Genomic DNA, 56,387 nt, shown 5'->3' with positions numbered 1-56,387 from the left:
CAGGCTACAGGTATCCATATCGCTGGCGGCAGTGATAAATATTACCGAGCAGTTTGCGTGTACCAGCAGGGGATTGCTGATCAACGTGATGCCTTTACCATCGGGCAAATAGTTATCCAGCAGAACGAGCTGCGGGTGCAGGCTCGCGAGCTTCGCCTGCGCCTCTGCCAGCGACGAAGCGATGCCGACCAGCCTCAGACGTGGATGTTTGCTAATCAGCTCTGCGTGAAGCTGTGCCAGTTCGTTCTCATCTTCAACAATTAAGACGTCGATATGTTCATGTTGCATAGTCAGTATCTTCCAGTTCCTGAGCGGGGCGCCGGGCGGTTCCCGTGGCGGGAATAAAGAGCGAGAAAATAGCGCCCCGAGGCGTGTTATCGGCAACTTCTATCGAGCCGCCAGCCTGGGTTACGTAACTTTCGATCAGGTACAGGCCAATCCCGTGATCGCCGCGTGTTTTGGTGGTGATGCCGCGTTCAAATATCCGCTCGCGGATCGCAGGTGTAATCCCCACGCCCCGGTCGGCGACTTCAATAATCAGTTCACGCTCGTTCAGCTTAATCAGAACCTCGACAGGATCGTGCGGGAGCGGCGCGCGCTGCGTGGCTTCGATGGCGTTATCCAGCAGGTTGCCAATAATCGAAATCAGCTCTGCTTCGAGAAGCGGGGCAAACGGTTTATCCATTGCGCAGGCGGGGTCGAAATTCAGCTCGACGCCTTTTTCACGCGCTCGAGCGGATTTCCCAAGTAGCAGGCCACACAGCGTTGGCGAGCTAAAGCGTGAGGAGATAAAGTCCAGCAGTTCCTGCGCGTGTTCCGACTGCGCCTGTATAAAGCGAATCGCCTCTTCGTAACGCCCCATATGCAGCAGGCCGGAGAGGGTCGTCATGCGGTTCAGCTGTTCGTGGCGCATAATGCGCAGATTATCGACGTAGCGTTTAACCTGACTCAACTGGGCGCTGAGCGAGTCAATCTCATTACGATCGCGAAAGGTGATCACCCATCCCTGGAGCGAATCTTCCAGCATGATCCGCACGCGGCTGGCGATCACCGTCAGATCGTTGAAGCGACAAATCTCATCGTGCGTATCTTTGAGCAGCATGGTTTGTGGGATGAAGAACGGCACGGGCGCGATGACGTCGCTAATAAGCTGCCCGCGTAGCTCACGGGCGGGCTGCGATAAACCCAGCAGCTTCCTCGCCGCCTGGTTGATCACCTCGATCCGCAGATCGCGATCGACGGCGATCACCCCTTCGTAGATCGACTCCATCATCGCTTTCTGCTGACGCACCAGCAGGCCTATCTCGCGCGGCTCCAGCGAGAAGATCTGCTTTTTGATGCTGCGAGTGAAGAACCACGAAAAAATAAACAGGGCGATAAGGAGCAGCACGGCGGCAATCAGGATGTTCACCACCTTATTAACGGTGATGGTGTCGAGATAGCTGGTGAGATACCCGACGGAAACAATACCCACCACCTGTCCGGCATCGTTAAGGATCGGCGCTTTGCTGCGCAGTGAAATGCCTAAACCGCCTTTGCGGATCGTCGTGGTACTTTTACCACGCAGGACCTCGACGTTATCCCCACCGACAAGCGTAGTACCAACCCGATCGGCAAACACCGAGTGAAAAAGATGTCGACCTTGATTATCCCCAATGACAATAAAACTGGCGTCGCTGTGTGCGGCTATTTGCTGCATAAAGTGATGGATAGCATTGATATCTTTTGCTTCGACTTCTTTGCGTAAATTAGGAATAAGTGCAATTTCTTCTGCCTGTATTTTGGCTCGGGTACTCATCTCCTGATATAGTTGCCTGCCAACATCCACATAATAATAACTTCCCAGTAAGGCAAACAGCACTGAGAAAAAGGCCACCAGCGAAATAAACAGCTTTATCTGAAACGAGAATCTCATGGCTATCACGCGAAGCATCAAGGGTTGTGGGCAATATATCACGCTTTTTTAAGCGTGATATCGGGTTTGCCCAAAACTTGTGATCCTTTGCACAGCGCGATTTACAAGACAATTATTAGTATTAAGTTTTGTCTTAATACTAAATGCGAAATGTTATTTGAATGTTCATTCAGGAAAAGAAACCATTAAAACCACGGCGATAAATAAGGTGTTAATCACATTAAATAAAAGAAACCTTTAAAACCATAGAGGCCATTAAAACTTCGGTTTTAATATGCCTTTCCTCACATAACGTAAGCCTTAGTGACTTTAAGCTGAACGCACAAATAACCAAGAGGCTTAATTATGAGCACTACTGACGATTCATTCTCTGTTTCTCACGACCCGATTGATATTCAGCGGCCATCGCTCAAAGAGCGCTGGTGGCACATTATGGATACCTGGAAAGTGGGGATCATCCCGCTGCCGCTGTTTGTTTTAGCGGGTGTATTAATCGCCATCGACTGCCTGGGCGGCAAGCTGCCAAGCGACATCGTGGTGATGGTCGCCACGCTGGCGTTCTTCGGCTTCGCCTGCGGTGAGTTTGGCAAACGCCTGCCGATTGTGGGCAAGCTCGGCGCGGCGGCGATTTGCGCCACCTTCATTCCGTCGGCGATGGTCTATTACGGCCTGTTGCCGGACGTGGTGGTGGAGTCGACCACCAAGTTCTACAAATCCACCAACATCCTTTATCTCTATATCTGCTGCATCATTGTCGGCAGCATCATGAGCATGAACCGCACAGTGTTGATTCAGGGCTTCCTGCGTATTTTCTTCCCGATGCTGTGCGGCGAAATCGTCGGCATGATCGTCGGGATGGGCGTGGGTATGGCGCTGGGTCTTGAGCCGTTCCAGATCTTCTTCTTTATCATTCTGCCGATTATGGCGGGTGGGGTAGGCGAGGGTGCCATACCGCTTTCCATCGGCTATGCCGCACTGCTGCATATGGACCAGGGCGTGGCGCTCGGTCGCGTGCTGCCGATGGTTATGCTCGGGGGCTTGACCGCCATCATCATCTCCGGCTGTCTGAACCAGCTCGGCAAGCGTTACCCGCATCTGACCGGCGAAGGCCAACTGATGCCAAACCGCGCCAATGCGGACACCACCGTTTCCCAGCCTGCGTTCTCCGGCAAAGCGGACGTGACGACGATTGCTTCCGGCGCGTTGCTGGCGGTGCTGCTCTACATGCTGGGCATGCTCGGTCACAAGCTGATTGGCCTGCCTGCACCGGTTGGCATGCTGTTTATGGCGGTGCTGGTCAAGCTGTGTAACGGTGCTTCTCCCCGTCTGCTTGAAGGTTCGCAGGTGGTTTACAAATTCTTCCAGACTTCCGTGACTTACCCGATTCTGTTCGCCGTGGGCGTGGCCATTACCCCGTGGCAAGAGCTGGTTAACGCCTTCACCGTGAGCAACCTGCTGGTGATTGTCAGCACCGTCTCCGCGCTGGTGGCAACCGGGTTCTTCGTGGGCAAAAAGATTGGTATGCACCCGATTGATGTCGCCATCGTCTCCTGCTGTCAGAGCGGGCAGGGCGGTACGGGTGACGTGGCGATCCTGACCGCAGGCAACCGCATGAGCCTGATGCCATTCGCCCAGATTGCTACCCGTATCGGCGGAGCGATTAACGTCTCCATCTCACTGCTGATTCTGGGCAACTTCCTCGTTTAAGTCTTCAGGAAAGAACAATGAAACTCGCAAGCTTTATTTATAAAGGTCAACGCAGTTACGGCATCGTCAAAGGTGATGGCGTAGTAAATTTAGGCCGCCGTTTGGGCGACCGTTACGGCGACCTTAAGGCGCTGTTGCAGGGCAACGGCATGGCGGAAGCCACGCGCTATCTTAACGACCCCGTCGACGTGGCGATGGACGCCATCACCTTTTTACCGGTGATTGAGCAGCCGGAGAAAATCCTCTGTGTGGGCATGAACTACGCCGCCAAGCGTCAGGAGTTCGACCAGCATAACCCGGCACCAACGCTGTTTGTTCGCTTCCCGGACTCCCAGACCGGCCACAACGCGCCGGTGCTGAAACCGCGTCACTCCAGCGAGTTCGACTATGAGGGCGAACTGGCGGTCATCATTGGCAAAGGCGGCGAGAACATTCGCCGCGAGGACGCGCTGCGCCACGTGGCGGGCTACAGCTGCTACATGGACGGTTCTGCCCGCGACTGGCAGCACACCTGGTTTACGGCGGGCAAAAACTGGCGTCAAACCGGGGCGTTTGGCCCGTGGATGGCCACTGCCGATGAAATCCCGGATCCGCATCAGTTAGCGATTCGCACCTGGCTGAACGGGCGCATGGTGCAGGAAGACAACACCAGCAGCATGATCCACAAGGTCGCGGAGCTGATCGAGTACATCAGCACCTTCACCCGCTTAAGCCCGGGCGATGTGATCATCACCGGATCGCCGGGCGGCGTGGGTAAAAAGCGTAATCCACCGCTGTTTATGAAAGAGGGCGATCGCATTGAAGTGGAGATCGAGAACATCGGTCATCTGAGCAACACGATCATAGAAGCGCCAGCACACACGCTGACGGCAGCGCACTAGGGAAGGCAGTATGCACACGCAACCCACCATTGATTTCCGACTGACGGAAGTGGCCCGACACCCGGAAAGGCTCAGCCAGATTCGCTACCTGTTGGCCGATAGCGGCCTGGGGCTGGACAACGACATTACGCTGTTTGTCGAGGCCTGGTCCGGTACGCAGCTGGTGGGATGCGCGGGCCTTGCCGCTAACGTCATTAAGTGTGTGGCGGTTGATGAGCAACTACGTGGGGCAAACCTGAGCGCGCGCCTGCTGGCTGAGGTGGAAAATGCCGCCCTCGCGCGCGGTCATTTTCACCTCTTTCTCTGTACCCGGCCATGCAATAAAGAGCGCTTTGCCCGCAGCGGTTTCTGGCCGATTGCCCAGAGCGGCAACAATGCGGTGCTGATGGAAAACACGCCGCAGGGTGTGGAGCGTTACTGCCGTTCGCTTGCCGCTCAGCGCAAGTGTGGCGAGAGGATCGGCGCGATCGTTATGAATGCGAATCCGTTCACCCTTGGGCACCGTCATCTGGTGGAGCAGGCGGCAACACGCTGCGACTGGCTGCATCTGTTTGTGGTGCGCGAAGACGCGTCGTTCTTCCCGTTTCGGGATCGTCTGGACATGGTGCGCGCGGGCGTGGCGAATCTGTCGAACGTATCGGTTCATGAAGGTTCGCAATACATCATCTCGCGCGCCACCTTCCCGGCCTATTTCCTGAAGGAGAGCGGAAAAGTGCAGCAGGCGTGGAGCGAAATCGACGTGCTGATTTTCCGCGATTTTATCGCCCCAACGCTCGGGATAACCCATCGGTTTATCGGCTCGGAGCCGTTTTGCGATATCACCCGCCAGTACAACCAGACGCTGCATCAGCTGCTTGCCCCGGACATCGAGGTAATTGAGATGCCGCGCATCAAGGCCACCGGAAATGCCATTTCGGCATCGGAAGTGCGCCGATTACTCAAGACACAACAGTTTTCCCGCATTCGGGAAATTGTCCCGGAGTCCACTTTCGCGCACCTCGAAGCGCACTACAGTGCGCGCGCGGAAGTCGCATAACTATCAGGAAATTATCATGAAAATTGTAAGGGAGTCGCTGGCCGGAACGCAGGAGTCCAGCGACCTAATGGTGAAAATCGCCCCTGCCGACGGCGGTCTGGAGATTATCATCCACAGTGAAGTGATTAAGCAGTTTGGCGAGCAGATTCGCCAGGTGGTCGACGAGACGCTGCACGCGCTGGACGTGCGTCAGGGGCTGATTATCGTCGAAGACAAAGGCGCGCTGGACTGTGTGATCCGCGCCCGCCTGCAAAGCGCGGTGATGCGTGCTGTAGAAGAACAGACTATCGACTGGAGAAAAATGTCATGAGTACACTCCGTCGCAGCATGCTGTTCCTGCCCGGCGCGAACGCCGCCATGCTCTCCACCGCGTTTATCTATCGTCCTGATTCCATCATGTTCGACCTCGAAGACGCCGTCGCGCTGCGTGAGAAAGATACCGCGCGCCTGCTGGTGTTCCACGCTCTGCAACACCCGATGTATCAGGATATCGAAACCGTGGTGCGCATTAACCCGCTCAGCACGCCGTTTGGCTTATTAGATCTCGAAGCCGCCGTTCACGGCGGCGTGGACGTGATACGTCTGCCAAAAACCGACACGCCGGAGGATATCCACGAGCTCGAAGGGCATCTGGAGCGCATCGAACGCGAATGCGGGCGCGAGGTAGGATCGACCCGCGTCATGGCAGCGATTGAATCCGCGATTGGGGTGATCAACGCCGTGGCGATCGCCCGTAGCTCGCCGCGCCTGATCGGCATCGCGCTGGCGGCCTTTGATTACGTGATGGACATGCAGACCGAACGCGGCGACGGCACCGAGCTGTTCTACGCTCGCTGCGCCGTATTGCACGCCGCCCGCGCGGCGGGGATCGATGCCTTTGACGTGGTGTGGTCGGACGTTAACGACGAGGCCGGATTCCTGCGCGAGGTTGAGCTTATCCGCAAAATGGGCTTTAACGGCAAATCGCTGGTGAATCCGCGCCAGATCGACCTGCTGCATAACGCCTACGCGCCAACCCAGCACGAAGTGGAACACGCCATGCGGGTGATTGAAGCGGCAGAAGAGGGCGCGCGTATCGGCCTGGGCGTGGTATCGCTCAACGGCAAAATGGTAGATGCCCCTATTATTGATCACGCGCAGAGGGTGCTGGAGCGCGCGGCTGCCTCCGGCGTGCGTCGCTAAGGATGACACAATGAATCAGACAGAACTTCTCCACGTGAATTTTCCCCATCTCAGGGGCTTAAAACCGTTCGATACTGCCCACAGCGCCACGCCCTGGCTGGCTGACGTTGAGGCAAAACATCATCGTAAGCTGTGCGATTCCGTTGAAGAGGCGGTGAAACGCAGTGGGTTACAGGACGGAATGACCATTTCGTTCCACCACGCGTTTCGCGAAGGCGACCGGGTGATCAACACCATCGTCGCGCTGCTGGCAAAAATGGGTTTCAAGGGGTTGACCCTGGCTTCCAGCTCGCTGATGACCTGCAACGATGCGTTGATTGAACATATCGAAAGCGGCGTGATTACCCGTATTTATACCTCCGGGATGCGCGGCAAACTGGCGGACGCGATTTCTCACGGCCTGATGAACGAGCCGGTGCAGATTCACTCCCACGGAGGTCGCGTCAAGCTGCTCCAGGATGGTGAGTTGAATATCGACGTCGCGTTCCTTGGCGTGCCGTGTAGCGACGAATTTGGTAATGCCAACGGGACGCACGGCAAATCCTGCTGCGGATCGCTGGGCTACGCGATGGTCGATGCCCAGTTTGCCCGCAAAGTGGTGCTGCTTACCGAAGCGCTGGTGCCGTTCCCGAATATGCCCGCCAGCATCGAGCAGGATCGGGTGGATTACATCGTGCAGGTCGAGAGCGTGGGCGATCCGGCGAAAATCAGCGTCGGCGCGGCGCGCGTGACCAGCAATCCGCGCGAGCTGATGATTGCTCGTGATGCGGCAGACGTGATTGAGCACTCTGGCTATTTCAAACCCGGCTTTTCAATGCAGACCGGCTCCGGCGCGGCGGCTACCGCCTGTACCCGCTTTATGGGCGAGAAAATGGCTCGCAGCGGTGTGAAGGCAAGCTTTGCGCTCGGCGGGATCACCGGCAGCCTGGTGGATTTGCATGAAAAGGGGTTAATCGAAAAACTACTCGATACCCAGTGCTTTGACGGCCAGGCGGCGGCCTCGCTGGCGGCAAACCCGAATCACGTTGAGATTTCGACCAACGTCTACGCCAATCCTGGCAGCAAAGCGGCAAGCTGCGACCAGCTCGACGTGGTGATTTTAAGTGCGCTGGAGATAGACGTGGAGTTTAACGTCAACGTCATAACCGGCTCCGACGGCGTGATGCGCGGAGCATCCGGCGGACACTGTGACGTGGCGGCTGCGGCGAATCTGACGATTGTAGTCGCGCCGCTGCTGCGCAGCCGCATTCCTACCGTGGTGAAGCGGGTCACGACGCGCCTCACGCCGGGTGAAAGTATCGACGTTCTGGTGACTGACCACGGCATTGCGGTGAATCCGGCTCGCCCGGAAATCCGCGGAAGACTGGAGGCCGCAGGGTTAAAAATCGTGGATATCGAGGCGTTATACGCGCGGGCGATTTCCCTGACCGGCGTGCCAAAACCCATCGAATTTACCGACAAAATCGTCGGCGTGATCCGCTACCGTGACGGCAGCGTGATTGACACCGTCCGACAGGTGAAGGAGTAACGATAATGACGATAGCGACACCCGTGTGTGCGGGTGTCAGCCTTGATGCGCTGCTGGTGGCGAAAGAGCACCGCGCGGCGCGTCAGGCTGACTGGCTCACGCACTATCAACAACCGGTGATTTCCCTCACTCTGGTGACGCCGGGGGAAATTAAAGACAGCCTGCGCTATCGCAATAGCATGGGCGTGGCGCTACAGATGTGTGACCAGATGCTGTGGGCGCATCGCTGGCAGGTGCTCGACCGTCAGGTATTGTGGCTGCCTACGGGGCCTGAGGCCATGTGGTGTGTCGCGCATCAGGCACCGGAAATCAAAGCCCATTGTGCCGAGCTGGAGCAAAGCCATCCGCTCGGCAGACTCTGGGATCTTGACGTTATTTGCCCGACCAATGGGCACGTTGGACGGCGCTCTTTGGGCGCGAATATGCGCCGCTGTCTAATCTGCGATGAACCGGCGCACGCCTGTTCCCGCTCGCGTCAGCATCCGGTGGAACAGGTGGTGGCCCGGGTGGAGAAGCTAATCGATGACTGGTTTGCTCGCGACTAAACCTCGCTGGCTCAGCGTGCCGGAGCTCGCCGAAGAGGCACTCTGGCTGGAGCTGGAACTCACGCCTAAGCCTGGGCTGGTGGACAGGCTCAACAGCGGCTCACATCGCGATATGGATCATGCGATGTTTGCCCGCAGCATTGCCGCGATTGCGCCGTGGTTTTCGCGTTTTGCCGAACTGGGAAGTGAACATGCTGATAAGCCTGCGGCGGAACAGCTGCGCTTAATTCGCCCGATGGGCATGGCCTGTGAGCAAGCCATGTATGCCGCGACCGGTGGCGTAAACACCCACAAGGGGGGGATTTTCGCGCTCGGGTTGCTGTGCTTTGCTGCCGGACGTGTGAAAACCGCGACGGTAGAAAGCCTGTGCGGTGAGGTGAGTCACATCTGCGCCGGGCTGGTGGCACGTGAACTGGCGGGCCGCATTGGGATGGCTACGGCAGGCGAGCGACAGTATCAGCAATATGGTTTGACCGGTGCGCGCGGCGAAGCGGAGAGCGGTTTTGCGACGGTGCGTGCCGCGTTAGCCCATTGGAACGGCAATCTTCACGAGCTATTACTGCGCCTGATGGTGGTTAATCAGGACAGCAATTTGGTGTCGCGTGGGGGGATGGACGGATTGCGATATGTGCAGGGATATGCGAAAGCGTTGCTGGCTAACGGCTGGGATCGTAAGGCGCTGATTGAGATGGACGCCGCGCTAATTGCGCGAAACCTGAGCCCGGGAGGCAGTGCAGATTTATTGTCGGTCGGGTGGGTATTGGCAAAATTACCCCTCTCCTGAAGCAGGAGAGGGGACAATACTTAATGCGCGATAGGCTGTGCGCCTGTCGGAACGCGAACGTGCTTGTATTTGAACAGGGCGATAAAGGCGAAGAACAGTACCAACGAGTAACCCGCGAAGATCAGCCACACTGGCTGCCAGTCGGTGATGCCGTTGGTGGTGTACATCTCAACCACTTTACCGCTCACGATACCGCCGAGAATACAGCCGAAACCGTTAGTCATCATCAGGAACATACCCTGAGCACTGGCGCGGATTTCAGGTTTCACTTCTTTTTCGACAAACACCGAACCGGAGATGTTGAAGAAGTCGAAGGCGCAACCGTAAACAATCATCGACAGAACCAGCAGCACGGTGCCGAAGGCGCTTGGGTCGCCATAAGCGAACAGACCGAAGCGCAACATCCACGCAAAGATACTGATCAGCATGACATTCTTAATACCGTAGCGGCTCAGGAAGAACGGGATGGTCAGGATGAACAGGGTTTCTGAAATCTGCGAAATCGACATCATTACCGACGCATGTTCAACGATAAAACTGCCGGAGAACAGCGGGTTATTATCGAAACTGTGCAGGAAGGTATTGCCGAACATATTGGTGATTTGCAGTTCAGCGCCCAGCAGCATGGAGAAGATAAAGAAGATAGCCATGCGTCTGTTTTTGAACAGCGCGAACGCGTCCAGGCCCAGCATCGAGCTCCAGGTCAGATTCTTTTGCTGATTTGATACCGGAATATGCGGCAGGGTCAGCGTGAACAGCGCCAGCACCACGGACAGCGCAGAACCGATGTAAAGCTGCATATGGCTCAGTTCAAAGCCCGCGAAGCTAACGGCCCACATCGCCATGATAAAACCGATAGTGCCCCAGATACGGATTGGCGGGAAATCAGTCACGATATCCATGCCCGCAGACTTGATGCGGTGGTAGGAGATAGTGTTGATCAAACCAAGCGTTGGCATATATGCCAGCGAGTTGAGCAGGATAACGATAAACATCGCCCCCGGCGTCGTCACTCCGGCGGCCATAAAGAGCGTTCCCGCACCCACAAGGTGACACAGCGCGTAAAGCCATTTTGCGCTTATCCATTTATCCGCCACGATCCCGAGCAGCGTCGGCATGAACACCGCTGCAATACCCAGCGAGCTATATACCGCACCAATTGACGCGCCGTCGAACTTGAGCGTCACAAACATGTAGGAGCCGAGCGTGGTTAGCCAGCTACCCCACAGACAGAACTGCAGAAACGACAATATTTTAAGCTGCAGCTTAAGGTTCATGTTACTTTCCTCACAATTGAGCGGGAGATATGTTGTTATGGGAACATTCATGGTTGCTATTTGATGCGATTCTATCAGCAGGCAACGTTATGTTTTGTTACCTCCCGCAAAAAAATGCAATCCATATTAATTTGCAGATCAGATTGTGATGCAAATAACGTTTTCGTATGGATGGGGTGATGAGGCGGGTGCGATTGCACTGAACCCTAACCCTCTCCCCTGTGGGGAGAGGGTTAGGGTGAGGGGATATTACTTCCGACGATAGTTTTTCTGCGCCGTATTCACTTTATACAGATAACGGCGCGATTCCGCAGAAGGGTGGCGGCTAGTCAGAGTAGAGTAGACATCGCCTGGTGCCATGGTGTTGATGATATTCGCAGCCTGCACTTTATCGCTGGAGAACACGCGCAACACGCTGCCCGCACCACCGTTGTAGGCGGTGATCACCGCATAACGACGCGACGTCGGATTATCAATGCCACCCAGATAAACGTTGTTTAGCATCGCCAGATAGGCGGTACCGGTATCAATGTTGCTCTGGGGATCAAACAGGTAGTTACGGCTCGGCATGCCGGATTTCCCCTGCGAGCGGAACACGTCTTTACCCGCGCTATGCTGAACCACCTGCATTAAACCCAGTGCGTCGGAACGACTGACCGCATACGGGTTAAAGGACGATTCGGTCTGCATAATCGCCAGAATCAGGGATTCCTCGACACCGTACTTGCGCGATGCCTGACGCACCATGCCAACGTATTTATGCGCACGTTTATCAAGGTGGTTCGGTACCAGATTTATCGTAACGCTATAGATAATTTTCAGGCCGTTGGTACGGCTTTTTAGACGCGTTTGCAGCAGGTAGTCAGCAAAGGTATTCGCTCGACCCTGCCAGCGAATCGGCTGACCAGTCTGATCAACGACCTGCCCGTAAAGGTAAGGCTCTTTGGAGATAGTGACATCGTCGGCGTCGGAATAGAGGTCAATAGAACCCGGATCGTCACCCATCAACAGGGTTTTGACAATCGCCTGACGTAAATGCGCCGCAGGTTCGGTACCCGCGATGGTCTCGATGGTGATCGTACCGTCATCAAAGTTGATGTGGCTACGCGTCTGGTAGGCGTCGGTATATTTTACGTAGTCCTTAGGTCCCGCAATAAGAACTTCGTTAAATCCCCAAATGTTCTCGATGTTATGGGCAAACTGCCCCATCAGAATGTCAAAACCGTTGGTGTCCTTGACCCAGGCTTCGTTGTAGCTATCGCCTTTTTTACTGGAACAAGAAACAAGCAACGGCGCAACGAGGGCTAGCGCTAATAATTTTTTCATCATTCCGGGAGTGCGTGTTGTGTTTGCTTTAACGGCGGAGTTGCCTCCGCGCGCTGTTATTTTTCCGGCGGCGTGTAGCCTTCAATGTGCACATCTTTGCCTTCAAACAGGAAGTTCACCATCTCCTGTTCCAGCAGTTTGCGGTGTTCAGGATTCATCATGGTGAGTTTTTTCTCGTTAATGAGCATGGTCTGCTTATGCTGCCACTGCGTCCACGCTTCCTTTGAGATCTCGTTATAGATGCGCTTACCCAGATCGCCTGGATAGAGCTGGAAGTCTTGCCCTTCGGCGTCACGCTGCAGGAAGGTACAAAAAATTGTTCTGGCCATTCTAATTCCTCATTGTCTTGCCGACGCTAAACCACTGCGTCGACACGTAATTGCTGTAACAGGCGCTCCACCGGAGCCGCAAGCCCGACTGATGGCGGTTGCGCTAAGTTATACCAGAGACCGGTTCCTTCATCCATGCATGAGGCGAAGGAGGACACGGGAAGCCACATTGGCACAATATCTAAATGGAAATGGCTGAACGTGTGACGAAACGCGGTTAATTGCTTCAGGTTATCGGCCGCGATCCCGCGCTGCTTGAGCCATTCGCGCAGCGCCTCTTCAGTTTCAAACTGCGGGAAGCAGAACAGTCCGCCCCATAATCCACTCGGTGGACGCTGGGCAAGCCAGGCTTCATCCCCCTGCTGCATGAGCAACATAAAGCCTGTGCGCTCAGGAATAGTTTGCTTCGGTTTTTTACCCGGATATTGCGCCCAGGTGTGGTTGGCATAGGCCACGCAAAGATTATTCACCGGGCAAAGCTCGCATTTCGGTTTGGATCGCGTGCAGACGATCGCGCCTAAATCCATCATGGCCTGGTTAAATTGCTCAACGCCCTTAGCGGGGGTCACGGCTTCGCTGATTTGCCAAAGGCGCTTCTCCACGTCTTTCTTACCCGGCCAGCCGCTTACAGCATAGCAGCGCGCCAGCACGCGCTTCACGTTGCCGTCGAGAATCGGAAAATGCTTGCCTAAAGAAAGAGAAAGTACCGCTCCGGCAGTGGATCGCCCAACGCCCGGCAGTGCGGCCACTTCATCAAAGGTTTCGGGGAATTTCCCGTGGTGAACCGTTGCGACCTGCTGCGCGGCTTTATGCAGATTGCGCGCACGGGCGTAATAGCCAAGCCCCGTCCAGAGATGCAGGACTTCATCTAAGGGGGCACTGGCGAGATCGGTCACGGTCGGGAATCGCGCCATAAAGCGCTCAAAGTAGGGGATAACCGTTGTGACCTGCGTTTGTTGCAACATCACCTCAGAGAGCCATACTTTGTAAGGCGTTTTTTCAATTTGCCAGGGCAGGGTTTTACGCCCGTATTTATCGTACCAGTCCAGCACCTGGGCTGAAAATTGAGAGGCTTGCATGGTCATCGATTCACATTATCAGGGACGCAGATTGCAGCACAGCGACCTTCGGCTGTAAACCGGATCTTTCCCATGCTTGCATAGATGGCTTAACTTTGGATAATGCCCGTTTCCCGAACACTCTCACAAGCAGACTACTCTTTTATGAAAAACGACGTCATTTCAGCGGAATTTGATGAAAATGGTCGCCCGTTGCGCCGTATTCGCAGCTTTGTCCGCCGTCAGGGCCGCCTGACCAAAGGGCAGCAACACGCGCTGGACAACTACTGGCCGGTGATGGGCGTTGAATTTAGCGAACAGCCGGTAGATTTTGCACAGCTTTTTGGTCGCGAAGCGCCGATTACGCTGGAGATTGGTTTTGGTATGGGGACCTCGCTGGTTGCCATGGCGAAAGCACGCCCGGAGCAGAACTTCCTCGGCATTGAAGTCCACACGCCAGGCGTAGGGGCGTGTCTGTCTACCGCGCAGGAAGAGAGCGTAGAGAACCTGTGCGTGATGTGTCACGATGCGGTCGAAGTGCTGCACAAAATGATTCCTGACAATTCTTTAAACATGGTTCAGCTCTTTTTCCCTGACCCGTGGCATAAAGCACGTCATAATAAGCGCCGTATTGTTCAGGCTCCGTTCGCTGAGCTTGTGAAAAGTAAGCTAAAACTGGGCGGCGTCTTCCACATGGCGACCGACTGGGAGCCATACGCGGAACATATGTTAGAAGTCATGTCGTCTCTCGATGGTTATAAAAACCTGTCTGAGAATAACGATTATGTACCGCGCCCGGATTCGCGTCCGGTGACTAAATTTGAACAGCGTGGCCATCGTCTTGGTCACGGTGTATGGGACTTAATGTTCGAGAGGGTGAAATAATGGCAAACCGTAGCCGTCGTCTGCGTAAAAAGATGCATATCGAAGAATTCCAGGAAATGGGCTTTTCTGTTGCCTGGCGTTTCCCGGAAGGCACCGCTGTAGAAACTATTGATAGCGAAGTGGATGCTTTCATTGATGAAGTCATCGAACCCAATAAACTGGCGTTTGACGGCAGTGGTTATTTGGCGTGGGAAGGTCTGATCTGTAAGCAAGAAATCGGTAAATGCACCGAAGAGCAGCAGGCTGCCGTACGCAAATGGCTGGAAGACCGCAAATTCGAAGAGGTACGCGTCAGCGAACTTTTCGATATTTGGTGGGACTAACTAGCAAAGGGCCGGCACATGCCGGCCCGTTTTGTCTTGAGGGATTGATATGATGCGCAAAACGCTGCTGGCTGTAGCATTGATGACGACCGCGTTGACTGCTCATGCGGAATACAAATGTGGGGTCACCCCTCGCGACGATGTGATCCTGAATCCGCAAACCGTTCAGGTGAAAGGTGAGAACGGCAACCTGGTCATCACGCCTGATGGCAATGTGATGTTCAACGGCAAACAATATACCCTGAGCGCTGCGCAACGCGAGCAGGCAAAAGATTATCAAGCCGATCTGCGTGCTGCACTGCCGTGGATCGACGAAGGCGCGCTGACCCGCGTTGAAAAAGGCCGCGTGGCACTCGATAAGATCATTGCCAAAGAAGTAGGGGAGAGCAGCAACATGCGTTCTCGCCTGACCAAGCTGGACGCGCAGCTCAAAGAGCAGATGAATCGCATTCTTGAGCATCGTACCGATGGCCTGACGTTCCACTACAAGGCGATTGACCAGGTCCGTGCTGATGGTCAGAACCTGGTGAACCAGGCGATGGGCGGCATCTTGCAGGACAGTATCAATGAGATGGGCGCAAAAGCCGTGCTGAAGGGCGGCGGTAACCCACTACAGGGTGTTTTAGGCAGCCTGGGTGGATTGCAGACCTCGATTCAGAATGAATGGAAGAATCAGGAAGCTGATTTCCAGGCGTTCGGCAAGGACGTGTGTAAACGCGTCGTGTCTCTGGAAGAGAGCCGCAAGGCGCTGGTCGGGACGCTGAAGTAAGATTTCTGCGCGCTAGGCCCCTCACCCTAACCCTCTCCCTTTCAGGGAGAGGGTAGCAGCGTTTGCAGCATCTCCAGAATCTTCTCTAACACAGTCTCTTCGTTACTCCTGAGTTCGTTGTTCCAGAAGCGAATCACATGCCACCCTTTCTGATTCAACCAGACTGTCCTTTGCCGATCGTATTCCTGGTTTTCATCATGTTGTCCGCCATCCAGTTCAATCACCAGTCGAGCCTCACCGCAGGCGAAGTCCAAAATATAGTGACCGACGGGATGTTGACGACGAAATTTATAGTGGGAGAATCTACGGCTGCGCAAAAGATACCAAAGCCGTTGTTCTTCTGGCGTTTGCGTGTGAGCGTATAATGTCCATTCCCCGCACTCTGCCAGCCTTTTCCTCAGTTGGCAGAGTGGGACGCTAAATCCTGAATCTGTCTTCAGGAATCTTCGGCCAGGAACAGTTCGAGAAGGGAGTTTAAGAACAGTTTTCCATGTTCGGTAATCTGCCAGAATTCATCGCACTCAGTGAGATAACCCTGCGCCAGCGCTTTGCTAATCTGCGGGCGAATCACCGATTCTGACAACCCGGTATACAGCGTAAACTCCGCACGTGGTGCGGGCTCTAGCAGGCGAAAGCGGTTCATGAAGAACTCGAATGGCTTATCGTCGATTTCAACATCATGCTGGCGTTCCAGATAACGCCCTTCCATATACCCACGCGGATGACGCGTTTTCGCGGTTCGCAGAATACGTCCGTCCGGGAAGGTGACTTTGCCGTGTGCGCCGCAGCCAATCCCCAGATAGTCGCCAAATCGCCAGTAGTTGAGGTTGTGCTGACACTGATAGCCCGGTTTGGCGTAGGCAGACGTTTCGTACTGCTGATAGCCTGCGGCAGTCAGGTTCTGATGACCCTGTTCGAAGATATCCCACAGCGCATCGTCGTCGGGCAGTACCGGTGGGCGCGAGCCAAATAGCGTATTGGGTTCGATGGTCAACTGGTACCAGGACAGATGCGGCGGGTTGAGCGCAATGGCCTGGCGTAAATCGTCCAGCGCTTCTTCCAGTGACTGATCCGGCAGGCCATGCATCAAGTCGAGATTAAAGCTTCTAAGTCCTAAACCGGTCGCCAGATGTGCCGCGCGCTCGGCTTCTTCCGGGCCGTGAATTCGCCCCAGTCGCTTCAGTTTGGATTCGCTGAAGCTCTGCACGCCGATAGAAATACGGTTCACCCCAGCGCGTTGATAATCGACGAAACGGTCGGCTTCAACGGTACCTGGATTGGCTTCCATGGTGATTTCAGCATCTGCCGCCAAATTCAGGCGCGACCGCACGCCGTCGAGCAATGTCTGCATCGCCGGGCCAGAGAGCAGGCTCGGCGTACCACCACCAATGAAAATGGTCTTAACTTCACGTCCCTGTGCGTAAGCGACATCTGCATCCAGGTCGGTTAACAGATGCTGGACGTAGTCGTCATGCGGCACTTCACCTTTCAGCGCGTGCGAATTGAAATCGCAGTACGGACATTTCTGTACGCACCACGGGATGTGAATATAAAGACTCAGAGGTGGCAAATTAGCCATTACGTAATGCTTCCAGTAACAGTTTTAACGCGCGCCCACGGTGGGAAATCGCACTTTTTTCTTCGCGGGTCAGTTGCGCCGCCGTTTTGCCCTCAGACGGGACAAAGAAAATCGGGTCATAACCAAAGCCGCCGTTGCCTGCGGATTCACGCGCAATCACGCCCGGCCAACTGCCGTGACACACGATCGGAGTTGGATCCTCTGCATGGCGCAGATAGACCAGCACGCAGTGAAACTGCGCTTTACGCTGTGCTTCCGGGGCATCTTTCAGCGCGACCAGCAGCTTTTCCAGATTCTGTTGGTCGGTCGCATCTTCGCCGGAGTAACGCGCAGAATAAATTCCAGGCGCGCCGCCCAGAAAATCGACTGCCAGACCTGAATCATCTGCAATGGCAGGTAAGCCCGTGACCTGCGCTGCATGACGCGCCTTCAGAATGGCATTTTCGATAAAAGTCAGGCCGGTTTCTTCAGCAGAGTCCACGCCAAGCTCGGTCTGCGCAACCACATCCAGACCAAAATCATTTAATAGTGAGGCCAGCTCGCGCACTTTACCGGCGTTACCGGTAGCGAGAACAACTTTCTGCATCAGTTTTTCCTATTCTGTCAGCGCCGCGACTTCCGTCGGGATATTTTGCGGATGAAGGATTCTTACCTGTTTATGACGCCCAAGCTCACCCTTTTCAATGATGACCTGGCTTTTCGCCACGCGAAACTGTTTTGCCAGATATTTGGTCAAATGCGCATTTGCCTGACCATCAACAGGTGGTGCGGTGATGGCGACTTTTAACTCGTCGCCATGCAGACCAACAATGGTGTCCCGGCTGGCTTTAGGCTGAATATACAGCCGTAAAACCAGCCCGTCGGCGCACGTGCTCACGGCACTCATAGCGCCATCCACAGCCCCGGCAGCAGCATGTTGCCCGTTGACTGTAAGAGTTCAGCGATGCCCATATTGAGGACATACAGCAGCAGCACCAGAATCATGGGTGAGAAATCGATACCGCCCATGGATGGCAGCAAATTACGGATAGGGCGCAGTAACGGTTCGGTCAGCTGAATCATCGCGAACTCAACCGGACTACGACCACGACTCACCCAGCTCATAATTGCCATGACCAGCAGCACCCAGAAAATCAGCAGCCCAATGGTTTTGACCAGAATTAATACGGCGGCGATCCAGATAATCGGCTGGAAAGTGATCACCATAAACAGCACGATCGCTTTGATAATGCTCAGAATAAATGCGACCAACAGCGATGAACTGTCGAGCGGTCCCATGGCGGGGATCACACGACGAAGCGGCCCGACAATAGGCTGCGTAATCTTCACGACAAACTGCGAGAAGGGATTGTAAAAATCACAACGAGCCCACTGCATCCAGACGCGCAGTAACAGCGCCATTGTATAGAGCTCAATGACGGTCGAGAGCAGGAAAGTCAACGTCTTCATGGCGTTCCTCAGTGTTCCTTATTATTGGAGTAATCGCGCGCACCGAATATTGCTGTGCCGATGCGTACCATAGTGCTGCCTGCCGCAATGGCGGCTTCCATATCGTCGGACATGCCTAGTGAAAGCGTGTCTACCGTTGGGTAGCGTGATTTTAGCGCCTCAAATGCTACAGCCATTTGCTGTGCTACGGCAAACTGCCTTTCGTAACTTGACTCTGGAGCCGGGATTGCCATTAAACCGCGCAGGGTTAAACGGGGTAATTCTGCGACCTGGCTTGCCAGTGCCTCAAGCTCCGTCAGCGCAATGCCTGATTTACTATTTTCGTCACTAATATTGATTTGAATCAGCACGTTAATAGGGTGCATATCCAACGGGCGCTGCTCATTAAGACGTGTGGCGATACGCAGGCGATCGACGGTATGACACCAGTCGAAGTGCTCAGCGACCAGACGACTTTTGTTCGACTGCAACGGGCCGATAAAGTGCCACTGCAGAGAGCTATTTCCTGTTTCCTGGAAGTAGCGAATTTTATCCACGCCTTCCTGCACGTAATTTTCGCCAAAGGCGCGATGACCTGCGGCGATCGCTTCTGCGATGGCGCTCGCAGGCTTGGTTTTACTGACTGCAAGCAACGTAACTTCTTCTGAAGCACGGCCGCAACGCGTTGCAGCGGCTGAGATTTTGTCCCTGACCTGTGCCAGGTTATGCGCAATGTCATTCATTTTCGAAGGAGTGTCGTATGGATATGGAAGAAATTGTGGCTCTTAGTGTAAAGCATAATGTCTCCGATCTACACCTGTGCAGCGATTCACCACCGCGCTGGCGTAGGTTGGGTAAGCTTGAGCCTGCCCCGTTTCCCGCGCCTGATGTCGTTCAGCTGTTAAAAGAGTGGCTAAGCGACGAACAGCAAGGGGTCTGGTGGGCGGATGGCCATGTAGATTTTGCCGTTTCGCTAACGGGAGGGCAGCGCTTACGTGCCAGCGCATTCGTGCATATCAACGGGATATCACTCACGCTCAGGCTGCTGCCCGTCTCCTGCCCAACGTTATCTGATCTTGACGCTCCCCGAGCGATACCCGAACTGTTGTCCAATGATAACGGCTTAGTTCTGGTGACGGGAGCCACCGGCAGCGGAAAATCCACCACGCTTGCGGCCATGGTGGATCATCTCAACTGTCATTCAGACGGCCATATTTTAACGCTGGAAGATCCGGTGGAGTTTATTTATCAAAGCAATCGATGCCTGATCCAGCAGCGGGAAATTGGCCTGAACTGTACGTCATTTTCTCAGGCGCTTCGTGCGGCGCTACGAGAAGATCCCGATGTGATCTTACTGGGCGAGTTACGCGACAGCGAGACGATCCGTCTGGCTCTCACGGCGGCAGAAACGGGGCATCTGGTGCTGGCAACGCTGCATACGCGCGGGGCAGCCCAGGCGATTGAGCGTCTGGTCGACACTTTTCCGGCGCAGGAAAAAGATCCGGTGCGTAACCAGCTGGCCGGGAGCCTGCGTGCTGTGCTGGCACAAAAGCTCATTCGCGATACGCGCGGTGGGCGTGTCGCGCTTTATGAAATGTTGGTGAATACACCAGCAGCGGCCAACCTGATTCGCGAAGGAAAAACCTGGCAGCTACCCGGCATCATTCAAACCGGGCAGCAGGCAGGGATGCAAAACTTTGATCAGAGCCTTGTTGAACGGCGTTCGCAAGGGCGGCTTTAGCGTATGTTCAGCGCGTAAACTGTGGGGCGAGCCCCCGCTGTTGCCAGGATTTCCAGCGTAACTGCACTGGCGGAAACAGGCTCAGCAAATAGATGCCTGCACACGGAATGGTGATTGTCTTTTACATCGGCAATCAGCCGGTCATCAGCCCACAATCGGTAGTGGGTAATGCAGTGCGGGGTGATGGCGCGATGGTGTCCCATCTGCACCGTCTCCATAGCATTATCGAAGTCGTTGTCCTGAATCAGCGTCAGGCTATGAAGCGTTTGCGGGGCTTCCCAGCGCCATACTATCTGCGGAGTCGTGTCCGTATCAGCCGGTATCCATGCGTTGGTCTGCTGTTCAGGGCGTAAGCGGCCGTTGAGAAGATGATGTGTTGCATAGCAATGAAGCGGAGAGCTCAATCGCAGGGCCGGGAAGATTTGATGTGGATGGCGGCGCGGTAGCCAAAAGTCAAACTCATCGGCGCCGTAATCACCGTCCACGACCTGCCGAGTATGCCTGGCGACTCGCGCATTCAGGCTGTTAAACACGGTCATTATGCCTGGCAGGCGAACGTCCGTAAGCGCGATATCAATGTCTTTACAGGCGTCGAAGGCGATAAACAGATACTGGTCGCGATCGCTTTTCCAGCCAAACGAACAGACGTAATCCGCTTCAGCGTTAACGGCTATGACGCATTCGTCGTACTGATGTTCAGGCGTGAAATTGCCTGGCTTACCGCTACCGAGCAGGCAAATTTTCAGCGTCTTAGGGTGGTGCGAACGTAGACGGAAGGTGATGTCCGGTAACGATTCGCCGCGCTTCACTGGCAGCAAGATAGCCATGCGAGCATCAAGCGCCAGCCATTCACCATTGGGTTCAAGCGATGTCAGGGCATACTCGCTGCTGGTGGACACCGATGCGCCGTTCGCCGGGTCATCAAGCCACTGGCGAGGAATGTAGCATCCGGTTTCCTGCAAATGCTGTTGAAGCGACGTAACCCGGTTGGGAAGTGCCAGCGTCGACGGCGTAAGTTTTTGGCTATGGCACAGCGCAGCGGCGCGTCCTACGACTTCGCCAAGCAGCCCGCAGGTACACATCACGCGGGCGCTACCAAAGGCGACGTGCGAGGCGGAGATTAACCTGCCGGTCAGGAACAAATTATCCAGCGAACGGCTGTAGAGCGAGCGGAATGGAATCGTGTAGGTGCCTTTACTGTGAAACTGACGACAACCGTCGTGGGTGCTGTAAACGCCGTCTGCCGGATGCAGGTCAATCGACCAGCCGCCGTAGGCAACCGCGTCGTAATGATCGCGCTGTTCAATGATGTCCTGTTGGCAAAGAAGATGGTCGCCCATAAAGCGTCGGCTTTCACGCTTGCCAGGAATTGAGCCTACCCACTCAATGGTCAGGTTGTCGGCATCGGGAAAGTTGCCGGAATTTTTAATGTAATTCCACACTCCCCAGACGATTTTCCACAGTTCCCATTTGATCGCTTCGCTCTGGTGAACGGTATCAAGGCGGCCTCCCCACTCCAGCCACCACAGGTCGCAGCCATTCAGCGTTGAGGTCAGGCGCTTATAACGTGGGATCTCGGTGATATCCTGAAGGGCAAATGACGGCGCAACAAAGTTGACCGGCTCCTCGGTATGCTTAGTGTAGAAGTAGATCGAGTGCCCTAATTTGTGACCGAAACTATCGCCGGGTGCCATTTTCTCGCCCAGTTCGTCGTGCGCCTCCGCACCCTCGCGGAATTCGGCACCGGCCAGAAAACCAAGCACGCCATCCCCGGTGGCGTCGCAGAACTGCATCGCCCGTACGGTGTAAAAGGTTTCGTTAATGGCATTAAAGGCGCTGACGGCGGTAATGCGTGAGCCTGTTTTCTCGACATCGTACACGGCGGTGTTCAGCAACAGCGTTAGTCCGGGCTGGCTGATGACAAGATCGAGCAGGACGAGGTCAAACATGACCGGATTGCCCTCTTTGTTACGCCATAGGTTCTCTTCCATGATTTCACCCATGATGCCGCCCTCACGCGCCCAGCGGTTGTTGTTGCCCATGTGCGAGGTGGCACCATTGGCCCAGAGCCGCACTTCGCTGGAGGCATTACCGCCCAGTACAGGTCTGTCTTGTATCAGTACTACGTTCAGGCCATCACGCGCTGCGGCCAGTGCGGTGCACACGCCGGCGAGACCGCCGCCTGCAACCAGCAGATCGGTTTCGAACTGGGTGACAGGGAAGGTTCTGGCATCGTTTTGGGGATAGATTTTCATAACCTTGTATCCTTCTGAACTGGCGGTAGAATCGAGTTATTCACTTCTCAAACGAACGAACGCTGATATGTCATCACAACCGAACCAAAGCTTGATCGACGGTATTCGCTGTTTGCAGTATCTGGTGTCCAGTGACCGGGCTATCGGGTGCCGCGAACTGGCACGCCTGATGGGCATCAATACCACCCGCGTTAACCGTTTGCTGATGACCATGGCCTCCATTGGCCTGACGATGCAGGACGAACAGCGTCGTTATTTACCAGGGCCAGGTATTCATGCTCTGGCGGCGCAGTCTATTCGTGGCTCAGAGCTCTTCTCTCGCGCCTTGCCCATGCTTGAACGCCATGCGCCCCGCGATATCGTCGTGGCGCTGGGTGTACTTTGGGAAGACCAGGTGATTTATATCTGGCACTCCGTTCCCGGCAGTCCGACCAGCCAAGCTTTGGCTGGTTTTCGCATGCTACCGGCCTGGCAGTCAGTTATCGGTATGTCACTTCTGGCCGCCGAGAGCGATGAGCAACTAATGACGCGCTTTACGCCTGAGCAGTGGCTCCACCTTGCGCCGCATATTGCCCAGCAGCGCGATCTCGGTCATGTCATCTGGCGGCATGAAGACGGGGAGATCTCTATGGCGCAGCCTGTCGGCGCGCACTCTGCTGCACTGGCATTCGCCGGAATGTGGCAGGTTGGTGATGAGATTGTCCAGGCTCGTCTTAAAGAGCTTCACGCCCTTAACACCAGGCTGCTGGAAAAAGCATAATCACCTATGTTTCTTTTATAGAAACATTGGCGAAAATGCAAAAAAGATCACGGTGAAGTGTGAAGACGATCGAGAGATTGGGGAATTTGCCCGCCATCGCGGGCAAAGGGGAACGGGTGGTCAGAAACCCTGTTCGAAGAAACTTTCGAGGATGATCACGGCGGAGGCAGAATCTACGCTGCCTTTATTAAGGGCGCGAAAACCGCCATGTTCAAACAAACCGGCACGCGCTTCGACCGTGCTAAGACGTTCGTCATGTAATTTTACCGCGACGCCAAAGCGGCCATGGATCTTATTGGCAAATTTACGCGCGCGTGCGGTTAGCGGCTGTTCGGTTCCGTCCATATTGAGCGGAAGTCCAACGATCACTTCATCCGGCTGCCACTCTTTGAGTAAACGTTCGATGATTGTCCAGTCTGGTGTGCCATCCTGAGCCTTTATCGCCGTCAGTGGACGGGCCGTTCCGGTAATACGTTGGCCAATCGCAACGCCAATACTTTTGGTACCAAAATCAAAGGAAAGAAGGGTTCCGCTCATCATGCATGCCCCGCAACACCGGGCATGGTCTGAATATCAATACCAATCAGTTTTGCCGCTTCGCGCCAGCGATCGGCGATTGGCGTTTTAAACAGGATATTCAGATCTGCGGGAGCTGTAAGCCACGCATTGTCGAGGATTTCCTCTTCCAGTTGGCCTTTCTCCCAGGAGGAATAACCCAGCGCGACCAGCACTTCAGAAGGCTGCTGAAGGGTTCCCAGCGTTTCAAGAACGTCACGTGAAGTGGTGATCACCGTATTGTCGGAGACGCGAATACTGGAAGAAAACCCCGGAGGCGTGTGCAGAATAAAGCCACGATCTTCTGCCAGCGGGCCACCAAGCATCACCGGCTTATCAAGACGGATCTCAGGCGCGCGTTCTTCTGGCACAATCTTGAGTTTGTCCAGAATGCCTTCGATTTGCAGATTTTCCAGCGGTTTATTGATGATAATGCCCATCGCGCCGTCTTCATTGTATTCGCAGATATACACTACGGAACGACGAAAAATGGGGTCCTGGAGAGCAGGCATGGCAATAAGAAAGTGATGCTGTAAATTCATTGTCAGAGGTTCTGTTTCCTGGTTGAAAAAGCAACAGCGCCCAGTATGCGTACAAACTAGCGCGCTGTCACGAAGTGTCGTGGAGGGAGGCGGATTACTGCTTCAGACGTTTTTCAATCGCGTCCATCAGCATACCGGTGATGGATACCGGGAATTCGGCTTCGATTTCACGGATACAGGTTGGACTGGTGACGTTCACTTCCGTCAGGCGATCGCCGATGATGTCCAGGCCGACAAAGATAAGGCCTTTGGCCTTCAGCATCGGTCCCACGCGACGGGCAATTTCCCAGTCGCTTTCGGTAAGCGGGCGCGGTTCGCCACGGCCACCGGCTGCCAGGTTACCGCGGGTTTCACCACCCTGTGGAATACGTGCCAGGCAGTACGGAACTGGTTCGCCATCGACGACCAGCACGCGCTTATCACCGTCGACAATTGCGGGGATATAGTTCTGCGCCATGCAGTAACGGCTGCCGTGTTCGGTCAGGGTTTCAGCGATAACACCCAGATTAGGATCACCTTCTTTCACGCGGAAGATAGACGCACCGCCCATGCCGTCCAGAGGCTTGAGGATGATATCGCCATGCTTCTGCCAGAACGCTTTCAGCTGTGCCTTGTTACGGGTGACCAGCGTGTCCGGCGTCAGGTCAGAGAACCACGCGGTATACAGCTTCTCGTTACAATCGCGCAGGCTTTGCGGTTTGTTGACGATGAGCGTGCCTTTTTCTTCTGCACGTTCAAGGATATAGGTGCAGTAGATGAATTCGGTATCGAACGGTGGATCTTTACGCATCAGGATCACATCAAGCTCAGCGAGCGGAATATCCTGCTCGGAACCAAACTCGTACCATTTATCGTAATTTTGCTCGACGTTAACGATGCGTGTCCGCGCGCGGGCTTCGCCGTTGATCAGATAAAGATCGGCCATCTCCATATAGTGGAGCTGGTAGCCGCGACGTTGCGCTTCCAGCAGCATAGCGAAGCTGGAATCTTTCTTGATGTTAATGCTTGCGATGGGATCCATCACGATGCCGAGCTTGATCATTGTTCTTCTCCGTTAATGCTTCAACCCAAATCGCCAAAACGCACCTGAAGCGCGGTAATGGCAGTGAGCGCAGTAGTCTCAGTACGCAGAACGCGAGGTCCCAACAGAATATCCGTAAATTGATAACGCCCGGTCATGGCGATCTCCTCTGCCGACAGCCCACCTTCCGGGCCGATCAGCAGACGTACGCGCTCAACAGGCAGCGGCAGCGTGTTGATGCTGGCGCTGGCACGCGGATGAAGATTGAGCTTCATTCCGCTCTCTTCTTCTGCACACCACGCTTCGAGATCCATCGGTGGACGGATCTCCGGAACACGGTTGCGGCCGCATTGCTCGCAGGCGGCAATGGCAATTTTTTGCCACTGCTGGAGTTTCTTGTTCAGGCGTTCGGCATCCAGTTTAACGCCGCAACGCTCAGAAAAAAGTGGCGTAATGAGGCTTACACCAAGTTCGATCGATTTTTGGATAGTGAATTCCATTTTTTCGCCACGCGACATCACCTGGCCCAGGTGGATATGCAGCGGTGATTCACGATCGTCCACTTCACCACGCAGAATATTGACCTGCACGTTTTTTTTGTCCGCGCGGGTAATTTCAGCGTCAAATACCTGATTGCTGCCATCAAACAGCTGAACTGCCTGCCCAGCGCCCATGCGCAGCACGCGGCCAACGTGGTTGGCGGCTTCATCGGACAGGGCAATCTCGCTGCCTGCGGTAATCAGTTCTGGGTGGTAGATGCGGGGAATGCGCATAGTCAGAATTTCCATAAGTCATGCGGTGTAGGCTAATGGTCGCTAGTGTAGGTTAGCTCTTTTGCGCCTGGCAAGCCCGCTGCACATATGGGTTATGATTCCCCTGAACTTTTGCAATCCGGGTATCACGTTCGCATTCCCATTCCGTCACCGGATATTGCTTGTCCCAGGCGTTGAAAAGCTGTGTCTGCTGACGAGACAGATTGAGGTCGTAGCGATCGCGCATATAGAAGTAGGTGCGGGCAATGCTACCGCGTGCGCGGGATGGCGGCTCGGCGAGTTTCTCTTTGAAGTCGACCTTCATACCACACTGGCCATACTGACCCTCGCCGCCGTTCCACTGGCTGTACATAAAGTTGGCGCGATCGCCGTTCACTTCACCGACAGCAGGCTGCAGGTTATGCATGTCGCTTTCGATCTGGCGATATATCGGATCTTTGGCACAATTTTTACGTCCGCCGTCCTGCCAGCATTGACGCTGGTGGCCAAATTGCCATGCCGGAACCACATGTTCCCATTCGATTCGGTTGGCGCGATTTTCATTTTTGCGCACCTTGTAACCGCAGGATTCGAGGTCCACGACCCCCTTTTTTCCCTGCCAGTTAATTTTACAGCCGCAGTAAAAATCGCCCGGCACGTCGGCATTAACTTTTACGCCTGCGGTTTTGGCTTGAGAAAAACTGTGGATACCGTCGGCCAGCACGTGGCCAGAGAACGCCGTCACCAGAAAGGCAACCGCGAGAGAACAATTACGGGACATCACGAACTCCATGTGAAAACGAGCCCGCAACGTAGCGAAAGTTGTTCCTGTATGCAATCAGTCAGATCAGGAAAGTTCCTGATAGTTCAATTAACTACTCTGCGACCAGCGGTTCACCACACTTCACGCAGCGGTAGGTTGCTTCGCCGCGCACCACGCGATTGTGACGACGAACGGTCAACTGGTGCTGTTGGCACTGGCAGCGATAAGGGAAGGTGTTTCGGCGAACCGATTCCAGTTCGAACTGGTGCGTTCGGCGGGCGGGGACGCCAAGCACCGCTTCCATCATCCATTTCCACTCTTTTCCATGCGGGGCGACGCGACCAAAATGTTTCCAGACCAGTAAATGCGCCAGCTCATGCGGCACCACGTCGTCGATGAACGCCTGCTGGTTTTCCATCATCAGAACAGGATTAAGTCGGATTTCGTAGGATTCTAGCCACGCCGTGCCGGCGGAGGTACCGCGCTGCTGATAAACCAGCCTGGGTTCAGGGTAATTACGTCCCAGCTTTAGATTGGCCTGGGCGAGTTTATCCCGCAGGCAGCGCATAACCGCTTGCTGAAGCGCGATGGGGAGGCGGGGAGTTTTCATAGGGGCAGAGAATAAAGTGAGACGCGGGGTGGTGCAAGAGGCTTCCTCTCTTGCGAGAGGAAGCTCTGAGACTTAGTCGTGAGCGCCGATTTCGCGAAGCTTGCGACCTTTCATCAGGTTACGTTCGATATGTTCCAGTGAAACGTGTTTGGTTTCTGGAACCAGCCACAGCGTCAGAACAATGAAGAACAGGTTCAGACCGCCATAAACCCAGAAGGTATTGGCGTTACCCAGGGTGTTCAACATCGTCAGGAACGTTGCGCCGACGATCATGTTGGCAATCCAGTTGGTTGCGGTAGAGCAGGTGATACCGAAATCACGGCCTTTCAGCGGCTGGATTTCAGAGCACAGTACCCAAATCAGCGGGCCAGCGCTCATCGCAAAACCGACGATAAACATCAGCAGCATCCCGACGGCAAAGTACTGTGCCGTTGGCGAGTGAATGCCCACATGCATCATCGTACCCAGAACGCCCATGCCGATAGCCATCACCAGGAAGCCGAGGGTTAGCGTTGGTTTACGGCCCCAGCGGTCAACCAGACCGATTGCGATAAAGGTTGCCAGCACGTTAGTTAAACCAACGATGACGGTGCCCCACATCTGCTCGGTGGTGTTGGTGTAGCCCGCCAGCTCAAAGATTTTTGGTGCGTAATACATGATGACGTTCATCCCGGTGAACTGCTGCATAACCTGCAACAGCACGCCAAGGAACACCGCGCGACGAAAGTGACTGTTCTCTTTAAACAGCGCCCAGCCGGTTTGTTTGATCTTCAAGCTTTCACGGATTTCATCCAGCTCTTTTTTAGCTTCGGCACTGGTATCGCGAAGACGCAGCAATACGCGCTCGGCGTCGTTAAAGCGCCTCTTCGCCGCATACCAGCGTGGGCTGTCTGGCAGGAAGAACACGCCAATCAACAGCAAAATAGCCGGGATGATGATAACACCCAGCATCCAGCGCCATGCACCGCTGTAGCTAAACGCGGTGTCCGACAGATAGGCACCAAGAATACCAATGGTGATCATGAGCTGGTACATCGAGATCATGCTGCCACGAATTTTCTCCGGGGCAATTTCTGACAAGTACAACGGAGCGGTATAAGAGGCCACGCCAACCGCCAGGCCAAGCAGTACGCGGGAAATAATCAGCACTTCCACATTTGGCGCAGCAGCAGAGCAGAGCGAGCCGGCCACAAACAGAATCGCGCCGATCATCAGGCTCTTTTTACGCCCCAGGCGATACGAGAGCCAGCCGCTGCCGACGGCACCGACGGCGGCACCAAACATCATGGAGCTAACAACCCACTCCTGCGTGTGCGCGCTTATCTGGAATTCGTCAGTGATAAAGGGTAAAGCACCGGCGATGACGCCAATATCCAGGCCGAAAAGCAAGCCTGCCAACGCCGCCAGGAAGCAGACAAAGAAGGTCATCGTCTTATTGGACGTACGCCCCTTTTTTTTATAGTCAGGCATTATGCCCTCCAGTTGGGTTATCAATTTTATCGATGTAAAGGGTAGGTGAGTACGACGTAAAAATATGTGAGACAAATCACATTGGTGTAATCGGTTACACTAGTGTGAGATTGTCAGTTTTATTAAAGCTTTGAAAATATAGAGGTAAAAGAGTCGATGTGCATCCCGTTTGCACCAAATTCAGACTTAACTGAAATGAAATGTAACAGCAGATGAAGTGAGATCACGCAAAGGGATTATTCTGAAATCGAGTTAAATGGAATGTGGTGTAAGCGGTTTCATTGGGGGCAATATATCGCCGGACAAAAAGCACAAAAGCAAAAGGCCAGCGCGAGGCTGGCCTTTGATCGAGCGTGTCAGTCGTTAATTACAGACCGGCAGCGTCACGCAGCAGGGCGGCTTTGTCGGTTTTTTCCCATGGGAAATGCTCACGACCAAAGTGACCGTATGCAGCGGTTTCTTTGTAGATTGGGTGCAGCAGGTCCAGCATCTGAATCAGACCGTATGGACGCAGGTCGAAGAATTCACGCACCAGCAACGTCAGCTGTTCGGTCGGTAACTTCTCAGTCCCGAAGGTTTCAACCATGATGGAGGTTGGCTCTGCCACGCCGATGGCGTAGGAAACCTGAATTTCGCAACGATCCGCCAGGCCCGCAGCAACGATGTTTTTGGCAACATAACGTGCAGCGTACGCAGCAGAACGGTCAACTTTAGACGGATCTTTACCGGAGAACGCACCGCCACCGTGACGCGCCATGCCGCCGTAGGTATCCACGATGATTTTACGACCGGTCAGACCGCAGTCACCCATTGGGCCGCCGATAACAAAGCGTCCGGTTGGGTTGATGAAATATTTGGTTGACGCATTCAGCCACTCGGTCGGCAGAACGGGCTTGATAATCTCTTCCATCACGGCTTCTTGCAGTGATTTCTGATCGATATCTTCTGCGTGCTGAGTTGACAGCACTACCGCGTCGATACCGACAATTTTGCCGTCATCGTACTGGAAGGTGACCTGGCTTTTCGCATCAGGACGCAGCCACGGCAGCGCGCCGTTTTTGCGTACTTCAGCCTGACGCTGCACCAGACGGTGTGCGTAGGTGACAGGCGCTGGCATCAGCACGTCGGTTTCATTGGTGGCGTAGCCAAACATCAGGCCCTGATCGCCTGCACCCTGTTCCAGCGGATCCGCACGGTCAACGCCCTGATTTATATCAGGAGACTGTTTACCAATCGCGCTCAGAACCGCACAGGAATTGGCATCAAAGCCCATGTCGGAATGCACATAGCCAATTTCGCGTACCGTGTTACGAGTGATCTCTTCGATATCCACCCATGCGCTGGTGGTCACTTCACCGCCAACTAACACCATGCCGGTTTTGACGTAGGTTTCACAGGCGACGCGTGCTTTCGGATCCTGCTCCAGGATCGCATCCAGCACCGCATCAGAGATTTGGTCAGCAATTTTGTCAGGATGCCCTTCTGATACGGACTCGGACGTAAAAAGGTGTTTTGCCATTTTATATTTCACCTAAGGAGAATTTGGTTAGCTCGAACTGTCGTGTGGAAAAGCCAAAGCAGAAGATTCTACCAAGGCCTGCAGGTTAATGACACTGGCAGTCTGAGTGTTAATCAGTATGGATGGATTAACATCTGGACGGCTATTTTAGGTCAGTTCTTCGCCCGATTTCCAGTTTTTTTTGACTAACCTCTCATTGCGTTGAAATCTCAGCTGGAAATATTTGCTGACGGTCCTGGCAATGTCCGCATTAATGCTTTGCATTTTGTCGGTGTTGTGGGTATAAAACGCGGCGCGCGTTTGTCCCCCGCAACCCGCACATCAAATCTGCAAATCTGCCGATGTTATACCCATCTCGGTGCTTCTCAGGATTCCAGGGCCGGTCAGGCTTTGTGACAAACTGAACAAGGGCGCTCTTGTTAATACAAGAGTTTTCTCGTGGTTTCGCCGAACCTTGTCATACAGAGTTCGGATACGTGTTTTACAATGATATGAATCAGAAACCGGTCGCACGGCCTCGCGTTCAGCATGATGTGCTGGATATTCAGGCCGTTTATGGGTTGTTATCGCGGTATAACGCTGCGATAGTAGTCAACTGTTTTACACTTAATACAAAGAGTTGTGAGGTTCGCTATGTCTGACGACATGTCTTCTTTTTCGCCTTCGTCAGCGGGCGAACAGGGTGTACTACGTTCTATGCAGGAGGTTGCGATGAGCTCCCAGGAAGCCAGCAAAATGCTGCGCACATACAATATTGCCTGGTGGGGCAATAATTACTACGACGTCAACGAACTGGGCCATATCAGTGTCTGCCCTGATCCTGACGTACCGGAAGCTCGCGTCGATCTTGCCAAACTGGTGAAAGCGCGTGAAGCGCAGGGGCAGCGTTTGCCTGCACTGTTCTGCTTCCCGCAGATCCTGCAACACCGTTTGCGTTCCATCAACGCCGCGTTCAAGCGTGCGCGTGAATCTTACGGCTATAAAGGCGACTATTTCCTGGTTTACCCGATCAAGGTTAACCAGCACCGTCGCGTGATTGAATCACTGATCCACTCCGGCGAACCGCTGGGTCTGGAAGCCGGTTCGAAAGCGGAACTGATGGCGGTTCTGGCACATGCCGGAATGACCCGTTCAGTGATCGTCTGTAACGGCTATAAAGACCGTGAATACATTCGTCTGGCGCTGATTGGCGAGAAGATGGGCCATAAAGTCTATCTGGTCATCGAGAAGATGACGGAAATTGCTATCGTGCTGGAAGAAGCCGAACGCCTGAACGTGGTTCCACGTCTTGGCGTGCGTGCGCGTCTGGCATCGCAGGGGTCCGGTAAATGGCAGTCTTCCGGCGGTGAAAAATCGAAATTCGGTCTCGCGGCAACGCAGGTTCTGCAACTGGTAGAGATTCTGCGCGATTGCGGTCGACTGGACAGCATTCAACTACTGCACTTCCACCTCGGCTCGCAGATGGCCAATATTCGCGATATCGCCACTGGGGTTCGTGAATCAGCGCGTTTCTACGTGGAACTGCACAAGCTCGGCGTCAATATTGAGTGCTTCGACGTGGGCGGCGGTTTGGGTGTGGACTATGAAGGTACACGCTCGCAGTCCGACTGTTCCGTGAACTACGGCCTGAATGAGTACGCGAACAACATCATCTGGGCGATTGGCGATGCGTGTGAAGAGCACGGACTGCCGCATCCGACGGTGATTACTGAATCAGGTCGTGCAGTGACGGCGCACCACACTGTGCTGGTGTCCAACATCATCGGCGTTGAGCGCAGCGAAAACACCGAAGCAACACCACCGCAGGATGATGCCCCGCGCGCGCTGCAAAATATGTGGGAAACCTGGCAAGAAATGCATGAGCCAGGCACGCGTCGCTCGCTGCGCGAATGGCTGCACGATAGCCAGATGGATTTGCATGATATTCATGTCGGTTATTCCTCAGGCACATTTAGCCTGCAGGAACGTGCATGGGCGGAGCAGCTTTATCTGAACATGTGCCACGAGGTGCAGAAGCAGCTCGATCCAAGTAACCGCGCACACCGTCCGATTATCGACGAACTGCAAGAACGTATGGCGGATAAAATTTACGTCAACTTCTCGCTGTTCCAGTCTATGCCGGATGCGTGGGGTATCGATCAGCTGTTCCCGGTCATGCCGCTCGAGGGCTTAAACCGCGCGCCTGAACGTCGTGCAGTACTGCTGGATATCACCTGTGACTCCGATGGCGCTATCGATCACTACGTCGACGGCGACGGCATCGCAACGACCATGCCAATGCCGGAGTACGACCCGGAGAACCCACCAATGCTGGGCTTCTTTATGGTCGGGGCGTATCAGGAAATTTTAGGCAACATGCATAACCTGTTCGGTGATACCGAAGCGGTTGACGTGTTTGTCTTCCCTGACGGTAACGTGGAAGTGGAACTCTCGGATGAGGGTGACACCGTCGCGGACATGCTTGAATACGTTCAGTTGGATCCGAAAAAACTGCTGACTCAGTTCCGCGATCAGGTCAAAAATACCGATCTGGACGCTGCGTTGCAGCAGCAGTTCCTGGAAGAGTTTGAAGCAGGTTTGTACGGCTATACGTATCTCGAAGACGAGTAACTATTCTTCCCCACACGACTCAATCCCTTCCTCGTCGGGTTTAACGACGCGGAGGGGATTTTTTTTCATCTTTTTTAATGTATCGAATCTACAAGAGGTCAGGACATGAGCACTTTAGGTCATCAGTACGATAACTCTCTGGTATCTAACGCGTTTGGTTTTTTGCGTCTGCCAATGAACTTCCAGCCGTACGATAGCGACGCGGACTGGGTCATCACCGGCGTGCCGTTTGATATGGCAACCTCCGGTCGTGCTGGTGGACGTCACGGCCCAGCGGCAATCCGTCAGGTATCGACTAACCTTGCGTGGGAACATAACCGCTTCCCGTGGAACTTCGACATGCGCGAGCGTCTGAACGTGGTTGACTGCGGTGACTTGGTTTACGCCTTCGGCGATGCGCGTGAGATGAGCGAAAAACTACAGGCGCACGCAGAGAAGCTTCTGGCTAACGGCAAGCGCATGCTCTCCTTCGGTGGTGACCACTTCGTGACGCTGCCGCTGCTGCGCGCGCACGCCAAACACTTCGGTAAAATGGCGCTGGTACACTTTGATGCGCATACCGACACGTACGCGAACGGCTGTGAATTTGACCATGGCACCATGTTCTATACCGCGCCGAACGAAGGTCTGATCGATCCTAACCATTCTGTGCAGATCGGTATTCGTACCGAATTCGACAAAGATAACGGCTTCACCGTGCTGGATGCGGGCCAGGTGAACGATCGCGGCGTAGACGATATCATCGCTCAGGTTAAGCAGATCGTTGGCGACATGCCGGTCTACCTGACCTTTGACATCGACTGCCTGGATCCGGCGTTTGCACCAGGTACCGGTACGCCGGTCATCGGCGGTCTGACTTCCGATCGCGCCATTAAGCTGGTGCGCGGTCTGAAGGATCTGAACATTGTGGGAATGGACGTGGTAGAAGTGGCTCCGGCTTACGACCAGTCTGAAATCACTGCGCTGGCGGCGGCGACCCTGGCGCTGGAAATGCTGTATATCCAGGCAGCGAAGAAAGGCGAGTAAGTTCTGATAATGGCCGGGAAGCGCGATGCAACCCGGCCATTAAAACTTATTTGATTCCGTCGGCTGCCATGCGATCGCGGATATGCTGAGCTCGCTCGGCAGATGCCGGGTGATCGTCGAACATTGAGCTTTGACGTCCGGCTTCCAGTTTAGCCAGTTTTTCAAAGCTGGTGGCTAATCCTGACGGATTAATGCCACGCTTGCGCAACAAATCGTAAGAGTAATCATCGGCTTCGGATTCCTGGCGCTGAGAGAACTGAGAGTTAACCAGTTTTTCCCCTACATCACCGAGCTGCGACTGCGACAGGCTGCCAACAATGCCGCCAGCGGATGCCGCTGCTGCACGTACGGCGTTGGTGCCTAACGCCACCTGCATACCTTTTTTCACATGGCCGAGTGCGACGTGACCCATTTCATGGCCGATCACCGCTTCGACTTCGTTGTCGGTCATCATGTCCATCAGCCCGCTGTAGACGCGGATACAGCCGTTCGCCATGGCAAACGCGTTCACATCTTTCGCCACATAAACTTTGTAATTCACCGGCTGACCGTTGATGTTATCGCCGAGTGCGGAAGCTATCTTATTCAGACGCTGCGCGTAAGTGCTGTTGGCAGGCGCAATGGTTGCTTTTGCGTCCATCTCTTTACAGGCCTGATCGCTCAGCTCTTTTACCTGGGCATCGCTCAGGGAATAGGCCTGAAATGCTTCTGCGCCTGAACTCATCAGACCGTTAGAATCCATATTCTGACAGCCGCTCAGCAGGATCGTCGTACCAAAAGCCAGCACTATTGCACGCATTTTCATGAGGTTGCTTCCGTAGCCATTAATCTAAATAAAATCCGAAAATAAAACGGCAACGAAGCCGCAGTCAGCCTAAGTATAAAGAATATCGTTAGGGCCGGGCGAGTAGATTGCGCAACATGCGAGCATGATCCAGAGATTTCTTAAGAGGCAAAAGAATGCTCCATGTACATGCTTTGTCGCTTGGGTTACATTGTTGGCACTTTTTTCCGGCGTAGCCCAAAACGCGCTGTCGTCAAGGGCATGGCCTTTAACAGTCCGATCTGGAGTTAAAATGTCCTCACGTAAAGAGCTTGCTAATGCTATTCGTGCGCTGAGCATGGACGCAGTACAGAAAGCCAAATCTGGTCACCCAGGTGCCCCTATGGGTATGGCTGACATTGCCGAAGTATTGTGGCGTGATTTCCTGAACCACAACCCGCAGAACCCATTGTGGGCTGACCGCGACCGCTTTGTGCTGTCCAACGGTCACGGCTCTATGCTGATCTATAGCCTGCTGCACCTCACGGGTTATGCGCTGCCAATTGAAGAGCTGAAAAACTTCCGCCAGCTGCATTCTAAAACTCCAGGTCACCCTGAAGTGGGTTACACCGCTGGCGTTGAGACCACAACGGGTCCGCTGGGTCAGGGTATTGCAAACGCTGTAGGTATGGCGATTGCTGAAAAAACCATGGCGGCGCAGTTTAACCGTCCTGGTCACGATATCGTCGATCACTTTACCTACTCATTCATGGGCGATGGCTGCATGATGGAAGGCATTTCTCACGAAGTGTGCTCCCTGGCAGGTACTCTGAAACTGGGTAAACTGGTTGCGTTCTATGATGACAACGGCATCTCCATTGATGGCCACGTTGAAGGCTGGTTCACTGACGATACCGCTAAGCGTTTCGAAGCCTACGGCTGGCACGTTGTGCGCGGGATTGACGGTCACAATGCTGACTCCATCAAACGCGCAGTAGAAGAAGCGCGCGCGGTTACCGACAAACCATCCCTGCTGATGTGCAAAACCATTATCGGTTTTGGCTCCCCAAATAAAGAAGGTACGCACGATTCCCATGGTGCTCCGCTGGGCGACGCAGAAATCGCACTGACCCGTGAAAAACTGGGCTGGAAATACGCGCCATTTGAAATCCCTTCTGACATCTATGCACAGTGGGATGCCAAAGAAGCAGGTCAGGCTAAAGAAGCGGCCTGGAACGAGAAATTCGCAGCCTATGCTAAAGCCTTCCCACAGGAAGCGGCAGAATTCACCCGTCGTATGAAAGGTGATATGCCAGCAGATTTCGATGCAAAAGCGAACGAAATCATTGCTAAGCTGCAGGCTAACCCTGCGAAGATCGCCAGCCGTAAAGCGTCTCAGAATGCTATCGAAGCATTCGGCCCGCTGCTGCCAGAATTCCTCGGCGGCTCCGCTGACCTGGCACCGTCGAACCTGACTATCTGGTCTGGTTCTAAAGCGATCAACGAAGATACCGCCGGTAACTACATCCATTACGGTGTGCGTGAATTCGGTATGACCGCAATCGCCAACGGTATCTCCCTGCACGGCGGTTTCTTGCCGTACACCTCTACCTTCCTGATGTTTGTTGAATACGCGCGTAACGCCGTGCGTATGGCTGCGCTGATGAAACAGCGTCAGGTGATGGTCTACACCCATGACTCCATCGGTCTGGGCGAAGATGGTCCAACTCACCAGCCGGTAGAGCAGGTAGCTTCTCTGCGCGTGACGCCAAACATGTCGACATGGCGTCCATGTGACCAGGTTGAATCCGCAGTAGCGTGGAAATATGGCGTTGAACGTCAGGACGGTCCAACCGCGCTGATCCTTTCTCGTCAGAACCTGGCACAGCAGGATCGTACCGAAGAGCAACTGGCTAACATCGCTCGCGGTGGTTACGTGCTGAAAGACTGCGCAGGCCTGCCAGAGCTGATCTTCATCGCGACCGGTTCAGAAGTTGAACTGGCTGTAGCCGCCTGGGATAAACTGTCTGCTGAAGGCGTGAAAGCGCGCGTGGTTTCCATGCCGTCTACCGACGCGTTCGACAAGCAGGATGCCGCTTACCGTGAATCTGTACTGCCTAAAGCGGTTTCCGCTCGCGTAGCAGTAGAAGCCGGTATTGCTGACTACTGGTTCAAATACGTGGGTCTGAACGGCGCAATCGTCGGTATGACCACCTTCGGTGAATCTGCTCCGGCAGAGCTGCTGTTCGAAGAGTTCGGCTTCACCGTTGAGAACGTTGTCGCGAAAGCGAAAGAACTGCTGTAATCGTAGTTTTCCCGGCAGGCGCAGGTCTGCCGGGTCAAAACTGTTAAGCCAGACGGCTATGCCGTCTGGCTTTTTTATGCGTGAGATCACTCTCTTTAAATCTGACAAGAGGTTAAAAGTGATTTTTATCACATATACAAACAGTGCATTTTTAACGAATTTGCAATGACGATCTCATTTATAGTGTTGTAAAATTCAAACGACAGCATAACTAATTGTTAATTATGATTTTAAATTTCCTAGGATTTCCCTTCCTAATTTATTTGGCCTGTTTGCTTTCATGATGTAGCGCGAGTATTTTATTTTTAGTTTCACCCTGTACCTAAAAATAAGAGAGTGCTTATGCGCCTGATAAACTATTTTCCAGAAGCATCTATCACGATAAAAAAATCAGCACAAAACTGGCAAGAAGCTATTGATCTCAGTATGGCGTCTTTGCTGCGTAATGATTACGTTAACGAAGACTATGTCCAGGCTATTAAAGATTCAACGCTGAATAATGGCCTTTATTATATTCTTGCTCCTGGGGTGGCAATGCCACACGCACGGCCAGAATTTGGCGCGTTGAAAACAGGAATGTCATTAACGTTATTAAAGGAGGGCGTAACGTTCAGTGATACCAATGAGCCCGTTAAATTACTTATAGGCCTTTCTGCTGCCGATGCTGATTCACATATTGGTGCTATTCAGGCACTGAGCGAACTGTTATCAGAAGACGACCAATTAGCCTCGCTGTTAAATTGCCACACTGAAAAACAGCTCGCGGATATTATTGCTCACGCATAATCTCAATTCCTTTACAGGATCACATCATGGAAAATAAATCTGCTCGTGCAAAAGTCCAGGCTTTTGGGGGCTTTTTGACGGCGATGGTTATCCCCAATATCGGCGCTTTTATTGCCTGGGGATTCATTACCGCATTATTTATTCCAACCGGCTGGCTGCCGAATGAGCATTTCGCCAAAATTGTCGGTCCGATGATTACCTATCTATTGCCTGTCATGATCGGTTCTACCGGCGGCCATCTGATTGGTGGAAAGCGTGGTGCGGTGATGGGCGGCATTGGCACCATCGGCGTCATCGTTGGGGCTGATATCCCGATGTTCCTGGGCTCTATGATTATGGGGCCGCTGGGCGGGTGGGTTATCAAACGTATCGACAGAGCTCTGGAAAAGCACATCCCTGCTGGCTTTGAGATGGTGATTAATAACTTCTCGTTGGGCATCGCGGGCATGCTGCTCTGCCTGCTGGGGTTTGAAGTTATAGGCCCGGCGGTTCTGATTGCCAACACCTTCGTTAAAGAGTGCATTGAAGCGCTGGTGCATGCGGGCTATCTGCCTCTACTGTCGGTCATTAACGAGCCTGCTAAAATTCTGTTCCTGAATAATGCCATCGATCAGGGCGTTTACTATCCACTGGGCATGCAGCAAGCCTCTGTGGACGGCAAATCGATCTTCTTTATGGTTGCTTCAAACCCAGGTCCTGGGCTGGGACTGCTGCTAGCCTTTACCTTCTTCGGTAAGGGGATGAGCAAGCGCTCTGCGCCGGGTGCCATGATCATTCACTTCTTAGGTGGCATTCATGAGCTCTATTTCCCGTATGTGCTGATGAAACCCTTAACGCTAATCGGCATGATTGCAGGGGGAATGTCCGGCACCTGGATGTTTAATTTGCTCGGCGGTGGATTGGTGGCAGGACCGAGTCCAGGATCGATTTTTGCCTATCTCGCCTTGACGCCGAAAGGCTCTTTCATGGCCACGATTGCCGGGGTGGCAGTGGGGACCGCAGTGACCTTTGCGGTAACGGCGCTAATCCTGAAAATGGAAAAAACGGTCGAAACTGAAAGTGAAGATCAGTTTGCAGAGTCCGCCAATGCGGTTAAAACCATGAAGCAGGAGGGTGCCTTTTCTCTGAAGAACGTCAAGCGAATCGCGTTTGTTTGCGATGCCGGAATGGGATCCAGCGCGATGGGCGCAACCACGTTCCGTAAACGGCTGGAAAAAAACGGTCTTTCCATCGACGTAAAACATTATGCCATCGAGAATGTCCCCGCTGATGCCGATATTGTTGTCACTCACTCAAGTCTTGAGGGAAGGGTTAAACGCGTGTCCGAGAAACCTTTAATCCTGATTAATAATTACATCGGCGATCCGCAGCTTGACGTGCTATTTAAAAAACTCACTGCTGAAATCTAATTCTGCTTTTACGAGGTTTATCATGAAAACAAAAGTGGCCGCCATTTACGGCAAGGGCGACGTACGTTTACGCGAATTTGAATTGCCTGCAATTACCGATAATGAACTACTGGTCAGCGTGATATCGGATAGCGTGTGCTTATCTACCTGGAAGGCAGCGATGCTCGGCAGTGAACATAAACGCGTGCCGGATGATTTAGAAAATCACCCTGTGATTACGGGACACGAGTGCGCAGGAATAATTGTTGAGGTAGGTAATAATTTAGCCGATAAATATCACAAAGGTCAGCGATTTGTTTTACAGCCAGCGATGGGATTACCTACCGGTTATTCTGCGGGATACAGCTATGAGTATTTCGGCGGCAATGCGACCTATATGATTATTCCTGAAGTGGCGGTGAATTTAGGCTGTGTATTACCGTATAAGGGATCGTATTTCGCCGCCGCGTCGCTGGCGGAGCCAACCTGCTGCATCATTGGCGCGTATAACGCAAATTACCATACCACGCAGTATGTCTATGAACATCGTATGGGAATAAAGCCGGGGGGGAATCTCGCACTGCTGGCGTGTGCCGGACCAATGGGGATCGGGGCGATTGATTATGCGATTAACGGAGGAGTCCAACCCTCTCGCATTGTGGTCGTTGATATCGATGAAACCCGACTGGCGCAGGCGCGCAGGCTATTGCCCGTTGAACTTGCCGCCGAGAAGGGGATTGAGCTTATTTATGTTAACACGGCAGGAGTCGATAACCCGACGGCGGCTCTGCGCGCGCTCACCGATGACGCCGGTTTTGACGATGTCTTTGTCTATGCCGCAGTGGCCTCGGTGGTTGAAATGGCCGACGAGCTTCTGGCGGAAGACGGCTGCCTCAATTTCTTTGCCGGCCCAACGGATAAAAACTTCAAGGTGCCGTTTAACTTTTACAACGTGCATTACAACAGCACTCACGTTGTCGGCACCTCCGGCGGCTCGACGGAGGATATGAAAGAGGCTATCGCGTTGAGTGCTTCTGGAAAACTACAGCCTTCATTTATGGTGACGCATATTGGCGGGCTTGATGCGGTGCCGGACACGGTGCTCAACCTGCCGAATATCCCCGGCGGCAAAAAGCTTATCTATAACGGCGTCACGATGCCCTTAACGGCTATCGCAGATTTTGCCGAGAAGGGGAAAACCGATCCGTTGTTTAACGCGCTGGCGTTGCTGGTTGCCGAAACCCACGGCATCTGGAACGAGCGGGCAGAGAAATATTTGCTGGCGCACTTTGGCGTCGATATTGGGGAGGCGACGGCATGATGTCGCTTGCATGGTCGCTCTTTCGCACGACGGAACAGGCAGCGCTGGCTGCCTGGCCGCAAATCGGATGCGGTGATAAGAACAAAATTGATGGTCTGGCGGTGAACGCAATGCGCCAGGCGCTCAATCAGATGGCGATACGCGGACGTATTGTCATCGGTGAAGGCGAGATTGACTGCGCGCCGATGCTCTGGATTGGCGAAGGGGTAGGGCTGGGCACCGGCCCGCAGGTGGATATTGCGGTGGACCCCATCGAAGGCACACGGATGGTAGCAATGGGGCAAAGCAATGCGCTGGCGGTGATGGCATTTGCGCCGCAGGGGAGCCTGCTTCACGCGCCTGATATGTATATGAAAAAGCTGGTGGTCAACCGCCTGGCGAAAGGGGCCATTAACCTCGCCTTGCCGCTGGCGGATAATTTGCGCAGCGTGGCGAAGGCGCTCGGAAAACCGCTGGATAAACTGCGTATGGTCACACTCGACAAACCGCGCTTACGTGCGGCAATCGATGAGGCCACCACGCTTGGCGTGAAGGTTTTTGCACTTCCCGATGGAGACGTTGCCGCCAGCGTGCTCACCTGTTTGCAGGACAATGATTATGACGTGATGTATACCGTCGGCGGTGCCCCTGAAGGCGTTATCTCTGCCTGTGCGGTGGTGGCGTTAGGGGGAGATATGCAGGCGGAGCTTATCGATTTTTGTCAGGCTAAAGGGGACTCGGAAGCGAACCAGCGCATCAGTGCCGAGGAGCATCACCGCTGCAACGAGATGGGTGTTGAGATAAACCGCGTGTACTCGCTCAGTGAGCTGGTAACGAGTCAGGACGTCATTTTCTCGGCGACGGGCGTAACCGGGGGCGATTTGGTCAACGGCATTCAACAGGTGGCGAACGGTGTGCGCACGCAAACTTTACTGATCGGCGGCGCGGACCGAACGTGTAATATAATAGACTCCCTGCATTCATGGTGATTTATCGAGAAACGAATGACGACGCTGACTGAAGACGATGTAATTGAGCAACTGGACGCTCAGAGCGATTTACTTTCGTTTATGACAACGGCAAATGAAATTTTGCTGCTGGGCATAAAGCGTTTTCTGCCGTCGCTGTTCGTGAATAATGATGAAGAGATCGTGGAATATGCAGTGAAGCCGTTACTCGCACAAAGCGGGCCGCTTGACGATATTGATGTAGCGTTGCGTTTGATTTATGCGCTGGGGAAAATGGATAAATGGCTGTATGCCGATATCACTCATTTTTCCCAGTTCAATCACTATCTCAAAGAACAGAGTGAAATCCCTGGCTTCGCGGATGACATGACCTGGGATTTTATCAGCAACGTGAATAGCATTACGCGTAATGCAACCTTATACAACGCGCTGAAGTCGATGAAATTTGCCGACTTTGCGACCTGGTCCGAGGTTCGCTTTACCGGAATGGTCAAGACGGCAATGACGCTGGCGATAACGACAATACTACAGGAACTGGCTCCTTGAAAATCAGCTTGATGGTAAATGGATTACAGGTTGAGGCACATTATTCTGACGATGAGATCGAGAAGGTCCATCGGCCGTTATTACAGCAAATTGCGCAGCGGCATGCGTTAAGTTCACATCCTCGGACCGTTGTGTTTCTCAGCGCGCCACCGGGAACGGGAAAGTCTACGCTAACCACCTTTTGGGAATATCTCGCCTGTCAGGATCCTCATTTACCCACCTTGCAGACGCTACCCATGGATGGCTTCCACCACTACAACGCCTGGCTGGATGCCAATAAGCTTCGTCCGTTTAAGGGCGCACCGGAGACGTTTGACGTAGAAAAGCTGGCGCAAAATCTACGTGATATTCGAGAAGGCGCTGCTGACTGGCCGCAGTATGACCGGCAAAAGCACGATCCAGTAGAGGCAGCGATAAGCGTGACGGCCGACATTACGATCGTTGAGGGCAACTGGCTTTTGCTGGATGACGAGAAGTGGAGGACGCTGGAGGATTTCTGTGATTTCTCACTGTTCATCACGGCGCCTGCGGCAGCTCTGCGTCAGCGACTGATACAGCGCAAAGTAGCCGGTGGATTATCTCAGGATGAGGCGCTGGCTTTCTATCTGCGCACGGATGGGCCAAATGTTGAGCGCGTACTAAGGCACAGTCGTCCGGCGGATCTGACGTTACACATGACAGCAGAAGGTGAATATACCTTTGCCAGAATGGAATAATTAGAGGGTATTCGTCACGCTAAAATGTGACGCAAGTCAGATAAATGGCGAATCTCTCCGGGCGAACGTTTCCTTTATTCCTGGTTTCGCTTATTCTTGCTGAAGCGTTTCAGTCGATTAAATGTTCGACAATTAACCAATCAGTCGCAGTTTGTGACAGGCAAGGATTCCCCTCCGGGCGTAGCTGGATTACTCTTTCAGCCACCTCAATTTTAGGGATAGTCTTGCAGGAGACCTATGACCGTACGCGTAGCGATTAATGGTTTCGGTCGCATCGGGCGCAACGTGGTTCGTGCTTTATATGAATCCGGGCGTCGGGCGGAAATCACCGTAGTAGCAGTTAATGAACTGGCTGATGCTGCGGGTATGGCGCATTTGTTGAAATACGACACCAGCCATGGGCGCTTTGCCTGGGACGTTCGCCAGGAAAGAGAGCAGCTGTTTGTCGGCGATGATGTGATTCGGATTCTGCACGAGCGCAGTATTGAAGGGCTGCCGTGGCGTGAGTTGGGTGTGGATGTGGTCCTCGACTGTACCGGCGTGTACGGTAACCGCGAGCACGGAGAGGCACATTTGGCTGCGGGGGCGAAAAAAGTTCTCTTTTCCCATCCTGGTAGCAACGACCTGGACGCTACCGTCGTCTTTGGCGTTAATCAGCATGAGCTACAGCCCGAACACCGTATTGTCTCCAACGCCTCCTGCACCACGAACTGCATAATTCCGGTCATCAAATTGTTAGACGATGCGTATGGCATTGAATCGGGAACCGTCACGACGATTCACTCCGCTATGCACGATCAGCAGGTGATCGATGCGTACCACCCTGATTTGCGTCGCACGCGCGCAGCAAGTCAGTCAATCATTCCGGTGGATACGAAACTTGCGGCAGGGATTACCCGTATCTTCCCGCAGTTTAACGATCGTTTTGAGGCGATTGCGGTTCGCGTACCGACCATAAATGTTACCGCAATTGACCTGAGTGTGACGGTTAAAAAACCGGTAAAAGCGTGTGAAGTCAACTGGTTGCTGCAAAAAGCGGCACAGGGTGCATTTCATGGTATAGTTGACTATACGGAATTACCGTTGGTCTCAGTAGATTTTAACCACGATCCGCACAGTGCCATTGTCGATGGTACGCAAACGCGGGTCAGCGGTGCACACCTCATCAAAACGCTGGTGTGGTGCGATAATGAATGGGGCTTTGCTAACAGGATGCTCGACACCACGTTAGCCATGGCCGCACAAGGTTTCAGGTAAGACGCGTCGTGCGTCTGCAAAACTTTAAGAATCAACGAGAGGATTCACCATGTCTGTAATTAAGATGACCGATCTGGATCTGGCAGGTAAACGCGTTTTCATTCGTGCCGATCTGAACGTACCGGTTAAAGATGGCAAAGTGACCAGCGACGCGCGTATTCGTGCTTCTCTGCCAACCATCGAGCTGGCGCTGAAACAGGGCGCTAAAGTGATGGTAACCTCCCACCTGGGTCGTCCGACCGAAGGTGAGTACAATGAAGAATTCTCTCTGCTCCCGGTTGTAAACTATCTGAAAGACAAATTGTCCGGCCCGGTGCGCCTGGTTAAAGACTACCTGGACGGCGTGGAAGTGGCTGCAGGCGAGCTGGTTGTTCTGGAAAACGTTCGCTTCAACAAAGGCGAAAAGAAAGACGACGAAGCACTGTCTAAAAAATACGCTGCCCTGTGCGACGTGTTCGTAATGGACGCATTCGGTACTGCTCACCGTGCTCAGGCCTCTACCCACGGTATCGGCAAATTTGCAGACGTAGCTTGCGCAGGTCCTCTGCTGGCAAACGAACTGGAAGCATTGGGTAAAGCTCTGAAAGAGCCTGCTCGCCCAATGGTAGCCATCGTTGGTGGCTCTAAAGTGTCCACCAAACTGACCGTTCTGGATTCCCTGTCCAAAATCGCTGACCAGCTGATTGTTGGCGGCGGTATTGCGAACACCTTCGTAGCGGCTCAAGGCCACAACGTGGGCAAATCCCTGTACGAAGCAGACCTTGTTGAAGAAGCAAAACGTCTTCTGACCACTTGCGATATCCCAGTCCCAACGGACGTTCGTGTTGCGACCGAGTTCTCTGAAACTACAACTGCAACCCTGAAATCTGTTAACGACATCAAAGATGAAGAGCAGATTCTGGACCTGGGCGACGTTTCTGCACAGAAACTGGCAGATATCCTGAAAAACGCAAAAACCATTCTGTGGAACGGTCCAGTTGGCGTGTTTGAATTCCCTAACTTCCGTAAAGGGACTGAAATCGTGGCTAACGCAATTGCAGATAGCGATGCGTTCTCCATCGCAGGCGGCGGTGATACTCTGGCTGCAATCGACCTGTTCGGTATTTCTGACAAAATCTCCTACATCTCCACTGGTGGTGGCGCATTCCTCGAATTCGTGGAAGGCAAAGTCCTGCCAGCAGTAGCAATGCTCGAAGAGCGCGCTAAGAAGTAAGCCATTCATGGGCAGGGAAACCTGCCCAAATTTCAGCGCGCTTATTAGAGCTCGCACTTTTTCTAACGGCCGAAGATACAGGACTACGTAACATGTCTAAAATTTTTGATTTCGTAAAACCTGGCGTGATCACTGGTGATGACGTCCAGAAGGTGTTCCAGGTAGCTAAAGAAAATAACTTTGCTCTGCCAGCAGTTAACTGCGTCGGTACTGACTCCATCAACGCCGTACTGGAAACCGCTGCAAAAGTTAAAGCACCGGTTATCGTTCAGTTCTCCAACGGTGGCGCTGCGTTCATCGCCGGTAAAGGCGTGAAAACTGACGTTCCTCAGGGCGCTGCAATCCTGGGTGCTATCTCTGGTGCGCACCACGTTCACCAGATGGCTGAGCACTACGGTGTTCCAGTTATCCTGCACACTGACCACTGCGCGAAGAAACTGCTGCCGTGGATCGATGGTCTGCTGGACGCTGGCGAAAAACACTTCGCAGCAACCGGTAAACCACTGTTCTCTTCTCACATGATCGACCTGTCTGAAGAGTCTCTGGAAGAGAACATCGAAATCTGTTCTAAATACCTGGCGCGCATGTCCAAAATGGATATGACCCTGGAAATCGAACTGGGTTGCACCGGCGGTGAAGAAGACGGCGTGGACAACAGCCACATGGACGCTTCTGCGCTGTACACTCAGCCAGAAGACGTTGATTACGCCTACACCGAGCTGAGCAAAATCAGCCCGCGTTTCACTATTGCAGCGTCTTTCGGTAACGTGCATGGTGTTTACAAGCCAGGCAACGTTGTTCTGACCCCAACTATCCTGCGCGATTCTCAGGACTATGTTTCTAAGAAACATAACCTGCCGCACAACAGCCTGAACTTCGTCTTCCACGGTGGTTCCGGTTCTTCTGCTCAGGAAATCAAAGATTCTGTTAGTTACGGTGTTATCAAAATGAACATCGATACCGATACCCAGTGGGCAACATGGGAAGGTATTCTGAACTACTACAAAACTAACGAAGCTTACCTGCAGGGCCAGTTGGGCAACCCGAAAGGCGAAGACCAGCCGAACAAAAAATACTACGATCCACGCGTATGGTTGCGTTCTGCTCAGGCGAGCATGATCACCCGCCTGGAGCAGGCATTCAAAGAACTGAACGCGGTTGACGTTCTGTAATTTGATCTGCTGAAGCGTTAATAAGGTCCGCAATTGCGGACCTTTTTTATGGTTTTTCAATCATCTGCAACCGACATTTTTGTGATCTGTTTGGCATAATCCGTGCTTTTTGTTTACCCTTTACTAACCTGTCTGTCTCGATGTGGGATGGTTTTTTTGGTTTGGATTAGCTTAAGGATGGATGAATGGACGATCTCGGTGTAGTAGATGGCATTAACAATGCGGGAACCTGGCTGGTGCGCAACCAGGCATTGCTGTTGAGTTATGTGGTGAATATTGTGGCGGCAATTGCGATTATTGTCGTGGGGATGATTGTGGCGCGTATTGTGTCCAACGCCCTAAATCGCGTGATGCGTGCGCGTCACATCGATGCAACGGTCGCAGATTTCCTTTCCGCACTGGCGCGTTACGGTATTATCGCCTTTACGTTAATTGCAGCGCTCGGACGCGTAGGTGTTCAAACAGCCTCCGTTATCGCGGTACTCGGTGCTGCCGGTCTGGCAATTGGTTTGGCATTGCAGGGCTCGCTGTCTAATCTGGCGGCTGGCGTACTACTGGTGACCTTCCGTCCCTTCCGTTCTGGCGAATACGTTGACCTTGGCGGTACTGCCGGTACGGTCCTGAACGTGCAGATCTTCTCCACCACGCTTCGTGCAGCGGATGGTAAAATCGTCATTGTTCCCAACAAAAAGATTATTGATGGCAACATCACTAACTTCTCTCGCGAACCGGTGCGTCGTAATGAATTCATCATCGGCGTAGGGTACGACTCTGACACCGATTTGGTGAAGAAACTGCTTACCGATATTATCGAGTCCGACGAGCGTATTATTAAAGATCGTGAAATGACCGTTCGTCTGAATGAGCTAGGCGCTTCTTCTATTAACTTTGTGGTGCGTGTGTGGAGCAAAAGCGGCGATCTGCAAAACGTGTACTGGGATGTGCTGGAACGCGTTAAACGCGATTTTGATGCCCACGGTATTAGCTTCCCGTATCCGCAGATGGATGTGAATTTCAAACGCAATATTAAAGAAGCAGAATAACTATTCGTTATTAACGCCCGCACCTGAAACGCGGGCGTTATTTTATGGCTTGCTGCGTGCGTTTTCCTCAAGCAAAGCGGCAATGCCTTGCATTAGCATCCCCGCATCTTTGACTCCCTTACTTTCTTGTTGCGCTACCCACTCCGTTTGTACCTGCTGATAGCGGGTAACCGTCCGCCATTCATTCAATTCATTGCGGCTCAGAAGATGAAGCTTAGCGCCTTCTTTTTCAAGCGTTGTTGCCAGGGAGGCCAGTCCGCTGTCCAGTGAAGCACCGAGCTGCTTTTCCGTTAAGGCGGCGGCGCGGCGAATGGCTTCTTTATCCTGCCCGTCCAGCGCATTCCATGTGTTTTTGTTTATCACCAGGAGATAGACATGCCCAAGCCAGAGCGAGGGAGAATACTGAATGAAAGGGGCCGCGCGCTGGGCATGGATGTCGTAGCCGCTATCGAGGTTAACCATCAACCCGTCCAGTTGTCCGTTGCGTAACGAATCGGAAATCTTGTCATTCCACGGCATCGTGAGTGGCACACCGCCCGCGTGACGTAAAAATGATTGATGCCAGAAACTGGCGGTTCGCCATTTGCTCCCCTGTAGCTGATTCAGCTTCACGTCCGGTTTTGTATTGAAAAAACCGACCGGGTAACCCAGGAAAAACTGCAAATTCACCAGGTTATTTCGCTCCAGTTCGTTGGCGAACTGAGGGTATTGCTGGAAAACACGATGAAATAAGTCAACCTGCGCATTGCCGTTATGGGGGCCTACAGGGAAGCTTTTGAATATCTGATGAAGTGGAAGTTGCTCGGCCGTATATTCAGGAACGACAATCCCGATATCGGCTTTCTCACCTTGATTCAGCGTTTTTAGCGCATCGTAACTGCTGGAGAGTTCGCCATTCCAGTGGGCATCAATTTTTAAACGACCCTGCGACTCTTTTTCTATCGCGCTAAAAAACACCTCTTTAATGAAACGGGTGCGCATATTGCCATACGGCTCGTGGTCGGTGTAACGCAGCGTCTTCTCTGCGCTAGCCGTCACTGGAAGGGCAGCGAAGAAAAGGGTTGTGGCGAGAATAAGCATGGAAATGCCGTGATGCTTCATTCCATTTCCTTTAACGAATTGAGTTATAAGGGATAAAGCATACGCCGAGCACCCAGCGATTACACTTGTCAAAATCTGAATTATGAGCCTTCGCGACTTAGTATTAATATCGCTAATTACTTATTAGAATTATCAATTTCCGCTAATGACGATATCCCCGTATAGTCTTCGCTTAAAGACATCTGAACGAGATTAATCTAATGTTATCTTATTATTTTCAAGGGCTTGTGCTTGGTGCGGCGATGATTCTTCCGCTGGGGCCGCAGAATGCTTTCGTCATGAATCAGGGAATTCGTCGGCAGTATCATCTGATGATTGCGTTGCTGTGTGCCGTGAGCGATATGCTTTTGATCAGCGCGGGGATTTTTGGTGGTAGCGCGTTGCTGATGCAGTCGCCATGGCTGCTGGCGCTTGTCACGTGGGGAGGCGTTGCGTTTCTGCTGTGGTACGGCTTTGGTGCTCTGAAAACCGCGATGAGCAGTAATCTGGAACTGGCGAGTGCCGAAGTCATGAAGCAGGGCCGCTGGAAGATTATCGCCACTATGCTCGCCGTGACCTGGCTTAATCCGCACGTCTATCTGGATACCTTTGTGGTACTCGGGAGCCTCGGCGGGCAGTTGGACGTTGAGCCGAAACGTTGGTTTGCGCTGGGAACCGTCAGTGCGTCTTTCCTGTGGTTCTTTGGCCTGGCGATACTGGCGGCATGGCTCGCGCCACGCTTACGCACCGCTAAGGCCCAGCGCATCATCAACACTCTGGTTGGGGTCGTGATGTGGTTTATTGCCTTTCAACTGGCGAAAGAGGGGATTCATCATGTGCAGGCGCTTTTTAACTAAGCGTTGTCTTATGGACATCTGAACAGGACCCGCTAAGCTTGCAGGCATGCGCCCTGTTGAAGGGTAATCTTCGCAACATGGAGGAATAATAGTGAAGTGTAAAGTGATAGCCCTGGCGGCAGCAGTAAGTTTTGGCGCGATGTCAGTTCAGGCGAATGAGTTGCCTAATGGACCGCATATTGTCACCTCCGGTACCGCAAGCGTGGATGCCGTTCCGGATGTTGCTACGCTGGCAATTGAAGTTAACGTTGCAGCAAAAGATGCCGCAACGGCAAAAAAACAGGCTGACGATCGCGTTGCGCAATATCTGTCTTTCCTTGAGCAAAACGGCGTAGGCAAAAAGGATATCAACTCTGCGAACTTGCGCACCCAACCTGATTACGATTATCAGAACGGCAAAAGTATCCTGAAAGGCTATCGCGCGGTGCGCACTGTTGAAGTCACGGTTCGTCAGCTCGACAAGCTGAACTCTTTGCTGGACGGTGCACTGAAAGCGGGGCTTAACGAAATTCGTTCCGTTTCGCTGGGCGTTGCGCAACCGGAAAAATACAAAGACGAAGCGCGTAAAGCCGCGATTGACGATGCGATTCGTCAGGCGGAACAGCTGGCATCAGGCTTTAAGACCAAGTTGGGTCCTGTTTACAGCGTGCGTTACCACGTCTCCAACTATCAGCCAAGCCCGATGGTTCGTATGATGAAGGCAGATGCTGCCCCGGTTTCTGCTGAAGAAACCTACGAACAGCCAACGATTCAGTTTGACGATCAGGTTGATGTGGTGTTCCAGCTTGAGCCGACAGCGGCCGAACAGCCGAAACCTGCTCAATAATCTGTAGGCCGGGTAAGGCGAGACCGCCGCCCGGCTTATCTTTTAGTCCTGTCTCAGAACCTTATGTCCATACGCCAGCAGTGCGTCTGTGACGTTGCGCATCATGCGGCTTTCTGGCGCAAAGCGGTGCCAGTACAGCATCCGACGCTGATACAGACCCGGCGTTAAGTCGATAAGCTCACCACTCTTCAACTCTTTCTCAATCTGCAAATGTGGGATCATGCAGCATGTCGTGCCCTGGCGAGCCAGTTGCACGAAGGCTTCTGATGAATTCACGATATGGCATGGCACACTACCCGGCGGCAGATCGAAGTTTTGCTGTAAAAACGCCTGGTGCATATCATCGAGATGATCGAATGCAACTGCTGGTGCTTTAAGCAGCGCGGCGCGAGTGACGCCGTTAGGGAAATAGCGCTCGGCAAAGGCTTTCGAGCCAACAAACAGGTAGTCGAGCGCACCCAACTGATCGACGAGGCAGCTTGGCAACGCCTGAGGCTGAATACTGACGGCACCGACCACTTCGCCACGACGCAGGCGTTCCTGGGTGCGGGTTTCATCTTCCACCTGCAGGTTAAGACGGATTGGGCATTCAGCGAGAACTGACGAAAGCGCTGGCAACAGCCAGGTCGCCAGACTGTCGGCGTTAACCGCTAGGGACAACAGTAAAGGCGTTGAACCCGTTTGCTCATCGCCCAGCCATTCGTCTTCCAGCAGTTCAACCTGACGCAGCAGGGCGAGAAGCTTTTGTCCTTGCTCAGTAGGACGCGGCGGAACGGTACGTACCAGCAGCGGCTGTCCGAACATATTCTCAAGCTGTTTGATTCGCTGTGATACGGCGGATTGTGTAATACACAGCTTTTGTGCTGCGCGTTCAAATCCTCGTTCACGAATAACGGCATCAAGCGCCTGTAGTGTTCTGTAGTCCGGACGTTTCATTGCGGGGTAGTGCTCCTGAATTTTGCTTAATCTGCACTATGACACAATTTTCCCTCTGTGACAGACGAAATCCAACCACCTTGTTCTATAATGCGCCCTGAGATTTCACACCACAGGCATACGATCATGACGCAGGATGAACTGAAAAAAGCAGTAGGATGGGCCGCTCTCCAGTACGTACAGCCGGGCACTATTGTCGGTGTTGGTACCGGATCGACCGCCGCGCACTTTATTGACGCGCTGGGTACGATGAAAGGGCAAATCGAGGGTGCAGTTTCCAGCTCCGATGCCTCCACGGAAAAGCTCAAAAGTCTTGGTATTACCGTTTTCGATCTTAATGAAGTGGATCGCCTGGGGATCTACGTGGATGGCGCAGATGAAATTAACGGCCATATGCAGATGATCAAAGGCGGCGGCGCAGCGCTGACGCGTGAGAAAATTATTGCCTCAGTGGCGGATAAGTTCATCTGCATTGCCGATTCATCCAAGCAGGTAGACATTCTGGGGAATTTCCCTCTGCCGGTGGAAGTGATCCCAATGGCGCGCAGTGCTGTCGCACGTCAGTTGGTAAAGCTGGGCGGTCGCCCGGAATATCGCCAGGGTGTGGTGACGGATAACGGCAATGTGATTCTGGACGTTTACAATCTGGAAATCCTTGATGCCGTGGCGATGGAAAATGCGATCAACGCTATCCCAGGCGTAGTAACCGTGGGGTTATTCGCCAATCGTGGCGCGGATGTCGCGCTGATTGGGACTGCTGATGGTGTGAAAACCATCGTAAAATGATCTGACGGGGGGATCGCTCCCCCCACTAAATATTTTTCAAAAGCCAAATTCGGTGACTTGTGTCACGTTTTTTATCCTGTCCTGATGATCCTGCCACATTCATAAATTTCCTTAGCATTTTACTCTGTCATTTTGCCCTGGATGACATTTCTTCAGAGTGCCGACGCAAACGTTCATATTGCTGCAATAGTTTTTTTTGATATGTTGGCTAGAGCGGATTCAAATCCAGCACAACATCAGTTCAGACAAAACAGGGTCGGGTAAATGGCAAAGGTATCACTGGAAAAAGACAAGATTAAGTTTCTGCTAGTCGAAGGCGTGCATCAGAAAGCGCTCGATAATCTTCGCGCTGCGGGTTACACCAATATCGAATTTCACAAGGGTGCGCTGGATACTGAACAGCTAAAAGAGTCCATCCGTGATGCCCATTTCATTGGTCTGCGATCCCGAACTCATCTGACTGAAGAGGTTATTGCCTGCGCTGAAAAACTGGTCGCTATCGGTTGCTTCTGTATCGGTACGAATCAGGTGGATTTGGCTGCGGCGGCGAAACGTGGCGTTCCGGTCTTTAACGCACCGTTCTCCAACACGCGTTCCGTTGCTGAGTTAGTCATTGGCGAACTGCTGCTGCTCCTGCGCGGTATTCCAGAAGCGAACGCAAAGGCACACCGTGGGATCTGGAACAAGCTGGCGTCAGGCTCTTTCGAGGCGCGTGGCAAAAAGCTCGGGATTATCGGTTACGGTCATATCGGGACACAGCTTGGTATTCTGGCGGAATCTCTGGGCATGAATGTCTTTTTCTACGACATCGAAAACAAGCTGCCGCTCGGTAACGCTACTCAGGTTCAACATCTTTCCGATCTGCTTAACATGAGCGACGTCGTGAGTCTGCATGTACCGGAAAATGCCTCCACCAAAAATATGATGGGCGAGCAAGAGCTGGCGCTCATGAAGCCGGGTTCACTGCTGATCAACGCCGCGCGTGGTACGGTTGTGGATATCCCCGCGTTGTGTGGTGCATTGAGAAGCAAGCATCTGGCAGGCGCCGCAATCGATGTCTTCCCGACCGAGCCGGCTACCAACACCGATCCGTTTACCTCACCGCTGCTGGAGTTCGACAACGTGATCCTGACCCCGCATATCGGTGGATCAACTCAGGAAGCTCAGGAGAACATCGGTCTGGAAGTCGCGGGTAAGCTGAGCAAGTATTCCGATAACGGTTCAACGCTTTCTGCGGTGAACTTCCCGGAAGTGTCTCTGCCGCTCCACGGTGGCCGTCGTCTTCTGCACATCCACGAAAATCGTCCCGGTGTGCTGACGGCGATCAACCAGATCTTTGCAGAGCAGGGCGTGAACATCGCCGCACAGTATCTGCAAACTAACGCCCAGATGGGCTACGTGGTGATTGATATCGAAGCGGATGAAGATGTCGCTGAGAAAGCACTATTGAGCATGAAGGCGATTCCAGGAACGATTCGCGCGCGTCTGCTTTACTAAGGCTAGAGCTGTTTAATGCCCTCACCCCATCACTTTCACACGGGAGAGGGCGCAAACATTAAAAACGGTAACTGGCGTTACCGTTTTTTTACCGCCACTCCCACACCTTTGACGGCGTCACCACCGCGGGCAATGGGATATCCCATTTCTCGACCGGCAAAACATCGACACCCTGGCAATCATGCGCATATCCCACTGGATGCAGGCCGTACTGTTGCCAGTTTTGCAGCGTGCGATCGTAAAACCCACCGCCCATACCTAAACGCTGCCCAGACTCATCAAACGCCACCAGCGGCGTAATAAGTACGTCCAGTCCGCTTAGCGGCAGCACGTCGCGCACGTCCAGTTTAGGTTCGGTGATTTTCAGACGATTGACCACCACCTCGCTGTGAGGATGATAATGCAGGAAGAGTAGATTACTCGGGCTGAACGGGTGCAATACGGGCAGATAAACCTTTTTACCGGCGCGCCACAGCTGGTCGATTAACGGCTGCGTATCCAGTTCCCCGTCGAAAGACAGAAAAAGGGCGACCGTGTTTGCCATCACAACAGGCGGATAGGCCATCATGCGCGCAGAAGCTTGTAGAGCGAATTGGGTTTGTTGTTCAGCGGATAACGCACGACGTCGTTTGCGAATTAACTGACGGATTTCTTGTCGGGAAGAAGGGACTTCGGGAAGTTGTGTCATGAAGGAAAATCGGTAGTAAGAAAAGTGGGAATCTCCGAGATGCCGCCGCAGGCTGTAACCCTTGAACCCTTGGTTCAAGGTGAATATGTCGTCATAGTCTTAAGGCTTCTCGGACGAACCGAGCATGCTCACCGACCATGGAGCGCCACATTCTTGTGGTATGAAATATCGGCTCAGGGGACTGGCCCGCTTGCGAACATCTCAGAGAAATTTTTTCTTCACAGTCACTCTACCATAGACAACTGCAAAGTGTTATTCAAACTTTTGTCCCGGTCTTTCGGGAGTGCGACCTTGATCAAGCAACGCTTGTTCGATGGTCTGCTGGAGCATTTTGATGCGTTGCTCCATGCTCGCCGCGTAGTCGCGGGTCTTCGCTTTTTCCTGAGTTAATTCATAGCTGATGTTCAACGCGGCGATGAAAACCAACTGCTCAGTATTTGTGACTCTAGTGCGTTCTTTTAAATCTTGCAACCGCTGATTCAAATCGTCCGCAGCCTGACTCAAAGCATCCCTTTGTTCAGGCGGACAATTCACTCGCAGCGAACGGCCAAAAATTTGGAGATCGACGGGTTGTGCAGACATGCCACCTTCCTGCTTATTGACTGCGCGACCTTCGCTCATAGCCCGGGGGCGGCGAAGGGGCGACACTATAGCTACCAAGATATGAAGATACAAGCCCTTTTCTGGTATCTCCAGGGTCCAAAGTGGTAGCATATCATGAATATTCTCCCTTTGATGACGAATGCTTATGTCTATACAGAACGAAATGCCTGGTTACAACGAAGTAAGCCAGTTACTTAACCAGCAGGGCGTGGGTTTGACCCCTGCTGAAATGCACGGTCTGATCAGTGGGATGCTGTGTGGCGGAAACAATGACAGCTCGTGGCAGCCGCTGCTTCACGACCTGACGAACGAAGGGCTGGCATTTGGTCATGAGCTGGCGGAAACGCTACGCAAAATGCACTCGGCAACCAGTGACGCGCTGGAAGACGATGGCTTCCTTTTTCAGCTTTATCTGCCTGATGGTGACGACATTAGCGTGTTCGATCGCGCTGACGCTCTGGCAGGCTGGGTAAACCACTATCTGCTAGGCCTGGGCATGTCGCAACCTAAGCTCGATAAAGTCACCGGAGAAGCGGGTGAAGCTATCGACGATCTGCGCAACATTGCGCAGCTTGGCTACGATGAAGACGAAGACCAGGAAGAGCTGGAAATGTCCGTCGAGGAGATAATTGAGTACGTGCGCGTTGCGGCGCTGCTGTGCCACGACACCTTTACGCGCTCACAGCCAACTGCACCGGAAGTTCGCAAACCGACCTTACATTAAGAAAAAGAACGCACAGGAGGGTGTCATGACTCAGCAAGAGTATCTTCGCCGTCGCCAGGCGCTGTTGGCAAAAATGCAGCCTGGAAGCGCTGCGCTGATTTTTGCAGCCCCGGAAGCCATTCGCAGCAATGACAGCGAGTATCCTTATCGACAAAGCAGCGATTTCTGGTACTTCACCGGGTTCAATGAACCAGAAGCATTACTGGTGCTGATTAAAAGCGATGACACCCACAACCATAGCGTTCTGTTTAACCGCGTTCGCGATCTCACTGCTGAAATCTGGTTTGGTCGCCGACTGGGACAAGAGGCTGCGCCCGAAAAGCTCGGCGTAGAACGCGCGTTGGCGTTTAGCGAAATCAACGAGCAGTTGTATCAGTTGCTCAACGGTCTGGACGTGGTCTACCACGCTCAGGGCGAATATACCTACGCCGATGACATTGTTTTTGCGGCGCTGGATAAGCTTCGCAGAGGTTCACGACAGAATTTAACGGCTCCTGCATCGCTCACCGACTGGCGTCCTGTCGTTCATGAAATGCGTTTGTTTAAATCGCCAGAAGAGATTGCCGTCATGCGCCGCGCGGGTGAGATCAGCGCGCTGGCACATACCCGAGCGATGGAGAAATGCCGTCCAGGACTGTTCGAGTATCAGCTCGAAGGCGAAATACTGCACGAATTCAGCCGCCATGGCGCGCGCTTCCCTTCCTACAACACCATTGTGGGCGGCGGTGAAAACGGCTGCATCCTTCACTACACCGAA

The 56,387-nt window shown here is 53.3% G+C and carries 60 protein-coding genes and 1 other RNA gene (2 of these 61 cut by a window edge); 34 read left to right on the top strand and 27 right to left on the bottom strand.

What is annotated here, in order from left to right; all coding sequences use genetic code 11:
- On the bottom strand, positions 1-288 hold the beginning of the coding sequence (locus tag AC6EMZ_RS10655) for a response regulator (RefSeq protein ID WP_498402438.1). It extends 405 nt beyond the left edge of the window; the window shows 288 of its 693 coding nt (coding positions 1-288); its start codon is at positions 286-288; the stop codon falls past the left edge of the window.
- A complete protein-coding gene (locus AC6EMZ_RS10650) occupies positions 278-1,915 on the bottom strand; it encodes an ATP-binding protein (protein WP_498402437.1) in 1,638 nt (545 codons plus the stop codon). The genes AC6EMZ_RS10655 and AC6EMZ_RS10650 overlap by 11 nt, the downstream gene beginning before the upstream one ends.
- 345 nt (positions 1,916-2,260) lie before the next feature.
- Between AC6EMZ_RS10650 and AC6EMZ_RS10645 the strand changes: the two genes are divergently transcribed.
- The 8 genes from AC6EMZ_RS10645 to citG are packed head-to-tail and all read left to right on the top strand — an operon-like array spanning position 2,261 to position 9,578.
- Positions 2,261-3,622 carry a 2-hydroxycarboxylate transporter family protein gene (locus AC6EMZ_RS10645; protein WP_498402436.1) on the top strand — a complete coding sequence of 454 codons (1,362 nt, stop codon included), beginning with the start codon at positions 2,261-2,263 and terminating at the stop codon, positions 3,620-3,622.
- 17 nt (positions 3,623-3,639) lie between these two features.
- On the top strand, positions 3,640-4,503 hold the full coding sequence (locus tag AC6EMZ_RS10640) for a fumarylacetoacetate hydrolase family protein (RefSeq protein WP_498402435.1): 864 nt from the start codon (positions 3,640-3,642) through the stop codon (positions 4,501-4,503).
- Positions 4,504-4,513: 10 nt separating this feature from the next.
- Positions 4,514-5,539 carry a [citrate (pro-3S)-lyase] ligase gene (citC, locus tag AC6EMZ_RS10635; protein WP_498402434.1) on the top strand — a complete coding sequence of 342 codons (1,026 nt, stop codon included), beginning with the start codon at positions 4,514-4,516 and terminating at the stop codon, positions 5,537-5,539.
- A 16-nt stretch (positions 5,540-5,555) separates the two neighbouring features.
- Complete coding sequence (gene citD, locus AC6EMZ_RS10630) at positions 5,556-5,849, top strand: citrate lyase acyl carrier protein (protein ID WP_498402433.1); 294 nt, start codon at positions 5,556-5,558, stop codon at positions 5,847-5,849.
- The gene (gene citE / locus AC6EMZ_RS10625) at positions 5,846-6,721 is read left to right on the top strand and encodes a citrate (pro-3S)-lyase subunit beta (protein WP_498402432.1); all 876 of its coding nucleotides are present in this window, start codon (positions 5,846-5,848) and stop codon (positions 6,719-6,721) included. The genes citD and citE overlap by 4 nt, the downstream gene beginning before the upstream one ends.
- A 10-nt stretch (positions 6,722-6,731) precedes the next feature.
- Positions 6,732-8,249 carry a citrate lyase subunit alpha gene (gene citF, locus AC6EMZ_RS10620; RefSeq protein WP_498402431.1) on the top strand — a complete coding sequence of 506 codons (1,518 nt, stop codon included), beginning with the start codon at positions 6,732-6,734 and terminating at the stop codon, positions 8,247-8,249.
- Between the two features lie 5 nt (positions 8,250-8,254).
- Positions 8,255-8,794, top strand: a complete 540-nt coding sequence (citX, locus tag AC6EMZ_RS10615) for a citrate lyase holo-[acyl-carrier protein] synthase (RefSeq protein ID WP_498402429.1) — start codon at positions 8,255-8,257, stop codon at positions 8,792-8,794.
- The gene (citG, locus tag AC6EMZ_RS10610) at positions 8,772-9,578 is read left to right on the top strand and encodes a triphosphoribosyl-dephospho-CoA synthase CitG (RefSeq protein ID WP_498402427.1); all 807 of its coding nucleotides are present in this window, start codon (positions 8,772-8,774) and stop codon (positions 9,576-9,578) included. The genes citX and citG overlap by 23 nt, the downstream gene beginning before the upstream one ends.
- Before the next feature lie 20 nt (positions 9,579-9,598).
- On the opposite strand, the gene AC6EMZ_RS10605 is transcribed toward citG, so the two are convergent.
- From AC6EMZ_RS10605 to mutY, 4 genes are all read right to left on the bottom strand, one after another.
- The gene (locus AC6EMZ_RS10605; RefSeq protein WP_498402426.1) at positions 9,599-10,855 is read right to left on the bottom strand and encodes a nucleoside permease; all 1,257 of its coding nucleotides are present in this window, start codon (positions 10,853-10,855) and stop codon (positions 9,599-9,601) included.
- Between the two features lie 249 nt (positions 10,856-11,104).
- On the bottom strand, positions 11,105-12,181 hold the full coding sequence (gene mltC, locus AC6EMZ_RS10600) for a membrane-bound lytic murein transglycosylase MltC (RefSeq protein ID WP_498402817.1): 1,077 nt from the start codon (positions 12,179-12,181) through the stop codon (positions 11,105-11,107).
- Between the two features lie 56 nt (positions 12,182-12,237).
- Positions 12,238-12,510, bottom strand: coding sequence for an oxidative damage protection protein (locus AC6EMZ_RS10595; RefSeq protein ID WP_498402425.1), 273 nt, complete (start codon positions 12,508-12,510; stop codon positions 12,238-12,240).
- A gap of 26 nt (positions 12,511-12,536) precedes the next feature.
- Positions 12,537-13,589, bottom strand: coding sequence for an A/G-specific adenine glycosylase (gene mutY / locus AC6EMZ_RS10590; RefSeq protein ID WP_498402816.1), 1,053 nt, complete (start codon positions 13,587-13,589; stop codon positions 12,537-12,539).
- Positions 13,590-13,733: 144 nt separating this feature from the next.
- Between mutY and trmB the strand changes: the two genes are divergently transcribed.
- From trmB to AC6EMZ_RS10575, 3 genes are read left to right on the top strand one after another with little or no spacing between them, the layout of a single operon-like run.
- Positions 13,734-14,453, top strand: coding sequence for a tRNA (guanosine(46)-N7)-methyltransferase TrmB (trmB, locus tag AC6EMZ_RS10585; protein ID WP_498402424.1), 720 nt, complete (start codon positions 13,734-13,736; stop codon positions 14,451-14,453).
- Positions 14,450-14,776, top strand: a complete 327-nt coding sequence (locus tag AC6EMZ_RS10580; protein ID WP_498402815.1) for a YggL family protein — start codon at positions 14,450-14,452, stop codon at positions 14,774-14,776. Before trmB ends, AC6EMZ_RS10580 begins: the two co-directional genes overlap by 4 nt.
- 49 nt (positions 14,777-14,825) lie before the next feature.
- On the top strand, positions 14,826-15,545 hold the full coding sequence (locus AC6EMZ_RS10575) for a YggN family protein (protein WP_498402423.1): 720 nt from the start codon (positions 14,826-14,828) through the stop codon (positions 15,543-15,545).
- A gap of 41 nt (positions 15,546-15,586) precedes the next feature.
- On the opposite strand, the gene AC6EMZ_RS10570 is transcribed toward AC6EMZ_RS10575, so the two are convergent.
- From AC6EMZ_RS10570 to AC6EMZ_RS10545, 6 genes are read right to left on the bottom strand one after another with little or no spacing between them, the layout of a single operon-like run.
- Positions 15,587-15,934: an endonuclease domain-containing protein gene (locus AC6EMZ_RS10570; protein ID WP_498402814.1), complete on the bottom strand. Its 348-nt coding sequence runs from the start codon at positions 15,932-15,934 to the stop codon at positions 15,587-15,589.
- A gap of 47 nt (positions 15,935-15,981) precedes the next feature.
- Entirely contained in the window at positions 15,982-17,124 is a 1,143-nt protein-coding gene (gene hemW / locus AC6EMZ_RS10565) for a radical SAM family heme chaperone HemW (RefSeq protein ID WP_498402422.1), read from the bottom strand.
- Positions 17,117-17,710, bottom strand: coding sequence for an XTP/dITP diphosphatase (locus AC6EMZ_RS10560; RefSeq protein WP_498402421.1), 594 nt, complete (start codon positions 17,708-17,710; stop codon positions 17,117-17,119). Before AC6EMZ_RS10560 ends, hemW begins: the two co-directional genes overlap by 8 nt.
- 9 nt (positions 17,711-17,719) lie before the next feature.
- Positions 17,720-18,010: a DUF167 family protein YggU gene (gene yggU, locus AC6EMZ_RS10555; RefSeq protein WP_498402420.1), complete on the bottom strand. Its 291-nt coding sequence runs from the start codon at positions 18,008-18,010 to the stop codon at positions 17,720-17,722.
- Positions 18,007-18,573, bottom strand: coding sequence for a YggT family protein (locus tag AC6EMZ_RS10550; protein ID WP_498402419.1), 567 nt, complete (start codon positions 18,571-18,573; stop codon positions 18,007-18,009). The genes yggU and AC6EMZ_RS10550 overlap by 4 nt, the downstream gene beginning before the upstream one ends.
- Positions 18,574-18,581: 8 nt before the next feature.
- Entirely contained in the window at positions 18,582-19,295 is a 714-nt protein-coding gene (locus tag AC6EMZ_RS10545) for a YggS family pyridoxal phosphate-dependent enzyme (RefSeq protein WP_498402418.1), read from the bottom strand.
- A gap of 17 nt (positions 19,296-19,312) precedes the next feature.
- Here AC6EMZ_RS10545 and AC6EMZ_RS10540 point away from each other — a divergent pair, with 17 nt between their 5' ends.
- Positions 19,313-20,293: a type IV pilus twitching motility protein PilT gene (locus AC6EMZ_RS10540; RefSeq protein ID WP_498402417.1), complete on the top strand. Its 981-nt coding sequence runs from the start codon at positions 19,313-19,315 to the stop codon at positions 20,291-20,293.
- Here the strand turns inward: AC6EMZ_RS10540 and AC6EMZ_RS10535 are convergent.
- On the bottom strand, positions 20,290-22,548 hold the full coding sequence (locus AC6EMZ_RS10535) for an FAD-dependent oxidoreductase (protein WP_498402416.1): 2,259 nt from the start codon (positions 22,546-22,548) through the stop codon (positions 20,290-20,292). The two genes, AC6EMZ_RS10540 and AC6EMZ_RS10535, sit on opposite strands and share 4 nt — an antisense overlap.
- A 67-nt stretch (positions 22,549-22,615) precedes the next feature.
- Between AC6EMZ_RS10535 and AC6EMZ_RS10530 the strand changes: the two genes are divergently transcribed.
- Entirely contained in the window at positions 22,616-23,308 is a 693-nt protein-coding gene (locus tag AC6EMZ_RS10530) for an IclR family transcriptional regulator (protein WP_498402415.1), read from the top strand.
- A 120-nt stretch (positions 23,309-23,428) separates the two neighbouring features.
- Here the strand turns inward: AC6EMZ_RS10530 and ruvX are convergent, their stop codons facing one another.
- The 8 genes from ruvX to metK form a co-directional block, all read right to left on the bottom strand.
- Positions 23,429-23,845, bottom strand: a complete 417-nt coding sequence (gene ruvX, locus AC6EMZ_RS10525) for a Holliday junction resolvase RuvX (protein WP_498402813.1) — start codon at positions 23,843-23,845, stop codon at positions 23,429-23,431.
- Entirely contained in the window at positions 23,845-24,405 is a 561-nt protein-coding gene (locus AC6EMZ_RS10520; protein ID WP_498402414.1) for a YqgE/AlgH family protein, read from the bottom strand. The genes ruvX and AC6EMZ_RS10520 overlap by 1 nt, the downstream gene beginning before the upstream one ends.
- Before the next feature lie 94 nt (positions 24,406-24,499).
- Positions 24,500-25,447: a glutathione synthase gene (gshB, locus tag AC6EMZ_RS10515; protein WP_498402412.1), complete on the bottom strand. Its 948-nt coding sequence runs from the start codon at positions 25,445-25,447 to the stop codon at positions 24,500-24,502.
- A 20-nt stretch (positions 25,448-25,467) separates the two neighbouring features.
- Positions 25,468-26,199, bottom strand: coding sequence for a 16S rRNA (uracil(1498)-N(3))-methyltransferase (rsmE, locus tag AC6EMZ_RS10510; protein ID WP_498402411.1), 732 nt, complete (start codon positions 26,197-26,199; stop codon positions 25,468-25,470).
- 52 nt (positions 26,200-26,251) lie between these two features.
- Complete coding sequence (gene endA, locus AC6EMZ_RS10505) at positions 26,252-26,959, bottom strand: deoxyribonuclease I (protein ID WP_498402410.1); 708 nt, start codon at positions 26,957-26,959, stop codon at positions 26,252-26,254.
- Between the two features lie 94 nt (positions 26,960-27,053).
- Positions 27,054-27,551, bottom strand: coding sequence for a SprT family zinc-dependent metalloprotease (locus tag AC6EMZ_RS10500; RefSeq protein WP_498402409.1), 498 nt, complete (start codon positions 27,549-27,551; stop codon positions 27,054-27,056).
- Between the two features lie 72 nt (positions 27,552-27,623).
- Positions 27,624-29,021 carry a sugar porter family MFS transporter gene (locus tag AC6EMZ_RS10495; RefSeq protein WP_498402408.1) on the bottom strand — a complete coding sequence of 466 codons (1,398 nt, stop codon included), beginning with the start codon at positions 29,019-29,021 and terminating at the stop codon, positions 27,624-27,626.
- Between the two features lie 367 nt (positions 29,022-29,388).
- A complete protein-coding gene (gene metK / locus AC6EMZ_RS10490) occupies positions 29,389-30,540 on the bottom strand; it encodes a methionine adenosyltransferase (RefSeq protein ID WP_498402407.1) in 1,152 nt (383 codons plus the stop codon).
- Positions 30,541-30,816: 276 nt separating this feature from the next.
- Here metK and yqgG point away from each other — a divergent pair, with 276 nt between their 5' ends.
- From yqgG to speB, 4 genes are all read left to right on the top strand, one after another.
- Positions 30,817-30,936 (top strand): small protein YqgG, encoded by a 120-nt coding sequence (yqgG, locus tag AC6EMZ_RS10485; protein ID WP_498402406.1) that lies wholly within the window; start codon positions 30,817-30,819, stop codon positions 30,934-30,936.
- Positions 30,937-31,031: 95 nt separating this feature from the next.
- Positions 31,032-31,181, top strand: coding sequence for an acid stress response protein YqgB (yqgB, locus tag AC6EMZ_RS10480; protein WP_498402812.1), 150 nt, complete (start codon positions 31,032-31,034; stop codon positions 31,179-31,181).
- On the top strand, positions 31,174-33,150 hold the full coding sequence (gene speA / locus AC6EMZ_RS10475) for a biosynthetic arginine decarboxylase (protein WP_498402405.1): 1,977 nt from the start codon (positions 31,174-31,176) through the stop codon (positions 33,148-33,150). The genes yqgB and speA overlap by 8 nt, the downstream gene beginning before the upstream one ends.
- A gap of 105 nt (positions 33,151-33,255) precedes the next feature.
- Entirely contained in the window at positions 33,256-34,176 is a 921-nt protein-coding gene (speB, locus tag AC6EMZ_RS10470; RefSeq protein ID WP_498402404.1) for an agmatinase, read from the top strand.
- Positions 34,177-34,222: 46 nt separating this feature from the next.
- On the opposite strand, the gene loiP is transcribed toward speB, so the two are convergent.
- Positions 34,223-34,981 carry a metalloprotease LoiP gene (loiP, locus tag AC6EMZ_RS10465; RefSeq protein ID WP_498402403.1) on the bottom strand — a complete coding sequence of 253 codons (759 nt, stop codon included), beginning with the start codon at positions 34,979-34,981 and terminating at the stop codon, positions 34,223-34,225.
- 271 nt (positions 34,982-35,252) lie between these two features.
- Here loiP and tkt point away from each other — a divergent pair, with 271 nt between their 5' ends.
- The 11 genes from tkt to mscS all read left to right on the top strand — a co-directional run bounded on the left by tkt (position 35,253) and on the right by mscS (position 47,633).
- Positions 35,253-37,244, top strand: coding sequence for a transketolase (tkt, locus tag AC6EMZ_RS10460; RefSeq protein WP_498402402.1), 1,992 nt, complete (start codon positions 35,253-35,255; stop codon positions 37,242-37,244).
- 342 nt (positions 37,245-37,586) lie between these two features.
- Positions 37,587-38,030 (top strand): PTS mannitol transporter subunit IIA, encoded by a 444-nt coding sequence (cmtB, locus tag AC6EMZ_RS10455; RefSeq protein WP_498402400.1) that lies wholly within the window; start codon positions 37,587-37,589, stop codon positions 38,028-38,030.
- 26 nt (positions 38,031-38,056) lie between these two features.
- Positions 38,057-39,439 (top strand): PTS mannitol transporter subunit IIBC, encoded by a 1,383-nt coding sequence (locus tag AC6EMZ_RS10450; RefSeq protein ID WP_498402398.1) that lies wholly within the window; start codon positions 38,057-38,059, stop codon positions 39,437-39,439.
- A 22-nt stretch (positions 39,440-39,461) separates the two neighbouring features.
- Entirely contained in the window at positions 39,462-40,739 is a 1,278-nt protein-coding gene (locus AC6EMZ_RS10445; RefSeq protein ID WP_498402397.1) for a zinc-binding dehydrogenase, read from the top strand.
- Positions 40,736-41,707 (top strand): class II fructose-bisphosphatase, encoded by a 972-nt coding sequence (glpX, locus tag AC6EMZ_RS10440; RefSeq protein WP_498402396.1) that lies wholly within the window; start codon positions 40,736-40,738, stop codon positions 41,705-41,707. The genes AC6EMZ_RS10445 and glpX overlap by 4 nt, the downstream gene beginning before the upstream one ends.
- A gap of 15 nt (positions 41,708-41,722) precedes the next feature.
- A complete protein-coding gene (locus AC6EMZ_RS10435) occupies positions 41,723-42,232 on the top strand; it encodes an MltR family transcriptional regulator (protein ID WP_498402395.1) in 510 nt (169 codons plus the stop codon).
- The gene (locus tag AC6EMZ_RS10430; protein WP_498402393.1) at positions 42,229-42,948 is read left to right on the top strand and encodes a nucleoside/nucleotide kinase family protein; all 720 of its coding nucleotides are present in this window, start codon (positions 42,229-42,231) and stop codon (positions 42,946-42,948) included. The genes AC6EMZ_RS10435 and AC6EMZ_RS10430 overlap by 4 nt, the downstream gene beginning before the upstream one ends.
- Before the next feature lie 237 nt (positions 42,949-43,185).
- Positions 43,186-44,205, top strand: a complete 1,020-nt coding sequence (gene epd, locus AC6EMZ_RS10425) for an erythrose-4-phosphate dehydrogenase (RefSeq protein WP_498402392.1) — start codon at positions 43,186-43,188, stop codon at positions 44,203-44,205.
- Between the two features lie 49 nt (positions 44,206-44,254).
- Complete coding sequence (gene pgk, locus AC6EMZ_RS10420) at positions 44,255-45,418, top strand: phosphoglycerate kinase (RefSeq protein ID WP_498402390.1); 1,164 nt, start codon at positions 44,255-44,257, stop codon at positions 45,416-45,418.
- A gap of 92 nt (positions 45,419-45,510) precedes the next feature.
- Positions 45,511-46,590 (top strand): class II fructose-bisphosphate aldolase, encoded by a 1,080-nt coding sequence (fbaA, locus tag AC6EMZ_RS10415; RefSeq protein ID WP_498402389.1) that lies wholly within the window; start codon positions 45,511-45,513, stop codon positions 46,588-46,590.
- Positions 46,591-46,775: 185 nt separating this feature from the next.
- Entirely contained in the window at positions 46,776-47,633 is an 858-nt protein-coding gene (gene mscS, locus AC6EMZ_RS10410; RefSeq protein WP_498402388.1) for a small-conductance mechanosensitive channel MscS, read from the top strand.
- 42 nt (positions 47,634-47,675) lie between these two features.
- Here the strand turns inward: mscS and dctP are convergent, their stop codons facing one another.
- A complete protein-coding gene (dctP, locus tag AC6EMZ_RS10405; RefSeq protein WP_498402387.1) occupies positions 47,676-48,734 on the bottom strand; it encodes a TRAP transporter substrate-binding protein DctP in 1,059 nt (352 codons plus the stop codon).
- Between the two features lie 200 nt (positions 48,735-48,934).
- On the opposite strand from dctP, the gene argO reads away from it, so the two are divergent.
- The gene (gene argO, locus AC6EMZ_RS10400; RefSeq protein ID WP_498402386.1) at positions 48,935-49,570 is read left to right on the top strand and encodes an arginine exporter ArgO; all 636 of its coding nucleotides are present in this window, start codon (positions 48,935-48,937) and stop codon (positions 49,568-49,570) included.
- A gap of 91 nt (positions 49,571-49,661) precedes the next feature.
- Positions 49,662-50,396 (top strand): oxidative stress defense protein, encoded by a 735-nt coding sequence (locus tag AC6EMZ_RS10395; protein ID WP_498402385.1) that lies wholly within the window; start codon positions 49,662-49,664, stop codon positions 50,394-50,396.
- A gap of 42 nt (positions 50,397-50,438) precedes the next feature.
- Here AC6EMZ_RS10395 and argP read toward each other — a convergent pair whose 3' ends face one another.
- A complete protein-coding gene (gene argP / locus AC6EMZ_RS10390; protein WP_498402384.1) occupies positions 50,439-51,332 on the bottom strand; it encodes a DNA-binding transcriptional regulator ArgP in 894 nt (297 codons plus the stop codon).
- A gap of 126 nt (positions 51,333-51,458) precedes the next feature.
- On the opposite strand from argP, the gene rpiA reads away from it, so the two are divergent.
- Both rpiA and serA read left to right on the top strand, forming a co-directional pair.
- Positions 51,459-52,118, top strand: coding sequence for a ribose-5-phosphate isomerase RpiA (gene rpiA, locus AC6EMZ_RS10385; protein WP_498402383.1), 660 nt, complete (start codon positions 51,459-51,461; stop codon positions 52,116-52,118).
- 264 nt (positions 52,119-52,382) lie between these two features.
- A complete protein-coding gene (gene serA / locus AC6EMZ_RS10380) occupies positions 52,383-53,615 on the top strand; it encodes a phosphoglycerate dehydrogenase (protein ID WP_498402382.1) in 1,233 nt (410 codons plus the stop codon).
- Between the two features lie 88 nt (positions 53,616-53,703).
- On the opposite strand, the gene AC6EMZ_RS10375 is transcribed toward serA, so the two are convergent.
- From AC6EMZ_RS10375 to zapA, 3 genes are all read right to left on the bottom strand, one after another.
- Positions 53,704-54,303 (bottom strand): 5-formyltetrahydrofolate cyclo-ligase, encoded by a 600-nt coding sequence (locus AC6EMZ_RS10375; protein WP_498402381.1) that lies wholly within the window; start codon positions 54,301-54,303, stop codon positions 53,704-53,706.
- 27 nt (positions 54,304-54,330) lie between these two features.
- Positions 54,331-54,514: non-coding RNA, 6S RNA (gene ssrS / locus AC6EMZ_RS10370), on the bottom strand.
- Positions 54,515-54,555: 41 nt separating this feature from the next.
- A complete protein-coding gene (zapA, locus tag AC6EMZ_RS10365; protein WP_015960320.1) occupies positions 54,556-54,885 on the bottom strand; it encodes a cell division protein ZapA in 330 nt (109 codons plus the stop codon).
- A 166-nt stretch (positions 54,886-55,051) separates the two neighbouring features.
- Between zapA and AC6EMZ_RS10360 the strand changes: the two genes are divergently transcribed.
- Complete coding sequence (locus tag AC6EMZ_RS10360) at positions 55,052-55,630, top strand: YecA/YgfB family protein (protein ID WP_498402380.1); 579 nt, start codon at positions 55,052-55,054, stop codon at positions 55,628-55,630.
- Positions 55,631-55,655: 25 nt separating this feature from the next.
- A protein-coding gene (gene pepP, locus AC6EMZ_RS10355; RefSeq protein WP_498402379.1) for a Xaa-Pro aminopeptidase crosses the window boundary here: on the top strand, positions 55,656-56,387 show its 5' portion. Its footprint extends 582 nt past the window's final position; the window shows 732 of its 1,314 coding nt (coding positions 1-732); it begins with the start codon at positions 55,656-55,658; its stop codon lies beyond the right edge, outside the window.

The organism is Enterobacter sp. SCRI0065 (genome assembly GCF_059766475.1).
Note: the sequence above shows the minus strand (reverse complement) of the source record. Positions and strands in the feature narration are given on the sequence as shown.

Coding starts and splice junctions, on each gene's coding strand:
- AC6EMZ_RS10535 (WP_498402416.1), bottom strand. CDS start 22,548: ATGAAAATCTATCCCCAAAACGATGCCAGAACCTTCCCTGTCACCCAG.
- AC6EMZ_RS10540 (WP_498402417.1), top strand. CDS start 19,313: ATGGATATGGAAGAAATTGTGGCTCTTAGTGTAAAGCATAATGTCTCC.
- mscS (WP_498402388.1), top strand. CDS start 46,776: ATGGACGATCTCGGTGTAGTAGATGGCATTAACAATGCGGGAACCTGG.
- endA (WP_498402410.1), bottom strand. CDS start 26,959: ATGTCCCGTAATTGTTCTCTCGCGGTTGCCTTTCTGGTGACGGCGTTC.
- AC6EMZ_RS10575 (WP_498402423.1), top strand. CDS start 14,826: ATGATGCGCAAAACGCTGCTGGCTGTAGCATTGATGACGACCGCGTTG.
- yggU (WP_498402420.1), bottom strand. CDS start 18,010: ATGAGTGCCGTGAGCACGTGCGCCGACGGGCTGGTTTTACGGCTGTAT.
- AC6EMZ_RS10360 (WP_498402380.1), top strand. CDS start 55,052: ATGTCTATACAGAACGAAATGCCTGGTTACAACGAAGTAAGCCAGTTA.
- speA (WP_498402405.1), top strand. CDS start 31,174: ATGTCTGACGACATGTCTTCTTTTTCGCCTTCGTCAGCGGGCGAACAG.
- AC6EMZ_RS10445 (WP_498402397.1), top strand. CDS start 39,462: ATGAAAACAAAAGTGGCCGCCATTTACGGCAAGGGCGACGTACGTTTA.
- cmtB (WP_498402400.1), top strand. CDS start 37,587: ATGCGCCTGATAAACTATTTTCCAGAAGCATCTATCACGATAAAAAAA.
- AC6EMZ_RS10650 (WP_498402437.1), bottom strand. CDS start 1,915: ATGAGATTCTCGTTTCAGATAAAGCTGTTTATTTCGCTGGTGGCCTTT.
- citE (WP_498402432.1), top strand. CDS start 5,846: ATGAGTACACTCCGTCGCAGCATGCTGTTCCTGCCCGGCGCGAACGCC.
- AC6EMZ_RS10545 (WP_498402418.1), bottom strand. CDS start 19,295: ATGAATGACATTGCGCATAACCTGGCACAGGTCAGGGACAAAATCTCA.
- citC (WP_498402434.1), top strand. CDS start 4,514: ATGCACACGCAACCCACCATTGATTTCCGACTGACGGAAGTGGCCCGA.
- citG (WP_498402427.1), top strand. CDS start 8,772: ATGACTGGTTTGCTCGCGACTAAACCTCGCTGGCTCAGCGTGCCGGAG.
- AC6EMZ_RS10450 (WP_498402398.1), top strand. CDS start 38,057: ATGGAAAATAAATCTGCTCGTGCAAAAGTCCAGGCTTTTGGGGGCTTT.
- mutY (WP_498402816.1), bottom strand. CDS start 13,589: ATGCAAGCCTCTCAATTTTCAGCCCAGGTGCTGGACTGGTACGATAAA.
- AC6EMZ_RS10550 (WP_498402419.1), bottom strand. CDS start 18,573: ATGAAGACGTTGACTTTCCTGCTCTCGACCGTCATTGAGCTCTATACA.
- citF (WP_498402431.1), top strand. CDS start 6,732: ATGAATCAGACAGAACTTCTCCACGTGAATTTTCCCCATCTCAGGGGC.
- tkt (WP_498402402.1), top strand. CDS start 35,253: ATGTCCTCACGTAAAGAGCTTGCTAATGCTATTCGTGCGCTGAGCATG.
- citX (WP_498402429.1), top strand. CDS start 8,255: ATGACGATAGCGACACCCGTGTGTGCGGGTGTCAGCCTTGATGCGCTG.
- zapA (WP_015960320.1), bottom strand. CDS start 54,885: ATGTCTGCACAACCCGTCGATCTCCAAATTTTTGGCCGTTCGCTGCGA.
- AC6EMZ_RS10500 (WP_498402409.1), bottom strand. CDS start 27,551: ATGAAAACTCCCCGCCTCCCCATCGCGCTTCAGCAAGCGGTTATGCGC.
- pgk (WP_498402390.1), top strand. CDS start 44,255: ATGTCTGTAATTAAGATGACCGATCTGGATCTGGCAGGTAAACGCGTT.
- yqgB (WP_498402812.1), top strand. CDS start 31,032: ATGAATCAGAAACCGGTCGCACGGCCTCGCGTTCAGCATGATGTGCTG.
- serA (WP_498402382.1), top strand. CDS start 52,383: ATGGCAAAGGTATCACTGGAAAAAGACAAGATTAAGTTTCTGCTAGTC.
- rpiA (WP_498402383.1), top strand. CDS start 51,459: ATGACGCAGGATGAACTGAAAAAAGCAGTAGGATGGGCCGCTCTCCAG.
- loiP (WP_498402403.1), bottom strand. CDS start 34,981: ATGAAAATGCGTGCAATAGTGCTGGCTTTTGGTACGACGATCCTGCTG.
- AC6EMZ_RS10605 (WP_498402426.1), bottom strand. CDS start 10,855: ATGAACCTTAAGCTGCAGCTTAAAATATTGTCGTTTCTGCAGTTCTGT.
- ruvX (WP_498402813.1), bottom strand. CDS start 23,845: ATGAGCGGAACCCTTCTTTCCTTTGATTTTGGTACCAAAAGTATTGGC.
- metK (WP_498402407.1), bottom strand. CDS start 30,540: ATGGCAAAACACCTTTTTACGTCCGAGTCCGTATCAGAAGGGCATCCT.
- AC6EMZ_RS10435 (WP_498402395.1), top strand. CDS start 41,723: ATGACGACGCTGACTGAAGACGATGTAATTGAGCAACTGGACGCTCAG.
- citD (WP_498402433.1), top strand. CDS start 5,556: ATGAAAATTGTAAGGGAGTCGCTGGCCGGAACGCAGGAGTCCAGCGAC.
- fbaA (WP_498402389.1), top strand. CDS start 45,511: ATGTCTAAAATTTTTGATTTCGTAAAACCTGGCGTGATCACTGGTGAT.
- AC6EMZ_RS10375 (WP_498402381.1), bottom strand. CDS start 54,303: ATGACACAACTTCCCGAAGTCCCTTCTTCCCGACAAGAAATCCGTCAG.
- trmB (WP_498402424.1), top strand. CDS start 13,734: ATGAAAAACGACGTCATTTCAGCGGAATTTGATGAAAATGGTCGCCCG.
- mltC (WP_498402817.1), bottom strand. CDS start 12,181: ATGAAAAAATTATTAGCGCTAGCCCTCGTTGCGCCGTTGCTTGTTTCT.
- glpX (WP_498402396.1), top strand. CDS start 40,736: ATGATGTCGCTTGCATGGTCGCTCTTTCGCACGACGGAACAGGCAGCG.
- AC6EMZ_RS10495 (WP_498402408.1), bottom strand. CDS start 29,021: ATGCCTGACTATAAAAAAAAGGGGCGTACGTCCAATAAGACGATGACC.
- hemW (WP_498402422.1), bottom strand. CDS start 17,124: ATGGCTAATTTGCCACCTCTGAGTCTTTATATTCACATCCCGTGGTGC.
- AC6EMZ_RS10520 (WP_498402414.1), bottom strand. CDS start 24,405: ATGAATTTACAGCATCACTTTCTTATTGCCATGCCTGCTCTCCAGGAC.
- dctP (WP_498402387.1), bottom strand. CDS start 48,734: ATGAAGCATCACGGCATTTCCATGCTTATTCTCGCCACAACCCTTTTC.
- rsmE (WP_498402411.1), bottom strand. CDS start 26,199: ATGCGCATTCCCCGCATCTACCACCCAGAACTGATTACCGCAGGCAGC.
- gshB (WP_498402412.1), bottom strand. CDS start 25,447: ATGATCAAGCTCGGCATCGTGATGGATCCCATCGCAAGCATTAACATC.
- epd (WP_498402392.1), top strand. CDS start 43,186: ATGACCGTACGCGTAGCGATTAATGGTTTCGGTCGCATCGGGCGCAAC.
- AC6EMZ_RS10560 (WP_498402421.1), bottom strand. CDS start 17,710: ATGCAGAAAGTTGTTCTCGCTACCGGTAACGCCGGTAAAGTGCGCGAG.
- AC6EMZ_RS10640 (WP_498402435.1), top strand. CDS start 3,640: ATGAAACTCGCAAGCTTTATTTATAAAGGTCAACGCAGTTACGGCATC.
- AC6EMZ_RS10645 (WP_498402436.1), top strand. CDS start 2,261: ATGAGCACTACTGACGATTCATTCTCTGTTTCTCACGACCCGATTGAT.
- argP (WP_498402384.1), bottom strand. CDS start 51,332: ATGAAACGTCCGGACTACAGAACACTACAGGCGCTTGATGCCGTTATT.
- speB (WP_498402404.1), top strand. CDS start 33,256: ATGAGCACTTTAGGTCATCAGTACGATAACTCTCTGGTATCTAACGCG.
- AC6EMZ_RS10595 (WP_498402425.1), bottom strand. CDS start 12,510: ATGGCCAGAACAATTTTTTGTACCTTCCTGCAGCGTGACGCCGAAGGG.
- argO (WP_498402386.1), top strand. CDS start 48,935: ATGTTATCTTATTATTTTCAAGGGCTTGTGCTTGGTGCGGCGATGATT.
- AC6EMZ_RS10530 (WP_498402415.1), top strand. CDS start 22,616: ATGTCATCACAACCGAACCAAAGCTTGATCGACGGTATTCGCTGTTTG.